Below are 55,199 nucleotides of genomic sequence, written 5' to 3' on the forward strand. Positions count from 1 at the left end.
GTCGACAGGCTGCGGGCGCCGAAGTGCGGGACATAGCGAAGGTCCTCGACCGCATCGAGCACCCGCTGGCGCGTCGCGTCCGAGGTCACGCCCAAGCCGTTCAACACACGAGAGACAGAAGCAACCGACACATTGGCGCGTTCAGCCACGTCGCGCATGGTGGCGGCCTTGGCGAAGGGCTGGCCCTCCTGCCGTGCAGACGCAGCGCTAGGCGCGGCCATGTCCAATCGAATTCTCCCTGCTCCCTATCGTCCCGGCCCCTTTTCGAAGATCCGTCGATAGGCGATGTAAGCGGTTACATGACACAGGAGCAATGTGCGCCGCAAGCACCGTTCAGCCGCATTTCAGGCGATTTTCGATCTTTGCTAGAGCCGCCTCAACGGTCAGCGAGAGCTAAGTTACTGCTTTGACTTCACTCTTCGCAGGCTCGTTCCGGCGAACGGAATAAGGCGAACACGGCAGGCGCGCGCCTTGGTCGCACCCGCCGTAGCGATCAGCGTCGCGGCCGCGGCCGCATACGAAAAGGCCCGCGCCGCCGAAGCTGCACGGGCCGCAATCACAATGCGAAAGACGAATCTATGCCGGGTTAAGCTCATCCAGCTTGCCACGCAGCATCTGAAGCATGGCGGAGAAATCGCGACCGCCATGCCCGATGCCGTCGAACAGGGCGTAAAGCGCCTCGGCCTGTGCGCCCAACGGCGTTGAAGCGCCGGATTTCGCCGCTGCGTCCTGAGCCAGCTTCAGGTCCTTCAACATCATGGCCGTGGCGAACCCGCCCTGATAGTCGCGGTTCGACGGCGCGGTCGGCACCGGACCCGGCCAGGGATAGTAGCTGGTAACGCTCCAGCACTGACCTGAAGACTTGGACGCGATCTCGAAGAACCGTTCGGGGTCCAGCCCCAGTTTTTCGGCCAAGGCGACGGCCTCGCAGGTGCCCAGCATGGATATGCCGAGCAGCATGTTGTTGCAGATCTTGGCCGCCTGCCCCGCGCCATGATCGCCGGCGCGGATGGTAATGCGGCTCATAGGCTCCAGCGCCGCCTCGACGCGGGCGAAGTCGCTCTCGTCGCAGCCGACCATGAAGGCCAGCGTGCCCGCATCCGCCGCTGCGGTGCCGCCTGACACGGGCGCGTCGGCAAAGGCGTAGCCAGCCGATTTGGCCAGCCCGGCGACCTTGCGCGCGGTTTCGACGTCGATGGTCGAACAGTCAAGCAGCAGGGCGGTCGACGGAGCCGCGCCGATGATCTGTTCGGAATAAACCTTCAGTACGTGCGGCCCGGCCGGCAGCATGGTGATGACCACCTCGGCGTTCTTGACCGCCTCGGCGACCGATCCGGCCGCAACGCAACCGGCCGCCACCGCTCGTTCCAGCGCCTGCGCCGACAGATCGAAGGCGGCGACCGCATGGCCTGCCTTGGCCTGGTTCGCGGCCATGCCGCCGCCCATATTGCCCAGGCCGATGAAGGCGATCTTGGTCATGGTGTCTCTCCCTTTGTCGGCGCCGTGGTCAGGCCAGCGGCGTCCATTTTTCATTGTCCGGCGACGGCGCGAACAGCGCATCCAGCGTCTCGTCGGTAACGCCCGACAGGTCCGCCGGGGACCATTTCGGCGCATTGTCCTTGTCCACGATCACGGCCCGCACGCCTTCCTGGAAATCGTGGGTGCGCACGACGCGGCCGCCCAGGGCGTATTCCATCGCCATATTGTCGGCGAAGCTGTTCAGCGTTGCGCCCGTGCGGATCTGGCGCAGCGAGACCTTCAGCGACTGTGGCGACTTGGTCTTCAGGGTTTCCAGCTGCTTCAGCGCCCACTCCGACCCGTCCACCTCAAGCGCCTGAAAAATCTCTTCAACCGTGTCGAAGGCGAACAGCCGGTCGATGGCCTCGCGGTGGGCCGACAGCGGTGCAGGCCCCGCGTCCCCGGCGTGGCGCGCCACGACCGACGACGGATCGGCGGCCTCGCCCATCAAATCGGCCTTCAGCGCCTCGACACGATCTGCGGGCACGAAGTGCGTGTGGATGCCCAGGGCCACCGTATCCGCCGCTTTCAGCCGCGCGCCTGTCAGCGCCAGCCAGACGCCGGTCTGGCCCGGCAGGCGCGGCAGGAACCAGCCGCCGCCAACGTCGGGGAACAGGCCGATCCCGGTCTCGGGCATGGCGTAGGTGGTGCGCTCGGTCGCCACACGAATGTCGGCCGGCTCGGAAATGCCAACCCCGCCGCCCATGACGATGCCGTCCACGATGGCGATGATCGGCTTCGGATAGTCGAACATCAGGTGGTTCAACCGGTACTCGGCCAGGAAGAAGGCCTTGGCCTCCGACGCATCGCCCGCACCGCTTTCGGCGATCATGCGAATGTCGCCGCCCGCGCAAAAGCCCCGCTCGCCGGCGTGGTCTATAAGTATGGAGGAGACGGAAGGATTCGAACGCCAGGCCAGCAGCGCCTCTGTCATCGCCTCGCACATCGCCCGGTTCAGCGCGTGGATCGCCTTGGGTCGGTTCAGGGTGATGCGACCGACGCCGTTTTCGATCCGGGTGACGACTTCGGCGTCGCTCACTTGGTCATCTCCCGCGCGATGATCACCCGCATGATCTCGTTGGCGCCTTCCAGAATACGGTGGACCCGCAGGTCGCGCACGATCCGTTCCAGCGGGTAGTCTTTCAGATAGCCATAGCCGCCGTGCAGTTGCAGGGCCTCGTCGGCAATCTGGAAACAGGCGTCGGTGGCCAGACGCTTGGCCATGGCGCACCACTTCGTCTTTTCAGGATGGTCGGTGTCGATGGCCCAGGCGCCGCGCAGCACCATCAGCCGAGCCGCCTCCAGGTCCGTGGCCATGTCCGCCAGCCGGAACTGCAGCGCCTGGAACTCGCCGATCGGACGGCCGAACTGTTTGCGGGTGGCGACGTAGTCCTGCGCCGTTTCCAGGGCCAGCCGCGCCCCGCCCAGCGAACAGGCGGCGATGTTCAGCCGCCCGCCATCCAGACCAGCCATGGCGTAGCGGAAGCCCGCCCCCTCTTCGCCCAGCAGATTGGCGACCGGCACGCGACAGTCGTCGAACTGGACGATGGCGGTCGGCTGGGCGTTCCAGCCCATCTTCTTTTCCTGCGCGCCGAACGACAGGCCGGGCGTGCCGGCCTCGACCACGATCGCGCTGACGCCCTTCGCCCCCTCGCCGCCCGTGCGGACCATGACGACATAGACGTCAGACGTGCCTGCGCCGGAGATGAAGGCCTTGGACCCGTTCAGCACATAGTGGTTGCCGTCGCGCACGGCCGTGGTCCGCAGCGCCGCCGCATCCGACCCCGAGCCCGGCTCGGTCAGGCAGTAGGAGGCGATCTTGTCCATCCCGACCAGCGACGGCACGAACCGGCCGCGCAGATCGTCCGACCCGAAGCGATCGATCATCCACGTCGCCATGTTGTGGATCGAGATGAAGGCCGCCGTCGCCACGTCCCCGCGCGACAGCTCCTCGAAGATCACCGCCGCCTCGACCCGGCCCAGGGCCATGCCGCCGTGCTCCTCAGCCGTATAGATGCCGCAGAAGCCCATCTCGGCCGCCTGTTTCATCACCTCGACGGGGAAATGCTTGTCCTCATCCCAGCGCGCCGAATGGGGCGCCAGTTCTGCCTCGGCGAAGACGCGTGCGGCGTCCTGAATGGCGCGTTGGTCGTCGTTGAGAGCGAAATCCATGACGGCCTCAGCGCATCGTCGGAATGACGAACGAGCTGTCCGAATGCTCCAGCGCCGAGTCCGGCCAGCGGGCCGTCACGGTCTTGGTCTTGGTCCAGAAGCGGACGCCCTCCATGCCGTGCTGGTTGATGTCGCCAAAGGCCGAACGCTTCCAGCCGCCGAAGGTATGGTAGGCGACCGGCACCGGGATCGGCACATTGATCCCAACCATGCCGACATTGACCCGGGCGGCGAAGTCGCGCGCTGCGCGGCCGTTCTGGGTGAAGATGGCGACGCCGTTGCCGTACTGGTGGTTCGACGGCAGGGCCAGCGCCTCCTCGAACGTCTCGGCCCGCACGATCTGCAACACCGGACCGAAGATTTCTTCCTGATAAGACGACATCTCCGGCTTCACATGGTCGAACAGCGACGGGCCGATGAAATAGCCCTTCTCGTGACCTTGCAGGCTGAAGTCGCGGCCGTCGACGACCAGTTCAGCGCCTTCCTGAACGCCCTTTTCGATCCAACCCGCGACACGCTCGCGATGCTGAGACGTGACGACGGGACCATAGTGGGCGCCCGCATCGGTCGAGACGCCGACCCGCATCGAGGGGATTTCGGCGACCATCCGCTCGCGCAGTTCGTCGGCCGTCTTCTTGCCGACCGGCACCACGACCGGCAGCGCCATGCAGCGTTCGCCCGCCGAGCCATAGGCCGCGCCGGAGAGATCTTTGATCACCTGATCCATGTCGGCGTCGGGCAGGACGATGCCGTGGTTCTTGGCGCCGCCCATGGCCTGGACGCGCTTATGGTTGGCGGCGCCCGTCTGATAGACATAGTGGGCGATGTCGGACGAACCGACAAAGCTGACGGCGTGAACCAACGGATGGGTCAGGATGGCGTCGACCGCCGTCTTGTCGCCGTGCACCACGTTCAGCACGCCGTTCGGGGCCCCGGCTTCCAGCATCAGTTCGGCCAGACGCACCGGCACCGACGGATCGCGCTCTGACGGCTTCAGCACGAAGGTGTTGCCCACCGCGATGGCCACGCCAAACATCCACATCGGGATCATGGCCGGGAAGTTGAACGGGGTAATGCCCGCCACCACGCCCAGCGGCTGGCGCATCGAATAGACGTCGATGCCGGGGCCGGCGCCTTGGGTGTATTCGCCCTTCAGCGCATGCGGGATGCCGCAGGCGAATTCGATCACTTCCAGGCCGCGCTGGATGTCGCCCTTGGAGTCGGCGATGACCTTGCCGTGCTCGCTGGACAGCAGCTCGGCCAGTTCGTCCATCCGCGCCTCGACCAGGCGTTTGAAGTCGAACATGACGCGAGCGCGACGTTGAGGATTGGTCGAAGCCCAGCCGTCAAAGGCGTTCTGCGCCGCCTGGACCGCACGATCGACCTCGCCCGTCGTCGCCAGTTGCACGCGAGCCTGCACATCCCCGGTGTTGGGATTGAACACATCGCTGAAGCGTCCGGACGCGCCGTCAAAAGCCGCGCCGTCGATGAAGTGGCGAATGTCGCGCATGGCCTGGATGTCCCTGTCAGTTCTTTTGTTGAGGCTATGGCTATCACCCCTGCGCGCGGGTCGATAATGCAAAGTTGCAGGCAACATTCTGCGTTTTTGCAAGATGACTAGACGGCCATGTACGACTGGGACGATCTGCGCATCTTCATCGCCGCGGCGCGCGCAGGCTCGCTGGGCGGCGCGGCGCAGCGGTTGGGCGTCGACGCCGCCACGGTCGGGCGTCGGGTCGCCCGGCTGGAAAGCGCGCTGAAATCCACCTTGGTTGTCCGCTCGACCACCGGGCTTCAGCTGACCGCCGCCGGCGCCCAACTGCTCGATATAGGTCTGGAGGCCGAAAGCGCGATGGAGGCCGCCGGCCGCGTGACCCAGCCCGACGCGCCCGCCGGTGTGGTGCGCGTCAGCGCGTCCGAAGGGTTTGGCGTCACCCTGATGGCCCCCGCCCTGCCCGCGCTGCGTCTGGCCCATCCGGGTCTAAGCATCGAACTGGCGGCCACCTCCGGCTTCCTGTCGCCGACGCGCCGAGAGGTCGACATGGCGATCACCTTGGCCACGCCACATGCCGCGCGCCTGATCGTCGAGCCGCTGACGCCGTATCAGCTGGCCCTCTACGCCTCGCCCGATCACCTGCACCGCAACGGCGTTCCGAACACCGTCGACGACCTGAGCCGCTTCGACATCGTCGGCTATATCGACGATCTGATCTATGCGCCCGAGTTGCGCTATCTGGACGAGGTCCAGCCAGGCCTCGCGCCCCACGTCGCCTCGTCTTCGATCCGGGCGCAGCGGGAGATCATCGCCGCCGGGGGCGGCGTCGGCGTCCTGCCGTGCTTCCTGGCCGAGGGTCTGGTGCGCGTGCTGCCGTCGATCCTGATCGAACGTCGCTTCTGGCTAGCCACCCACCGCGATGTCCACGACACCGCGCGTCTGCGTACCGTGCGTTCGTGGCTGAAGACCCTGTGCCAGGAACAACAGTCCAGCTTGAGGCCATTCTGACGTCAGCAGAGAAATCGAAGTGTGGTTCGTTGCACACACCCGCGCGTTTTTGAAAGTTCGGGGAACGGAGGTCTCGTTCAAATCTTAATAGAAGACGAACGAGGCCTGCCATGACACTGACCTTCAGCCTGACATTGATGACGGCCCTGATGGGCGCCCCGACTGGACCTCTGCTCAAGGACGCGGCCCTGTATAGCGCGCCTCAACCCGCCATCGAACGCGCCGTAGCGCCCAAGGCTGAGAGCACCGACCGCTTCAGCGTGCGCCTGCGTTGCACCGCCCTGGCGTCGGGTCACGTCACCGATTGTGTCGTACTGGAGGAAAGCCGTCCGGGCATGGGCTTTGGCGAAGCGGCCCTGGCCCTGATGAACGGCGCCGAGGTCACGCCGATCATGGATCGTGGCCGTGCTGTCGATGCTCCGTTCGAACGCACCATCGACTTCACGCCGTAGGCCACAGCTCAGCCCCGTATGAAAAGTCCCCGGTTGCTCACAGCCGGGGACTTTTCTTATTCGGCTATGTGTCGAGGACAATAGCGACTTCCCTCGCCCTTGCCGGGCGAGGGAAAAGCCGGCCTATCGCGCAGGCGCGATGCGCCACACCGTGTTCGACAGGTCGTCGGCGACGAACAGCACACGCTTGTTCCCATCGAACGCGACGCCGACAGGACGCCCGCGCGCCTTGCCGTCTTTCAGGAAGCCTGTGGCGAAGTCCACAGGCTGACCCGCAGGACGACCGGCGTTGAAGGGGACCCAGACGACCTTGTATCCGGACGGGTCCTGACGGTTCCAACTGCCGTGCATGCCAATGAAGGCGCCGTTGGCGAACGACCCGCCAAAGCCGCCATTGCGGGCGAAATCCAAGCCCAGGGCGGCGACGTGCGATCCCAGGGCGTAGTCCGGCCGGATGGCCTTGGCGACCATCTCGGGGTTCTGAGGCATCACGCGCGGATCGCGGTTCTGGCCCCAATAGCTGTAGGGCCAGCCGTAGAAGGCCCCGTCACGTACCTGGGTCAGATAGTCCGGGACCAGTTGCGGCCCCAGTTCGTCCCGCTCATTGACGACCGACCACAACAGATTAGTGGTCGGCTCGATGGCCAGGGCCGTTGGATTGCGAATGCCGGTCGCGATGGTGCGCCGCGCGCCGGTCGCCCGGTCGATTTCCCACACGGTGGCGCGCTCTTCTTCGACGGCCATGCCGCGCTCGCCGATATTCGAGTTCGAGCCGGTGCCGACATAGAGCTTCGACCCGTCCGCGCTGGCGGTCAGGGACTTGGTCCAGTGGTGGTTGATGCGCGACGGCAGCTCGGTCACCCGCTCGGCGGGCGTGGCGATGCCGGTCTGGCCGGGCTGGAAGGCGAAGCGAACCAGCGCCCCCTGTTCGGCGACATAGAGATAGCCGTCGACATAGGCGAGGCCGTAGGGCGCATCGAGGTTATCTACCAGAACGGTCCGCAGTTCGGGCGTGCCGTCGTTGTTCGCGTCGCGCACCAAGGTGATGCGGTTGCCGCCTTTGATCTTGGTGTTGCCCTGCTTCTTGATGACGCCGGCGATCACATCCTTGGGCCGCATGGCGGGCGCATGGCCGCCGCGTCCCTCGGCGATCAGGACGTCGCCGTTAGGCAGGACCAGCATCTGACGCGGAATCTTGAGATCTGTAGCGAAGGCGCTGATCGTAAAGCCCTGCGGCACCGTCGGCGTCTCGCCGTTCCAGCCTGCCGGCGGGCTGATCTTCATCGGCGGCACAAGCGTTTCGTTGACTTTGGGCAGGTCGGGCGTCGCGCCGGTCTGGTTTAATTTCGGATCGCTGGCGTTGCCGCACGATGCGACCGTCAGGGCCATCGCCAGGGTAGCGGCGCTGGCGGCGAGCAGGTTCTTGTTCATCGGACGCTCTCCCGCGCGGCATAGGCGGTCCAGCCGGCGACCAGAACCAAGATTGTGCAGAGGATCGAAAGGATCAGACCGAAGGCTCCGACAGAGCTCCAGGCGTCCTGGCTATGTTTGAAGGCGTTCACCAGACCCAGCACCCAGGCGAGCGCAAGCGCGACCAGATGTACCGTCGCCCGACGTGAACGTCCGTGACGCAGACCGATGACGAAATCAAAGATCGAAAACAGGCTAGCGAGGCCGCCGAACACCAGCGCTCCAGTGATCAGCCAGGCCGAGAAATTGGTCCACTGGACCTCGGCGGTCTTCAGGTAGGCGATGTCGGTGAACAGGGCGAAGGTGAACAGCGCGATCGGAAACGCTAGTAAAAGCCCATGCAGCGGTCGAACGACCGCGCCTGATAGTCCGTGGGTGCTCATGCCAGCCCTCTCCGTAAAGTCTGGCTTGGCTAACCGTCTGAACGGGAAATGGTTCACCGGCTTGACGTATCGGCGCCGCGTCATTTGCGCCCAAAGGGTCGATCAGACCGGCGCGAGAAGCACCAAGGTCTGAAACACGACGCCAATTCCGCCGAGCAGACCACCGGCGACCGCAAGCCGAAGACCAAAGGCGCGAGTCTCGTCCTTGGGCTTCTCTCTCAGCGAAACGATGCAGCACCAACACAAGACGGCGATCACCATCAGACAGATCAGGCTGAAGATCAGTCCCGCTCCGTTCCAGGCGCCGGCATCCCCACGCGCCACGTCGGCGGCGCTGGACAGCAGATACAGGCCCAGGAAATGGGCGGCCCAGATCAGAAGGCCGCCCAGCATAAGCAGCCAGAACCTCATGCGCCGACGCCCGGAAACAGGCGGATCAAAAGGGTCGTCGCCGCGCCCTGAACCGCTGTGAAGGCTACGAACAGGGCGACCACTTCGAACGTCGCCGGATAGCGGGACGACACCAGGCCGCAAAGCCAGCGCAGCAGGACGAACGGCCCCATCAATAGCGAGATGCCGACGAATGTCCCCTGCCAGGCCAACAGCGCATAGACGGTCGCGCCCTGGCTAGAGGCGTCGGGGCGCAGGCCCGAGTTCCACCAGGCCGAGGCCTCGGCCGCAAAGGCGCCGCCCGCCAACAGGGTGGCGACCAGCATCAGGACAGAGGCGATGCCGGCGCTGCGCGGCCGGTCCAGCTTCAGCGCGCCTTGAGACGCCCAGGCGCCGATTCCGGCGGCCGCCAGCAGACCCAGGGTCAATGGCAGCGAGCCGATCTCGGGCGGCGCCTGCCACAGGTCCGGCCGCCGGCTCCATAGGAAGACGTAGGAGAAGCAGGCCATGATCGCGACCATGCCCGACACGATCAGGGTGATGACCATCGCCCACCAGCCGTGACTGCTGGGGCCGGACACATAGGTCGGCAGTCGCACGCCGCCGCCGACGTCCACCGTCGCAGGACCGCTCGGTCGATCCAGTCCCCAGCACCATTTGAGGATGCAGTAGACGGCCAGCACGCCGCTGACCAAGGAGGCGACATAGGCCTGGATCGTCAGGATCAAGAAAAAGCCGGCGGTGAAGATCGCGCCCCAGACATACCAGCTGGACGGCCGGGGCATGCGCTGGAGATATTGAGGCTCGGCGTTGATCGGGCTGGTGATCATGGTCTCGCGCTCGCCGCGCGGCGCGCCGGGCAGGAAGTAGCGGCCGGCCTCGACATCGCGCGCCAGGTTCGGCTGGTCCCATACCGGATACAGGCTCTTGATCACCGGGACGGAGCGCAGCGAGTATCGACCGGCGGGCAGCCACTCCAGCCCCGGCCCGCCAAAGACATTGCCCGCGTCCTTCTCGCCGAAGGGCCGGAAGTTGCGGATCATGTCGATCATCCACAACACCACCGCCAGGCCGAATATGAAGGAGCCGACGGTCGAGATCATATTGGGCAGGTCCCAGCCCCGATCCGGCAGGTAGGTATAGACCCGGCGCGGCATGCCCATCAGCCCGGTCAGGTGCATGGGCATGAAGGTGACGTTGTGACCGACGAACATCAGCCAGAAGATCCACTTGCCCCAACGCTCGCTGAGCGGCCGGCTGCTGGACATCGGCGTCCAGTAGTAGATGGCGGCGAAGAGCGGGAAGACCATCCCGCCGATCAGGACGTAATGCAGGTGGGCGACGATGAAATAGCTGTCGTGGGCCTGCCAGTCGAACGGCACCATGGCGACCATCACCCCGGTCAGCCCGCCCATGACGAAGATCACCAGCCCCCCGACTGCAAACAGGCCGGGCGTGTTGAACCGCATCTTGCCCGCCGCCAGTGTGGCGATCCAGGCGAAGACCTGCACCCCTGCCGGCACGCTGACGGCCATGGAGGCGGCGCTGAAATAGTTGATCGAGATCTGCGGCATGCCCGTGGTGAACATGTGGTGCGCCCAGACGCCAAAGCTGATGAACCCGGTCGCCAGCATAGCCAGGACCACCAGCCGATAACCGACCAGCTTGGTCTGGGCGACGGCCGGGATCAGGGTCGACATCGCCCCCGCCGCCGGTAGGAAGATGATGTAGACCTCGGGGTGGCCGAAGAACCAGAACAGGTGTTGCCATAGCATGGGGTCGCCGCCCTTGGCCGCATCGAAGAAGGGCCAGCCCAGGGCGCGTTCTAGCTCCAGCAGCAGGGTCGACAAAATGATCGACGGGAAGGCGATGATGATCATGCAGGCGAAGATCAGCATGGCCCAGGCGAAGATCGGCAGCTTGTCCAGCGTCATGCCCGGCGCGCGCGTCTTCAGCACCCCGACGATGATCTCGATGGCGCCGGCGATGGCCGAAATCTCAATGAAGCCGATGCCCAAGAGCCAAAAGTCGGCGTTGATGCCCGGCGAGTAAGTCGTCGACGTCAGCGGTGGATACATGAACCAGCCGCCATTCGGCGCCAGACCGAAGAACAGCGAGGCGAAGAAGCACAGCCCGCCGACCAGATAGGCCCAGAAGGCGTAGGCGCTCAGCCTCGGGAACGGCAGATCGCGCGCCCCCAGCATCTGCGGCAGCAACAGCACGCCCAGCGCCTCGACCGCGGGCACCGCGAACAGGAACATCATCACCGTGCCGTGCATGGTGAAGATCTGGTTGTAGGTTTCCTGCGCCAGGAAGCCCGTCATCGGCAGGGCCAGTTGGGTGCGCATCAACAGCGCCAGCACGCCTGCCAGCACAAAGAACAGCATGGCCGCGCCGACGTAATAGACGCCGATGTAGTTGTTGTTGATCGCCGTGATCCACTCCCACGGCCGCCGCGGGCCACACCAGACCTCGTCGAGCTGCTCCAGCTCGCCCTCGGGCCGGGCTTCGGTGGTGGGGAAGCGTTTGTAGAGTTCGGGATCGAACCCGGTTTCCGAACTCATTTCAGGCTTTCCAGATAGGCGGCGACGGCGCGCACGTCCTGGCCCGACAGGACCGCATAGGACGGCATCCGGTTGCCGGGCTTTAGGCTCTGGCTGTCCGAAATCCAGCCGGCCATCGTCCCCTGATTGTTCGGCAGGATGCCGGCGCCCAGCGTCTGGCGCGATCCGACATGGGTCAGGTCCGGTCCCGCCAGACCGTTCGCCTCGGTCCCGCGAATGGTGTGACAGGCGGCGCAGCCCGAGGCGGCGAAGACGTTGCGCCCCTGGTCGATCAAGGCGAGCGGCCCCTGGGCCGAGGGCACGACGGCCGCCGGCCGCGACTGGCGCGCCAACCAGGCGGCATAGTCGTCCGGCGTATGGGCCACGACCACCAGCCCCATCAAAGCGTGAGGACCGCCGCAGTATTCGGCGCATTGGCCGCCGTAGGTCCCAGGCGCATCGGCTTGCAGGCGCATGAAGTTGCGGCGGCCGGGGATCATGTCGGTCTTTCCGCCCAGGCGCGGCACCCAGAAGCTGTGGATCACGTCCGCGCTTTCCAGCTCGAACACGACAGGCTGGCCGGCCGGGATGTGGACCTCGTTGGCGTCCTGGACGATTTCTCGCCCCTGACCGTCCAGATAGGCGACGCGCCACCACCACATTTCGCCAGTGACGCGCACCCGCATTTCGCCGGGCTTGGGCGCATCGGCCACCCGCGCGGTCGTGGTCAGCCCATAGACCAGCAGCCCGGTTAGAACGACCACCGGGAAGACCAGTCCCGCAATCCAGATCAGGCGTTCGCCGCCGACCTGCCGCTTCCACTTGCGCGGCCCGAACAGGGCGATGCCCAGCGCCACCGCCACCACGACCATGACCACCGCCGCCATGATGAACAGCACCCAGGCGACGGTCTGGATCGGTCCAGCGAACGGTCCCGCCGGATCCAGCACGGGCGGCGGCCAGCCGGCGATTCCGGGAGGGGCGTCAGTCTTCATCGAGCGTGTACAGATAGGCCGCGACGTCGCGGGCTTGGTCTTGCGTCAGGGGCATGGGCGGCATGGCGGTTCCGGGGTCCATCGACGGCGCGTCGATCAGCCAGCGGATCAGGACATCGGGCTGGTTCGGCAAGCGTCCGGCGATCAGGGGGCGCGCGCCGAACCCCGCTAGGTTCGAGCCAGACCGGCCCTCGGGCCAGGCGACGTCGGGAATCCGGTGACAGGCCGCGCAACCGACTTCCTTGATCACGGCCAGTCCGGCGGCCGCATCCGCCTGAACCACCGGCCGGGGTAGGTCGGACTTGTCCACGCAGGCGCACAGGGCGAGCGCCAGCGCACAGGCCGCCGCCCGTCGTCCGATCGCCTCACCCGTCGTCCGAAAATCCATCCGCCCCCCAAAGCTTCGCCAGAGCAATCCTCTTGTCGGAAGGAGGTTCCCAACTGCGACATGGAGCCTCGGCGCATCGCCCCAAGGAACCTTCGCCATAAGCAGGTGTTGCACCGCCGTGCGCGCCTCCCTTTCCGTCCTTGTTCTGCTGACCGGCCTCGCCGCCTGCGACTCCACGCCTGGCCAGACGGATCGCACCTTCACGGCGAATGGTCAGGTTATCGCCATGAGCGGCGGCGCCGGCGGGGCGGCCAACGCCTGCTTCACCTGTCACGGCCTGGACGGCGGCGGGGACGGGGTCGCCGCCCCGCGCCTGGCGGGTTTGGACGCCGGCTATCTGCAGAAGCAGTTGGAAGACTATGCATCGGGCCTTCGTCCCGACGACGCCATGACCCGCATCGCCGAGGCCTTGGACCAGCAGGGCCGACGCGAGGTCGCCGCCTACTACGCCGCCCTGCCCGCGCCGCCGACGCAAACGCCCGCGTCGATGGCGCCTGCGCCCGCCATCTATCTGAACGGCGACCCTTCGCGCGGCATCGTCGCCTGCGCCTCGTGTCACGGCGACCGGGGGCAAGGCTCGGGCCAAGGCGGCAATCCGCAGATCGCCGGTCAGCCCGCCGCCTACACGCTGGAACAGATCGACCGCTGGAAAGCGGGCAAACGCCGCAACGACCCGCGCGGCGTGATGGCCGCCGCCGTCAAATCGCTTTCGGACCCAGAAGCCCGCGCCATAGCGTCCTGGCTGTCGACGCAACCCGCTTCTCCAGCGCGCGCCAGCGCCGCTGCCACCGGGTCCGCTTCGGTCGAAGCAGCGGCACGACCGGCAGCATCGCGTGAAACACGTCGTCCCTATCGATCAGATGGTGCTTGAGCGCCGCGCCGGCGTGGATCGGGATCATAAGCAGTAGGGTGATGACCAATCCCAAGTGCATCCATTCCGCCGCCGCCTCGATCGCCCACAGCTGGGTGTTCGACAGATCCTGCAGCGGCAGCAACGGCCATTTAATGAAGCCCAACGTCTCCAGCTGACGCGTCCGATCCGTCGCCGAAATCATGGCCCAGCCCGACAGCGGCAGGCCGAACAGGCAGATGTAGAAGACATAGTGGGTCACATGGGCGGCCATGCTCTCCCAACCCGGCTTGTCCGCATCATTGATCAGGTCGGGCGCCAGCAGTCGCCATGACAGTCGGCCGATCACCAGGATCAGCATCAGCACGCCGATCGCAAAATGCAGGTCGTAGGCAGCCATCATGGCCCCGCCCACCGGCTGCCGCCCCATCCACCAGCCCCAACCAAGCTGGAAGATCACCAGCCCCGCCATCACCCAATGAAAGCCGATGCCGACGGGCGAATAGCGGCCCTCGTCATGGTGACCGGCCGCCCATTCCAGCAGCTGTCTGAACAGTCTTTCGATCATGCCGGATGCGCCTCGGCGTCCGGGCCGATCATCCGCCCCAGCCGCCACAGGGCGGCGAACAGATACAGCGCCGCCGCCGGCGCCCACATGATCAGCCCGGCCGCCTGCTGATCCTCCAGCGGCGTCAGGCCCCAGGCCAGGGTCGAATAGGCATGGGGCGCATAGACGGCCTGCCCCGCAAAGGTCAGCACCGCCCCAAGCAACCCCATCGCCAGCATTGCCGCCAACAGGGCGATGACCGCCGCCGGCGCAGACGCTGACCGCGCCGCGCACCAGAACCAGACGGCGCTCGCCAGCAGACTGATCTGCATCACCCAATAGACCGCATCGCTCGACAGGGCGGCACCATAGGCGTCGGGCGCGTGCCAGGCCCAGAACACCACCGCCTGCATCGCCGTCGCCAGGATCAGCGATCCATATCGTCTTATCGGCAGGGCCGCCGCCAGCAGGGGCGCGGCGACGCCGACCAACAGCACATGATGCACCGTCCGCGCGGAGAACAGCGCCGAACTGAGCGCGCACAGCGGGGAGACAAATCCAACGGCTAAAACAGCGACAGCCACCAGACCATAGCCGCGCCGCCGCCCTTCCAACCGCCAAAGGACCACCCCCGTCGCAGCGGCCAGAACAAGCAGCAACACCGGATCCAGGTTCCAGCGCCACTCGCCAAAGTCCGGCGCAGGTCCGCAGTAGGGCCGCCACGTCCCACCTGACGTCGTCGTCGGATCTTGCACCGCTAGCTGCCCCTTTCTCAAGCTCAGCTTCCAAAGCGGATGACGGTCCGTGCGGTTCCGAGCTTAACGTCTGCCGACGGGCTCACTGGCTCAGTCGCTCTCCATCCGCGACGACGCGTTGTCGCCGCGCAAGCAGCCGCTCAACCTTGGGGGCGCCATAGTCGTCAACTTGACGACACTGCGCCGATCATAACGGTGAGCGACAGGGTTCGGCCGGGCTTCAGGCCAACCAGACCATCATCCTCGCCAGCCGGAGCGTGGTGAGCGTCCGGGCGGTGAGTGACGGGTTCGACGCAACAGAAATCAGCGTCGACAGGCATGTAGACCTGGCTCCAGCGCGCGGCCGCGTCGGCGGTCAAGGTAACGCGGCGACCGCCGCCGTTCAGGAACGCCTCTCCGCTCCAGCCAGCGTAGGCGTGATCGACGAAGGGGGTATCGGCGAGATTTACGCCGTTCGACCAGTCCACAACCTCGGCGGCCGGCGCCAGTCGTTCCGGAATTTGACGGGCGTCGGTGATCCAGACCCTGTCGGCAGGAAGAGTGAGCCGGCTGTCTGGATGTCGGCGGAAATAGGGGTGCAGCCCTAGGCCTGCCGGCATGGTGTCCTCGCCCGTGTTCGTGACGGACAAGCCGATCTGCAGTCCTTCGCTGGACAGGGATACGCTTTGCCGCGCGAACCAGGGCCACGGCCAACCCTCGAGCTCGCCAGGCCAGTCTAACGTCATTGCGACTGAATCGGCGGATTGGCTTTCGACCGTCCAAGACCGCAGCCATCCTTCGCCATGGATCGCATGCGGCGCGAACCGATCGAGAACTGGCAGCTGACCCGAGCGCCCTTCGAACACGAAGCGACCGTCGGCGATCCGATTGGCGTAGGGAACCAGCGGGAAACAGGCCGTCTCCAAAATGTTGGTGGTCCCGTCTGGTGTGGGTCGGAACACCGGCTGACCGCGCCAGTCGAGGCTCAGGACAGACCCACCCAGTTCTGGCGCCAAGGTCGCGCGCCAGTCGCCGGCCCTTAGAGCGATCACAGCTTGATCCGGTTCTGCGGCAGACCCGGCGTCTCGACGCGCACACGATAAAGCCCCCCCAGCGTCGGTTGCTCAGCCCGCTTGTCGGCGTTCCCCAGCCATGCCGTGGTCATATAGAGATCGCGCAGGTCCGGGCCGCCGAAGGCCGCCTTGGTCACCGTCTGGACCGGCACGTCGATCTTGCCAATCCGCGTGCCATCAGGGGCGAAGCGGGCGACGCCCCAACCGTTGAACAGGCCGACATGCAGCACGCCGGCCGCATCCATGCTGGGACCGTCGGCGTAGCCGTCCTCGGTCACGGCGAAGACGCGCTTGTTCGACAGCAGGCCGTCCGCATGGTCGAAGGCCAGGACCGTCTTTTTCAGCGTATCGTGGTGATAGAGGGTGCGGCCATCCGGACTAAGGCAGGGTCCGTTGGTGACGCCATAGCCGTCGTCGTGCCGCGTCAGCTCGCCTCGGAACCAGCGATAAAGGGCGCCGGTCTCGACCTGTTCGCTGTCATCCATCGAGCCGAACCACAGCGAGCCGTCCGGCGCGACGAAGCCGTCGTTCAGCCGGTTCTGGGGTCGGTCTTCCTCGAGCGGCTGGAAGCGCGAGAAGTCGCCCTCCTCCGGGTCGAAGCGATACAGACCGCCCCGCACGCCGCAGATCAGCGAACCGTCCTCGGCGGGCAGGGCGAAACCGGTCTGATCGGGCGTGTCCCATGACCGTTTCCCACCAGTCGCGGGGGTGTAGCGGTGCAGCTTTCGACCTTTGATATCGACGAACCACACCGCGCCGCGCGCGGCGTCCCAGACGGGGCCTTCGCCCAGTTCCGCCTGCACGTCCCAGATCAGTTCAGCTTTGCCCACGAATCAACTCTCGGAATAGGATGTGTCGATCCGACTATAGAGCCATTCCACTCCCTTCACCGATTACGCCCGATGACTCCTGCTCCGCTGAAACGCATTCTGATCGTCGGGGGCGGCACGGCCGGCTGGATGGCGGCCGCAGCACTAGCGCACGTCACGCGCGGCACGGTGAAGGTCGAGTTGGTCGAGTCGGAGGTTATCGGCACGGTCGGCGTCGGCGAGGCCACCATTCCGCCGATCCTGCTGTTCAACCAGTTGCTGGGCATCGACGAAAACGAATTCATTCGCGCCACTCAGGCGACCTACAAGCTGGGCATCCAGTTCAACGACTGGTTCCAGAAGGGGCGGAGCTATTTCCACCCGTTCGGAACCTATGGCACGCGCATCGACGCCGCCTCCTTCCACCAATACTGGCTGCGGCTGAACAAGGCGGGGCTGGACGACGACCTGGACGCCTATTCCGTCACGACGATGGCGGCGCGATCGGGCCGGTTCACCCGGCCTGACACCGACCCGCGCGGCGCCGCCTCGCAGATGACCTACGCCTTCCATTTCGACGCCGGCCTGTACGCCAGGTTCCTCCGTCAACGCGCCGAAGCGAACGGCGTCGTGCGGTATGAGGGCAAGATCGCCGACGTGCGCCTGCGCGACGGCGACGGCTTCATCCAGTCGGTGCGGCTGGATGACGGACGCGAGCTGGAGGCAGACTTCTTCGTCGACTGTTCGGGCTTCCGCGGCCTGCTGATCGAAGGCGCGCTGAAGACGGGCTACGAGGACTGGACCCACTGGCTGCCGGCCGACCGTGCGGTGGCCATGCCCTGCACCCGCGTCGGCGATCCGACGCCCTACACCCAATCGACGGCCCTTGAAGCGGGGTGGCGCTGGCGCATTCCGCTGCAGCACCGCACCGGCAACGGCTATGTCTATTGCAGCCCCTTCATCTCGGACGACGAGGCCCAGGCCAAGCTGCGCGCCTCCCTGGACGGCGAGGCGATGGCTGAACCCAACTTCCTGCGGTTCACCACCGGTCGCCGAAAGAAGACCTGGAACAAGAACTGTCTGGCCTTGGGCCTGGCGTCGGGTTTCCTGGAACCGCTGGAGTCGACCAGCATCCATCTGGTGCAGTCAGGCATATCCAAACTGCTGCTGCACTTCCCCGACACTGGCTTCGCCCAAGCCGATATCGACAACTACAACCGCATGATGCGGCTGGAGACCGAGCGCATCCGCGACTTCATCATCCTGCACTATCACGCAACGGCGCGCGACGACTCGCCCCTGTGGCGTCACGTGCGGACCATGCCGATTCCCGAGACGCTAAAGCAGAAAATGGATCAGTTCCGCAGCCGGGGCCGCATCTTCCGCTATGAGGACGAGCTGTTTCAGGAGACGAGCTGGATCGCCGTGCTGCTCGGCCAGGGCGTCATCCCCGAGCGGCATGATCCGATCACGGAGACCATCCCTCTGGAGCAGGTCCAGCAATGGTTGCAGAAAATGAAGGCGATGATCCAGCATGGCGTGGCGCGGATGCCGACCCACGAGGCCTTCATCGCCGCCAACTGCAAGGCGCCGCCGCTGCAACAAGGCGGCGACGCCTAGAGCGAAATCCTGGAGCCTGATTCACGGCGTCAGCGGAATCGCGAAGCGATCCCTCCTCGACCGATCACGCTTTAGGGCCGTCAGTGGTTGTCGCGCGGCAGGCCGATGGTGTCGACGATGCGGTGGTATTTGACGGCGGGCTCCAGCACGGCGCCGGTTTCCAGCTGGCCGACCACGTCGCGCTGCATTTCCTGCCACGGGGTCTGGGAGGCGGGGTATTTGTAGCCGCCTGCCGCCTCGAACGCCTGGCGACGCTCGGACAGTTCCTCCTTGGAGATAAGGATGTCGGCGCGGCCGGTGTTCAGATCGATGCGGACCCGGTCGCCGGTCTTCAGCAGGGCGATGTTTCCACCCGCCGCCGCCTCAGGCGAGGCGTTCAGGATCGAGGGCGAGCCGGAGGTACCGGACTGACGCCCGTCGCCGATGCAGGCCAGGGCGCTGACGCCCTTCCTGATGAGGTATGCCGGCGGGCGCATGTTCACGACCTCGGCCGCGCCCGGATAGCCGATGGGGCCGGCGCCGCGCATGAACAGCAGGGTCTGTTCGGTGATGCCCAGGCTCTCGTCGTCGATGCGATGGTGATAATCCTCGGGCCCGTCGAACACGACAGCCGGGCCCTCGAAGGCATTCAGATCGTCGGGATTGGAGAGGTAGCGCTGGCGGAACTCGTCCGAGATCACGCTCAGCTTCATGATGGCCGAGTTGAACAGATTGCCGCTGAAGACGACGAAGCCGGCGTCGGTCTTCATCGGGGCGTCGAAGCTCTTGATGACATCGGGCAGTTGGATCTCGGCGCTCTTGCAGTTCTGGCCGATGGATTTGCCGGTGACGGTCAGGGCGTCTTCGTTGATCAGCCCCTGCTTCATCAGTTCGGAGACGACGGCGGGGACGCCGCCGGCATGGAAATAGTCCTCGCCCAGATATTCGCCGGCGGGCTGGAGGTTGACCAGCAGGGGCACGTGAAGCCCCTCAGTCTGCCAGTCCTGCAACGGCACATCGACATGGGCGTGGCGGGCCAGCGCCGTCAGGTGGATCGGGGCGTTCGTCGAACCGCCGATGGCCGAGTTGACAACGATGGCGTTGTGGAAGGCTTCCTTGGTCAGGATGTCCGACGGCTTCAGGTCCTCACGCACCATCTCCACGATGCGCAGTCCGGTCTCATAGGCGACCTGGGCGCGTTCGCGGTACGGCGCCGGAATGGCGGCCGAGCCGGGCAGCGACATGCCCAGCGCCTCGGCCAGAGAGTTCATCGTCGTCGCCGTGCCCATGGTGTTGCAATAGCCCACCGACGGCGCCGACGACGCCACTAGTTCGATGAAGCCGTCATAGTCGATCTCTCCGGCCGCCATCATTTGACGCGCCTTCCAGATGATGGTTCCCGACCCCGTGCGTTCGCCCTTGTGCCAGCCGTTCAGCATCGGGCCGACCGACAGGGCGATCGCGGGGATGTCCACGGTGGCGGCGGCCATCAGACAGGCGGGCGTGGTCTTGTCGCAACCGATGGTCAGGACGACGCCATCCAGCGGATAGCCGTAGAGGCTTTCGACCAGACCCAGATAGGCCAGGTTGCGGTCCAGACCGGCCGTCGGGCGCTTGCCGGTTTCCTGGATCGGGTGAACCGGGAACTCCATGGCGATGCCGCCCGCCTCGCGGATGCCTTCGCGGACGCGCTCGGCCAGGACCAGGTGGTGGCGGTTACAGGGCGACAGGTCCGAGCCGGTCTGGGCGATGCCGATGATCGGCTTGTTCGACTGAAGCTCTTTGCGCGTCAGGCCGTAGTTCAGATAGCGCTCAAGATACAGCGCCGTCATGTCCGGGTTCTCCGGATTATCGAACCAGGCGCGGCTGCGGAGCGGCTTCTTGGGCTTTGAGGTGTCGGTCATTCAGGTCCAGCCGCCATCGACGACATAGTGTTGATTGGTGATCGCCCCCGCCTCGTCCGAGCACATGAAGACGACGACGCGAGCGATATCTTCGGGTACGAGCCGGCGCTTGAGGCACTGGTTGGCGTAGATGTCTTTTTCGGTCTCCGGCGTGACCCAGAGCTCCAGCTGGCGCTCGGTCATAATCCAGCCGGGGGCGACGGCGTTCACCCGCACGCCGAACTCGCCGAAATCGCGGGCCAGCGAACGGGTCAGTCCGATCACCGCCGACTTGCAGGCCGTATAGGCAGCCATGCCCCCCTGGCCGATGACCCAAGAGGTCGAGCCCAGATTGACGATCGCACCCTTGCCCGTCGCTTTCATGTCAGGCAGCACGGCTTGGGCGGCGAAAAACTGGTGCTTCAGGTTCACCGCTATCCGGCCATCCCAATACTCTTCGGTCACCTCCAACGTGGCATGGCGTTCGTCATGGGCGGCGTTGTTGACCAGAATGTCGATGGGGCCGAAGGCGTTACGCACCGTGGCTATGGCGGCCTTCAAGGCCGAAATGTCTGTCAGGTCACAGGCGACGAACAGCGCATCCCGCCCCAGCTCCGATTGCAACTTGGTCCCACGTTCGGCGTCGATGTCCAGAAATCCAACCTTGGCGCCTTGGGCATGGAAGGCGCGGACGATGCTTTCGCCGATGCCGCCGGCGCCGCCGGTGACGATGGCGATCTTGCCCTTCAGATCGGAATAGATGGCGGCCATAGACGACGCTTTCTCGACGGACGACCGTCTGGACGGCCATCAGGTCTTTTCACAAATGAAAGTCGTTGCCGTCAACAAAAATCAAGCTTGGGAGACGGCGCTCATTTGATCCGAGATCGCCGCCGCGGTTTGAACCAGCAACGCCGCAGCCTCCTCCTTGCTGCTCGAGGACGCCGCCTGCTCGATGAAGGGGGTGATCAGGGTGGCGATAATGCCGTCGGACCCCATGATCGGCGCCACCAGGTCCGTAACCCCCTTCACGAAATCGCTGGCGCGCTCGACGTGATCGCCTTGCGTCATCGCCACCGCGCGGTGGGCGAAATCATCGACTTCTGATGCTCCGAACTGCGCGGCGAGGACGGCGTGCAGTTGCATCCGCGCTCGCTCGTTGGCGCGCGAATAGAACATCAGACCAGATGTGGCGTGCAGGATGCTGCGCCGATAGCCGATGCGGACGGAATAGCCGAGGTCGCCGGGGCTCTCGATTCGGGCGATGACCACGATCTGGTCGCCGGACGGCACGACAAGGTGACAGGATTGCAGCGTGTTCGACGCGAGGTCTCGCATCGCCGGCATCGCCACATCGACCAGTGACTTTATCGGAGCCTGGGTCATGCCCAAGGTGAACAGCCGATTGGTCAGACGATAGCCTTCGGAAGACTGTTCGATATAGCCGCGAAACTCCAATACCTGGATCATGCGAAACAGTTCGCTGACCGAGCGCCCGAGGGTCACAGACATCTGAGACGGCGTCATCGCCTCGCCTTGGGACGAGAGCAGTTCCAGTACGTCCAGACCCTTTTCCAGAGCCGGAGCGCGGTATTTGCGGTCGTCGGCGGCGTCTTGGTCGGTCATGAAGGTTCTCTGATGAACGCCCCAAATAAGGGTGGCGCGCAGCACGGTGAAGCAATCGATGGCAATGACATTACATTACTGCGGGTGAAATCTCTACGCACATATAAAAACACATTGCGACAGTCTGACGCCTCGACTAGGGTTTGGTCCAAGCTCGGCTAAGGAGCTGCATTGGGGGAAGTGCACCATGTCGCTCGCAGGCATCGATCTGGCGATTCTGGCGATCTACGCCATCTTCATCTTTGGCCTGGCCCAGTGGGTGTCGCGCAGCAAGGCGGGCGAGCAGAAGACATCCACAGACTATTTCATGGCGTCCAAGAGCCTGCCCTGGTGGGCCATCGGCGCTTCCCTGATCGCGGCCAATATCTCGGCCGAACAGATCATCGGGATGAGCGGATCCGGCTATGTGATCGGCTTGGGCATCGCCTCCTATGAGTGGATGGCAGCCCTGACCCTGCTGATCGTCGGCAAGTTCTTCCTGCCGATCTTCCTGCGCAACGAGATCGTGACGATGCCGCAGTTTCTGCAGCAGCGGTACGGGCCGACGATCCGCAATGTGATGGCCGTCTTTTGGCTGCTGCTCTACGTCTTCGTGAACGTGACCTCGATCCTGTGGCTGGGCGCCATCGCGGTGCACACCGTCACAGGCTTCAACCAGGACTACGCCATCGTCGCCATCGGTGTCTTCGCCCTGGCCTATCAGCTGTGGGGCGGGTTGAAGGCCGTGGCCCTGACAGACATCGTGCAGGTGGCCCTGCTGGTCTGCGGCGGCCTGATCATAGGCTTCATCGCCCTGTCGACGATCGGCGGCGCGGGCGGAGCGGCGGCGGGCTTCCATACCCTTATCACCCAGTTCCCGGACAAGTTCGACATGATCCTGTCCAAGGACAACCCCCACTATCAGGAGCTGCCGGGCATCGCCGTCCTGCTGGGCGGCCTATGGGTCATGAACATCAGCTACTGGGGCTTCAACCAGTATATCATCCAGCGCGCCTTGGCGGCCAAGTCGCTGCCGGAAGCCCAGAAGGGCATCGCCTTCGCCGCCTATCTGAAACTGCTGATGCCGGTGATCGTGGTGCTGCCGGGCATGGCGGCGCTGATCCTGGCCCCCAATCTGTCGGCGCCGGATCAGGCCTATCCGACAATGATGAACCTGCTGCCGGTGGGTCTGAAGGGACTGGTCTTCGCGGCCCTGATCGCCGCCATCATCGCCTCGCTGGCGTCCAAGGTGAACTCGATCTCGACCATCTTCACCCTGGACCTCTACGCCAAGATCAAGAAGGACACGCCCGAGCATCAGCTGGTCACGGTCGGCCGCATCGCCGCCGTGGCCGCCGTCATCATCGGCATCCTGACCGCCCGTCCTCTGCTGGGCGGCTTCGATCAGGCGTTCCAGTTCATCCAGGAATTCACCGGCTTCTTCACTCCCGGCATCGTGGTCATCTTCATGCTGGGCCTGTTCTGGAAGCGGGCCTCCGAAGCCGGCGCCCTGACCGCCGCCATCGGCTCTGTCGTCCTGTCGGCCATCTTCTGGTGGTTGCAGGAAACCGGTCAGTTCATCTTCCCCTTCATGAACCGGGTCGGCGTCGTCTTCGTCGTCTCGCTGATCGCAGCGGTGATCGTGTCCCTGCTGGTCCCGGCCAAGCCTGACGCCATGAAGATCAAGCTGGACAAGATCAGCTACAAGACCTCGCTGGGCTTCAACCTGGCGGCGGTCGGCGTGATCGCCTTCCTGATCCTGGTCTATTCGATCTGGTGGTGAGGTGAGTGCAGCGACCGAACTGATCGGGGTCGATTGGGGCACCAGCAATCTTCGCGTCATGCGGATCGCCCAGGGCGGCGCGGTGCTGGACAGCCGCTCCGACCCGCGCGGCGCCGGCGGCCTTGCGCCGAACGAGTTCCACGGCGTGCTGACCGAGGTCGCGGGCGACTGGCTGGACGACCGCCTGCCCGTCCTGATCAGCGGCATGGCCGGGGCGCGGGGCCGGTGGCGTGAAATGGCTTATCTGCCCTGCCCCGCCGGCGTCGCCGATCTGGCGAGAGGCGTGGCCAGTCCCGACGACGCGCCCCACGTCTCCATCGTGCCCGGGGTCGCCGTGTTCGAGGACGGCCGCCTTCAGGACGTGATCCGCGGCGAGGAGACCCAGGTTTTTGGTTTGGATGCGCCCGATGACGCCGTCGTCGTCGGCCCCGGCACCCACAGCAAATGGATCCGCACCGCTGGCGGCCGGGTCGCGGATTTCCGCACCTTCATGACCGGCGAACTGTTCGCCGCAATCCGCAAGGGCACAATCCTTGGCGCCGGCATGGGTGATCCCGGCGTGGACGACGACGCCTTCGCCGCTGGTGTCGAGCGATCATTGCGCGACCCAGCCCTAACCGCCGCCCTGTTCTCAGTGCGGGTTGAAGGTTTGGCCGGACGCCTTTCAGCGGCATCCTCGGCCGACTATCTATCCGGCCTGCTGATCGGGGCCGAGGTCGCGGCCCAAGCTGACGCCAACCACCGCCCCGTCATCCTGCTCGGCGCCGAGGCCCTGAGCCGCCGCTACGCCGCCGCCCTGGCGCAGGGCGGTTTCCAAGACGTCCGTATCGCGGACGGCGCCGCCGCCACGGCCAAGGGTCTGTGGCGCATTCACGAGGCCGCACACCGATGATCCCTGTTTCCATTGAAAGCCTGGACGCCCTGCCGCTAATCGCCATCCTGCGCGGCCTGAAACCGGAAGAAGCGGTCGAGATCGGCGAGGCTATCGTCGCCGCCGGTTTCCGATGCCTGGAAGTGCCGCTGAATTCGCCCGAGCCGCTGGAAAGCATCCGCCGCCTGCGCCAGGCCTTGGACGGCCGCGCCTTGGTCGGCGCCGGCACTGTGCTGAACGTCGCAGCAGCGCGCGAAGTCGCAGAGGCCGGCGGCCAGCTGATCATCTCGCCCAACACCAACGTCGAGGTGATCGCCGAGACCAAGACCCTGAGTTTGCTGTCCCTGCCCGGCTTCTTCACCCCGTCCGAGGCTTTCGCCGCCCTGGACGCCGGCGCCGACGCGCTGAAGCTCTTCCCCGCCGAGGTCGCCGGCCCCAAAGGCCTCAAGGCCGTCCGCGCCGTCCTGCCCGCCGAAACCCGCATCTATCCCGTCGGCGGCGTCGATCCCGACAGCATGTCCGCCTGGCGCTCAGCCGGCGCCTCCGGCTTCGGCATCGGCTCGGCCGTTTTCAAGCCAGGGCAGACGCCGGAACAGGTCGGTCTTCAAGCCGCCGATTTCCTGGCCCGGTGGAACGGTTCCTAGGCAGGTTTCAGTAGCGATCATGCCCTGACTGATGAGGCTTGTGCGCCGGACCGAGCTTCGGTCTTATCCCGCCAAAGGCCTCAGCAGCTACATTGAGCCGGGATAGAGCGGTGCTGTCGATCAATTCCGACAGGCGACTTTGTGAGCGCCCTATCCTCATCGATGGGTGAGCGCTTTGTTCAAGGAACGGATCGTCAGATAGGTCTGACCATCGATCTCATAGCCCTGCGAGGAATGACGGATAACGAAGTCGGCTCCTGCTGCTGAGGCGCTAATCCCTAAGCCCATGCGTTTAGCGGCGCGTCCCAGCCAGACCGCCGCAGGCTCTTCGGCCTCGACAAAAACACTTCCACGGCTGGTCCCACGCGTTTCGAACCGGCCGCTCGTCATCGAGAACGCCACGTTGGCCTGATCGAACGCCGTGCCGATGGCGCCCGACAAGGCCACATCCTCGGGCGCGCCATCGACGAAACGACCTTCGCCCGGCAGCAGCCAGATTCGGTCCGCCGTGCTGAGCGACAGCTCCAGGTCATGGCTGGAAAGGAGGATCGAGACGCCCGTTTCGTGCGCGATCCGACGGAGGGTCGCCATGATGGTCACCCGACTCGGTAGGTCCAGGAAGGCCGTGATCTCGTCGAGCAACATCACCTGCGGCCGTTGGGCTAAACCCCTTGCGATCATGATCCGCTGTCGTTCGCCGTCCGACAGGCTGTCGACGAAGCGGTCGCGTAAATGCTCGCCCTCAACCTGCTCCAGGGCCCCGACGCAGATTTCGCGATCCTCTTCCGATAGCGAACCGGTCCAGCCGGTGTAGGGCTGCCGCCCCATCTCGACGAGTTCATGAACCCGCAACGCGCCGACCTGTGGCCTGTCGGTCAGAACCACGGCGACCTTTCGCGCCCGCTCGGCGGCGGACCACTGGCGCACCGGCCGGCCATCCAGACGAGCCTCGCCATCGACCGCGGGAATGAAGCCTCCCAACGTCCGCAGCAGGGTGGACTTGCCTTGGCCGTTTCGCCCCAGAAGGCAGATGAACTCGCCGGGTTCGACGACAACCTGCTCAAGCGTCGAGAGGACGTTTTTCCCGTATCCGATCTGAAGACGATCTATTGCGTACATCAGCCCTCCCCTCCGCGCAGACTGCGCGACTTCAGCAGGAGCAGGATGACCAGCGGGGCGCCGATCAGCGCCAGGATCGCGTTGAGGTGCAGGAAATGCTGCTCCCACGGCAGATGAACGACCAGATCCGCTGCGAGGGCCAGCACGGCCCCGATCAGGGCCGTCGCCGGGATCAGGGCGCCGATCCGCGCCGACCCGATCAGGCCGCGCGCCAGATGCGGCACGATCAGGCCGACAAAGGCCACGGGACCACAAAAGGCCGTCACGGGGGCGGCGAGCAGGATCGTCGTCCCCAGCACCAATCGCCTGAGCCGGGGCACGTTGACGCCGAGGCTCTCCGCATAGACGTCGCCCAGAAGGAGAGCCGTCAGTGGCTTGGCCAGCACGACAGCGCCGATCATCCCTATGGCCAGCAAGGGCGCCAGGGTGGCGAAGTCGCCCCAGACCACATTGGCGAAGGTGGCGTCGTTCCAGGCGGCGAAGACTCGGCCCTGGCTGCGGTTTGTGAAGTGCAGCAAGACGCTGATCAGACCTTGGGCGAGGAAGCCCAGCATCAGTCCCAACACCAACAGGGTGACCGTGCCCACGCGGCGCGCCATGGCGCTCATGGCCACGGCCACGCCGAGCGTGCCCAGAACCGATCCTGCGACGACCCCCAGTCCGGCCAACCCGGTCAGCATCATCAGGAAGCCGGGGCCGACGACAGCGCCGGCGACGATGACCAGGGCTGCGCCGAACTGCCCTCCCGCCATCAGGCCAAGCGACCAGGCGTCGGCCAGCGGATTGCGGAACAGGGTTTGCATCAACAAACCGGCGAGGCCCAGGGCCGCGCCGCCGATCACGGCCGCCAGGACCCGAGGCAGGCGCAGATCAACGACGATGCGCGATTCCATCGACCCCGATCCGATCGAACCCAGGCCGGACAGCACCTCTCCCGGGCTGAGCATGACCTGACCGATCATCAGGCTGGCCAGGATCACGACCAGGAGGACGAGGGCCAGCCCGCCAACAAGCGCGGACCGCGCGAAGGCGGTCATCGATAGGCGCCCCGAGCGATTGGCTTGAGGAAGCGAAAGGGTTCGCTGACCAAATCCGGATGAAGCGCCTTTACGAAGTCCGCCAGAACCCAGTCGGGCCGCACAAAGGCGGTCTGGTACCAATCATAGGCGTTAGCCGAGAGATTGCTGCGCCCGGTGTTGGCGAACAATCGTCCGGCGCGGAAAGCTGGCGAGACGCCCTCCACCAAGGTGCTGCGCGGCGGGGCTGCGTGCAGGTCGCCGACGATCCAGACCTGCGCCTGGTCCGCCACCGGAAGTATTTGTTCCGTGGCCAGGGTTTCGGACGACCATTTGCGCGGGTCTTCCGGCCGAACCAGCAGGTTGCGCCCGCCGGCGTCGGCCAGATACGCCTGTTCCGCCCCTCGGACGGTGGCGACCCAGCGATCTCCGCCAGCCGGATAGGCCCACAGCGTCGGCACGGGCGGGCGCACGGTGGCGGCGGCTTTGAGCACCTGGGCCCGCGTCTCGATCTGGTCGAACAGGCGATCAGCTTCGGCCTCCCGCCCGGTCAGGAGGCCATGCAGGCGGACCCACTCGGCGCGTCCGAGATAGGTAGGTTCGTCTTCGGCGAAGGTCGGCGCCACGATCAGGCCGAGACGCCGGGCCCGATCCAGCACCGGGGTATGGGCGAGGTCGGACAGCCGCATCAGGAAGACGTCCGGCCGGGCGGCCAGCAGAACGTCAAGATTGGGCGGGGCATGCCAGTTATAGCCGATCTGGCCAATGCGGCCCTCGATGACGCCACGCCGCACATCGTCGTCGAAAGACACCCGACCGCCCACCGCCACCAGCCGGTCGTTGACGCCGAGTTGGCCCAGGAAGGCCTCGTCCGAACTGGCGTTGGCGGCGATCCGCATCACAGGCGTCCGGATCAGGGTGGCGTGCCGCAACGCGGCGGGCAGGCTCGGCTCCGGCCCGGCGCGCGGCGCCAGGACCAGCACAGCCTCCTGCTCCTGCGCCTGGCCGCCGCTCTGGTCGGCCACCGGCGCCCGTAGTCGCGCCACCGTGTAACCGTCGTAGCGCTCGAGTTTGAGATAGCGGGCATGTCTGAGTGGAATCGCCGTCCCGCTGGCGCCGCCCTTGACCGCCGGCACATCCCGACCCTCCGAACAGGCTGAGAGCGCCGATGCGCCAGCGGTGAGCAGAAATGATCGTCTCAGCATGTCTCGCCGCCTCCCGCGCGCGCGGCACAGAAAAATCAATCCTCGGGGGTGACTAAACGCAACGTTATAGCATAACAAGCCCGATCATTTTGTTCGGGGGAATTCTATGAAACTGCTGTTTGCCACGTCCGGCCTCGCCGCCCTTCTCGCCGCGCCGGCGTTGGCGCAGGACGCTCCGATCACCACTGCCGACGACGACGCCGTCGAGTTGGACGCCGTCACCGTCTTTGGCCGCCCGCTCGGCCGCGTCCCAGGCGAGACCGCGACCAAGACCGGGACCCCGGTTCTGGAAACGCCGTTCACGATCAACATCGTGACGCGGGAGCTGTTGGACCTGCGAAACGTCTCGAACATTGGTGAAGCCGCCGAGACCGTCAGCGGCGTGCAGCGCACCATCGGCTTCTCGGGCAACCAGCGCTTCCGCATACGCGGCTTCCAGAACATCTCGACCCTACGCGACGGTTTTCGCCAGTCGGTCAGCCAACCGGAGATCGACCTGCAGGGCGTCGAGAGCATTGAGGTGCTGAAAGGCCCGGCATCGGCGCTCTATGGCCGCTTCGAACCGGGCGGCGTGGTCAACTTCGTCTCCAAGAGACCCTATGGCTGGTCGGGCGGCGAGGCCTTCGTGGTCGGCGGTTCGCACGACTACTGGCGCGGCGGCCTGGACGTGAACGCGCCGATCACCGCCGATGGCATGGTGCTGGCGCGCCTCAACGTCGGCTATGAGAACGCGGGCAGCTACCGCGACCTGGTCGATAACGAGCAACTCTACGTCTCGCCCGTCGTGGAATGGCGTCCGGACGCCGAAACCAGTCTGCTGGCCCGGCTCGAATATCTCCAGCGCGACGCCGCTTTCGACCGCGGCTTCGGCAACAACGCCGCCTTCCTCGATCAGCCGGTCAGCCGAAACTACGGCGAAGACTTCATGCTGATCGAGAAGGAGCAGTGGGTCGCCGGCCTGGAGTTCAATCACCGTCTCAACGCCGATTGGCGCCTGCGCCTGGGCGGCTTCGTCTCGGCCGTGGACGTGCCGGAGGAACAGTTCTTCAACTACGGCTTCCCGCCTCTGTCCGGAACGACCGTCAACCGCAGCTTCGTCAGCTACGACGAGACCCAGGACGATCTGACCCTGCAGGCCGAGCTCTATGGTCGGATCGTCACCGGTCCCCTCACTCACCGCCTGCTGATCGGCATCGACCACAGCCGGGATGAACTCTCGTTCCTGAATGGGCAGATCGCCTACGGCCAGCCCATCGATCTTCTAAATCCCGTCCGCACCGGCCGTCCGACAAGCTACCTCCCGGTCGGCGACAGCCACTATGACTACACCTCGACCGGCTTCTATGTTCAGGACGAGATCGCCTGGAACAATTGGCGCCTGCTGTTGGGTGGGCGACTGGAGGACGTCGAAACCTACGCTTTCACAGCCGACTTCGTCGATCCGGGCGTCAGCCGCACCGACCGCCCCTTCTCTCCCCGGGCCGGCCTGACCTATCTGGTCACGCCGGACTGGTCGATCTATGGCAGCTGGGCCCGGTCCTCGCGCAACGAGGGCGACGCCGGCCTGCTCGAAAGCGGTCTGACGCCCAAGCCCACGCACGGCGAGCAGTTCGAGCTTGGAACCAAGGCGCTGGCGTTCAACGGCCGGGCCGAAATGACCCTGTCAGCCTTCGAGATCACCAAAACCGACGCCGTGGTCTCCGATCCCAACGACTTCAATCTCGTCATCCAGGCCGGTGAAATTCGCGTGCGAGGCGTGGAGGCGGAAGTATCGGCGCGACCGCTCAATCCCTGGACCCTCGTCGCCTCCTATGCCTACAGCGACAGCGAGATCGCCGAGGACACCAACACCTTCATCGTCGGAAACCGGCTGGCCGGCGTTCCGGATCATCAGGCCGCCCTGTGGACCTCGTGGGCGTTCGACGGTTCCCTAATCGGGCTGACAATCGGCGGCGGCGTCTTCCACGCCTCCAGTCAGGCGGCCACCACCAGCAACAATCTCGATCTGCCGGGCTACACTCGACTGGATCTGAACGCCGCCTACGGATTTGGCCACGGTTACGAGGTGCGACTGAACATCGACAATGTCACCGACGAGACGATCTTCATCACCGGCGGCTTCTCCCAGATCTATCCGCAAGCCCCACGCACCGCGCGCCTGACGCTAAGCCGGCGGTGGTAGGATGCGCTTCGTCCCGTTTGCCGCCAGCCTGATCGCCCTGACGACCGCGCCGGTCGCTGCGGCCGAGGCTTTCAAGCCCGACGTCGGCGTCTCGCCGACTAGAGAGGCCGCGGCGCTGAACCATGTCTTTGTCGTCGTGGACGCCGAGACCTTCGCCGCCATCCGAGACAGCACGGCGCTCGCCGCGCTTCTGGGGCGCACCGACAAGGGCCTGCCTGACTACGCGCCTCCCGCTCCCGGCGCGGATCGGGTCTTCTTCCGTGGGCGGCAGACCTATCTGGAAATCTTTGCGCCGAACAATCGTTTTGGAGAACCCGTTGGCAAGGTCGGGCTTGCCATCGGCCATGACGACCGGACGGACTTCGACGCTCTCGACGCCGCTTGGCGATTAGCCTGTCCGAACGGGTTCAGACGCACGCCCGTGACCTATGGGCGCGTCGAGCCCCCCATTCCTTGGTACGATGCGATCCAGTGCGACGAGACCGCCACCGGTGACCATCTCGCCGTCTGGGCCATGGTCTATCTGCCGCAGTTCCATGCCTGGCAGGCGGGTGACGTCGCGGAGCCACCGCGGACGGCCCGCGCCGATATCCTCGCTGCTCGGGCGGCGCAAGGCCAGGGCCTCTTCGACATCGTCGAGCTGTCCCTCGACGTGACCCCTAACACCTTCGATCGGCTCGCCGAGCAGCTGACGCGGGCGGGCCTAAGCCGCCAAGACACGACCGACGGCGCGGCGTTTCGGGGATTCGACTGGGGTCTGGAGCTACGCCGCGCCGATCGACCGCAACTTAGGGCCATCACGTTCAGCACCGGCGCAGCCCTCGCCGAGCCGTTTCCCCTGGGCACGGGGACGCTCTTGCCTAACGCCCACGGCCAGATGCGATGGATGCCCTGATCATCAAATTTGGAGGTGGGGTCTCCCAATCGCCGAAACAGCCTTTGCAGGCAGCAACCGACCCTCGACCTGCTGGCAGGTTCGGCGCTGGTTGCCGTCTGCGTCCGGGTTACAAAGAAGCGCCATGCGGCGACCATTGGGCAAGCGGAGTTGATCGTAGAGAGGATCCGTTGCGTCATGCCGCGGAAGGCATCCAGATCAGACCCGGTCAGGTTCATTCACAAATACAGATTCACGCCAGGCTGCAGAAAACAGTGGCGGCATAAGCGACTAGGACTGATGACCTTCTCTAGCCCGACGGCAGTCGCCGCTCCGGCCTTGGCTCTCTCGGAATCACCGTGTAGCGACGAAAGGGATTGTCGCCTGCAACGCCTCACGTACGGCTTCTTCCTGTGCGAGTTTGATGCCTGCCTCCACCTCTGCTTCCACTTCTCGGGGAAGCTTGACCAAGTCGCTGGCGAGGTCCGCTCGGTCATCGGCGATCTGATCAACTTCCAAATGCCCGGCTACAGTGGTGTGAAGCATGGGCACGTTGGTCACAGAGACGAAGGCGCGTGGGTCGGCGGGAGCTTTCGCCGCGCTCTCGGACACTCGTCCAGCGTGCTGAACAGGTGATTTGCCAGGCGGAGACAATCTACGGGCGTAAGCCTGCGGCGTCAGTCAACACCGCTTCGAGTGCGGCCGGGTTCGGTATGGTCGCTTCGCCAAGCTTCGAGGACGGCACGGGCGTGCGGCAGGGATCGCAACAGCGTCTCGTTCAGCAGTCCGTCGCGCAGCAGGCCGTTGAAGCTCGCGTTGCAACCGTTCTGCTGAGGCTTGCCCAGCGCGATGTTGCATAAACCCGCGCGGGGGTCGTCGGCACAGGCCAGGATGGCGTTGGGCACATATTTTTTCGCCACCGAAAAGATTGTCCAGAGGGTGAGGCCGCGCGCTTCGGCACGCAGCTTTCCGCTCGTCCCCCTTTGCACTGCGGCGGTGCGCCGGGGTGCAACGAACCGTCCGGCGTCGGCGACGAACAGGTCATGCTGGACGCGATGGGCCCGAACCGGATGTCCATCGCCGAGCGGGCGCGCGAAGTCGCTTGCATGCCCCAGACCTTGTCGGAGGACGTCGGCCCCACGGTGCTGAAGACGGTGATCGCAGCGCAGGACACCTCTCCGTCTACCGCTGGATCGGCCCAGGCCGAGCTCCGCGCTCTGGCGGCGCTGGAGCGGGGCAGGCGGTCGAACTGGCGCTGAAGCGCCTGGATTCTCTGTTGGGCGGCCTGGGCCGGATCACGGGTCCGGCCCAGGCCGTGGTGCGCCAGCCATGCGCCCATCTGCTGGTCGAACCGACCAGCGCCCTGGATCTGCGGCATCAGTTGGAGGTGTTCCGCCTGGTCCGCGACTATGCGCGCGAGAACGCGGCGGTGGTTGTGATGGCGCTGCACGATCTGCAGGCCGCCAGCTTCGTGTCAGATCGAATCTTGATGCTGGCGAACGGCCGGGGGGCGGATAAAGGGCGCACCGGCCCAGGCCGTAACCTCCTCAGTCTTGGTCGACGCCTAGCAGGTGCGCGTCCGGGTCGAACCTGCGTGCAGCCGAACCCCGGTCATTGGCGCACGACGTGCGCTATGACGGACGCACTGGGGTGTGGCGCGCACTGACGATCCAGGCGGCGCCGTCGATCCAGACGCCATCGGGACGGACTTTCCCGGCGAAGGCCAGGCGCACCTTCGCCAAGGCCTGAGTCCTCACCGCATCCGAAACTCCCCTCAACGCCCGCTCCAGCGGCCCGACGCGGATCGCATGATCGACCGCATCATCCAGCGCGGCGTCGGCCGTGCCGCCCACGCCGAACTGAACCGGACTGTCGAACGGGCGGATGTCGATATCGGCATAGCCGGCGTCGATAAGAATGCGCGCGATCCGATCGCGTTCGCCGAACGAGAAGGGTCCGGGCGCCTCAGGATCGTCCGGGGCCGGCGCCGGCACGAAGTCGCGAATGGCCGCCATCGGCAGGCGGGTCCAATCGTTCTCGGCCGCGCCGCGCCAGCAGACGAAGACCAGCCGCCCGTCCGGCTTCAGCGCGCGGCGCAGATTGGCGAAGGCCGCGACCGCATCGTCGAAGAACATCACGCCGAAACGCGAGACGATCCGGTCGAAGGCGGGTGTGAACGTCGCCTGGGCGGCGTCGGCGAGACGGACCTCCACCGCCTTGCCGCCTTGTGATGCGGTGAGGTTCAAGGCGCGTCCGATCAGGGGCGCCGAGATGTCCAGTCCCACGACACGGCCGGACGGACCGACGCGCGGCCATGTCGAAAGTCGTCGCCCCGGCCCCGCAGCCGACGTCCAGCACACGGTCCCCCATGGCCGGCGCGGCGGCGCGCGCCAGGGCCGCGTCATAGGGCTCCAGCATCCGGTCCAGCCGGTCCTGGTTCTCGACCCAGCGCCGCCCGTAGCGCCGTTCCAGTCCAGCGAAGATGCGACCGCCGCCCGGCTCATCATCAGGGCCGGATCAGGGTGACGATGTCGCCGACCGGATCGACCAGGACAGGGGCGCCGGCAGGGGCGTTGCGCGGCAAGCCCCGCGTGCTGTTGGTCACATAGACGGCGTTTGTCGTCGGATCGACGGCGATGGTCTGGTAGAAGGCGCCAAGCTGCAGGTCGTCCAGCACTGCATAATTGACGCCGTCCACCCCGGTCACCGTGCCCGCCTGGAGAGTTGCGACATGTCCTGATCTTTGCGGAGAGCATAGGCAACGCTGAGCGCGCCCTCGCATACAGCCAACCTTCATGATCAGCGCGCCGTCCGCGGCGGCGATGACGGCCGGGTCGTCCGCGCCTTGGTTGGCGAAGAACAGGCGGGCGCGGGCGCCGCGCATCTCCCCGCACCGACCGACGGCGACGGCGGACGCATTCTCAGCGTTGCATTGCTGAGCGTATGCCGCAGACGTCGAACCTCTCAGCAGCGATGGAACCGCGGTTCCCATTGACACCAAATAACCCATGGCGCCTACCCGAGTAAGTGTAATAACATCACACCCACTCAGGCTGGAAGCAGGGTGCGGTGGAGTGTCAGGTGAACCCCTTGGACGACCTACCCGCCCGCTCTTCATGCGGTCAGCGAGCGCCATTCGGCGAGTTCGGTCTCTGCCGAAAGCGCTGCATGACTTGCTTGCGTCGCGGAGACGGAAGATGCGCGCTATCTAAGCGGTGTGTGGAACCGCGTCCGGTTACAACACCTCAACCATCGAACGATCACCGGAATACGGATTGTGAGTTCGTCTGATCTCACCGACGCCTCGCGAAAAATTCCACCGGCACGGTGAGGACGATCGGGTCGCCGGGGACGCTGTCCGGGGGGACAGGCAGGGGCTGCGCGCGCTGGATAAGGGCGACCGCCTCGCGGTCCAGTGCGGCGTGGCCCGAGCGCTGGGCCAGGACGGCGGATAGGACGCGCCCCCTCCGGTCCAGGGTGAACCGCACGCTCGCGACCCCTTCCTGCCCAGCGGCGCGCGCCTCGGCCGGATAGCGTTTGCGACGTTCGAGATGCGCCAGGAGCCGTCCCTCCCAGGACGGCGATGAGGCCGGAAGGCGCGCAGGCGCCGCCGGCCGGCTGGGCGGTGCGGTCGTTTCCGGCGCGGGCGGTCGGGGCGAGGCGGGCGCGACGAGCGGCGCCGGCGGCGGAACCGCCAAGGGTTCGACGTCGGGCGGCGGCGCGGCGGCCAGATGCGGCGTCACGAGAGGTCGAGGCAGGGGCGGTCTGGCCGTGGCTTCGGTCTGCTCGGGTCCGGGCGGTTGCTCCGACGGCGGTTGGGGCGGCGCCTGGAACCGGACCAGTTCCACCTCGAAGACCGGCGCAGGCGCCGGCGGTGGCGGCGGACGACTGGCCCAGTATCCGGCGAAAACGAGCAGGGGCAGTCCATGCACGATCGCGGAAAGGCCGAAACCCGCGACCCAACGCCGGCCGCGAGTGCGTGTGGGCGCCCCCGATCGAACCAAGACCGGCGGCCTGGGATCGCGGCCATCAAACGCCATCGCGCGGCCCTCCCCGCCTCGGCGCCGGGCGGCTGACGACATAGGCGGCGCAAAGCATCAGCACGGCCCCGACGCAGACGCCGAACAGCAGGCCGGGCCGCGCCAGCAGCCAGAACAGACCGAATCCCAGGGCGACGCCCAGGCCGGCGGCGACCTTCCCGATCCGAGGCACCGCCCCCTGCTCGCGCCAGGCGCGCAGGCTGGGGCCGAACCGCGGATGGGTCAGCAGCCAGACCTCCAAGCGAGGCGACGACCGCGCGAAACAGGCCAAGGCGGCGATCAGCGGGCCGGTGGTGGGCAACAGGGGCACGAACACGCCGACGACGCCGACCATCAGCCAGAACGCCCCGAGTGCGAACCAGAGGGCACGCCAGGGCGATGGGCGCGCGTCCCGATCGGATTTGGACGGGTCAGCCAAGATGTTCGACGGCATAGGCGTGAACCTGTCTGAACGCGGCCTCGGCTCCCTCGATCACGCGCGGCTCGGCGCGTGCGGGCAGTCTCACGGCGTCGAGCGCGGTCGTAAAGCTTCGCCAATGCGCCGCCGGTCCTTCCGGCGCGGGCGCAAGATGTCGCGCGCCGTGTTCGTCGGACAGGCCGAGCCGCGCGGCCTGCTTGCGCAACAGGGCCGCGCCCATGTTCGACCCTTCCGCCACATAGAGCCAGCCCAGGGCGTGCGCGACGTTCAGGGTCGCGCCGGGCCCGAACAGCGGCGGGACGTCGATGCGAGGCGGCGCCAGCCCCAGGTCAGCCATGTCCCGGAGGATGGACGGCAAGCGCCGTCGCTCCTTCAGGCCGGGCAGAGCCGCCGCCAGCGCCGCATCGGCGTAAACGGCGTCGATGTCCCTGTGGAACCGATGCTGGACCCTCAGAAACCGCCCATAGGCCTCGAGGGTCTGGAACGACGCCACGCCGGTGATGTAGGCGTCGAGCTGATCGTGGCTCTCGCGGGTCAGGGCCTTGAGCGTCAAGGCGCGCGATAAGGATTGAACGTCGGTCATCGCAGGGCCTCAGAATCGATAGCTCAGGCCCAGCCGGAAGGCGTGAACATCCATCTCGTTCGACGCCCGCCGTCCTTCTGCGATGGTCGATGTGCCGGTGTAGTTCGTGTTCTCGTAGCGATAGATGGGATACTCCGACGTTTCGCAGTACGCCGGGTACTCGGCGCAAAGGGGGTCGCCGGGATCGAGGAAGGGCGGAAGAACTTCCGTGCCGACCTGAATGGCCGTTGTGACCGTGTAGTTCAGCCCCGTGCCGCGCGTCGCCTTCTCGAAACGGAATTCCTCGGCGCCGAAATGGGTGTAGCGATAATCCGCCCGCAGGGACCACCGATCGCTCAGCGCATAGTCCCCCCCGAAGCCGACCGTGAATCCCTTGCGGACATGATCCACGCGCTCAACGAAGGCGACGCCGGTTTCGCGACCCAGCGGATTCTGCTGATCGGCCGAGGTTGATCGATATTGGTCGCGGCCTTCGACCTCGCGCGCCAGCGCCAGCCCCCCCAGGCCGAACAGCATGAACCGGTCCCCGAAGGCGTAGCCGAGCCGGGCGTTGACGCCCGCCGTCCAGTCCACCGTGTAATCTGTCGCCGCCTCGCGCCAGCCTTGGGCGGCCAGACCCGGATCGACCGATAGAAGCTTGCGCCCGGCGTGGAGCCAGGTTCGTGCGGCCTCCAACTCCAGGCCGACCACCCAGCGGTTCGCCAGTTGCCGATTATAGCCGACCTCCAGGCCGAACAGCCCGCTCTGAGCGTGCGCGTCCGCGGATTCCCGCGCGGCGGCGGGATTGACCGGCCCGTCGATGTTGGTCGTCTCTCCCTTGATCGAGACGCCTTGCCCGCCGGTTAGGGCGCCGAGATGGAAGCCGGTCCAGTCGCGCGTGATCTCGCCTCGCCCCCAATCCTCCGACAGCCGACCCAGGGGCTGAGCCCCTCCGAAACGGCGCGTCAGACTGAAAGTGAAGGTGCGCCCCGGTCCAGGCTGCGCCACCAGGCTCAAAGGATCGGCGTAGAAGCGATCGAACAGGTTCTCGACCCTGGCGCTGAACGTCAGGTCCTGCGTCAGGCGATAGTCGGCGAACAGGTCCGTCAGCGTGTACGGCTCCCAATCGATCAGCGCGATGAACTGGCCGGCGCCCTGGGCCGTGACATCGCCGTGGCCGATCGCGCGCGGGCCGGTATGTTGCACCCGCCCGCCCAACGTCAGACGGTTCCGCAGCAGGGCCTGCGACACCGAGAGGTCGATCACATATTCCGGCGGCACATGGTTGGTCGCATAGTCGCCGTACAACGACTTGGCGCCGCAGGTGTCGGCCGTTCGGCAGTATTCGACCTTCAGATAGTAGTTGGTCGCAAGATCGGCGGTGAAGCCTCCGCTCTGATAGCGTCCGCTCAGCTCCAGACCTTCGAAGCGCGCGCTGTCGATGTTCTCGATGTTCAAGCTCAAGGTGTCGGGGCGCACATTTCGCGCGATGTAGTCGTCCACCGCCCAGTTGAAGTAGCCGAACTTGACCTGGCCCCTGTCTCCGCGCGCCAGCAGACTGTCGCGGCTGTAGCTGGCGCCGAGATCCCAGTTGCGGGACCGCTCGGGGCGGATGCCGGTGTTGGCGACGAAGCTGTTGAAGGCCGAAACCGTCTCGGTCAGCGCGGGCGCGCGCAGCGTGCTGGAATATCGCACATAGGCCTGCAGACCATCCAAGGGCGTCATGATCAGTCCCAATGACGGACTGACCCCCCCTTCGTCCTTCTTGAACCCCAGACGCACCCGGTTCCCCTGGACCTGAGCGCGTTCATAGGGATCGACGCGATCCTCGGACCAGAAGTGCGTGTAGCGAAGGCCGCCTTCGACGGTCAGCCAGTCGCGGGGCGAAAAGTCGGACTTGAGGAAGCCGGCGATTTCCTGACGCGCGCCGTTCCTGGGCGTGTTCCATCCCTCCAGGATGTCGGCGTGACGGCTGCCGCGGGTGTCCTCCGCGCGATAGGAGAGGCCATAGTTCAGCCGGAGATCGCCCTGCGGCGGGAAGAGCCGGGTCTGGTTGCTGATTTCGGCGCCCCACAGGTCGCTGTCCGAGCCGATCCGGAAATTGGGATCCAGACCTAGATCGGCGGCGGTAAGCAGACGCCCGCCCCGCACCGGATTGCGCAGTTCCAGATGCGACCAGTAGAGATTGGCCTTCAGGTCGATCCGGTCGCTGTCGGACGGGGTCCATCGATAGCGGGCGGTATAGGTGTCCAGGGCCGTCCCGGCCGTCTGCGCCTGCTGGGTCGCCTGCCCCGTCCTGCTCGTCAGACGCGAGGCGATGCGGTCCCCCGCCTCGCTGCGAAAGCCCGTGTAGCCCATCTGCAGGCTTTGACCGTCGCCAAAGCGCGCCGTCGCCTTGGCCAGCCAGGATTGAGTTTCCAACTGGGTGTTCAGCACCTCTTCGCCCGATCGGAAGTTCAGCAGCCCCGCATTGATCATGGTGTTGGACTGGGCGCCGCCCCAGGGGGCCCGGGTGTCGCCGATGTTCACGGGGTCGGCCGTCGGGCCGTGCGCCCCGGCGTGATAATTGCCCTGCTGACGCCAGGTGTAGCCGGCCAGGACATCGAGGGCGTCGCCTCGGAAGGCCCCGACAAGACTGCCCCACCCATCGGTCGGCTCCAGCGCGTCGGGCCGATCCATGCCGGTCGGGGAAGGCTCTGCCACGCCGCGACCGGAGATGTAGCGATAGCCGCTGACGGCGCCCGCCATCGGATCGGACGTGTTGGTCCGCAACCCGCCGCGCATCCTGAGGGCCCAGGTTTCCCCATCCTTCACGATGTCGGCGGCGTCCACGGTGCGGATCGCGACCGAACCCGCATTGCCGAAACTGGCCGCGTTGGCGCCTTTGGCGATATCGACGCTGGCGATCAGATCGGGATCTACGAAGGTCCGGTTCGAGACGCCCTGATAGCCCTGATAGATGGTGACGGCGTTCTCCGCGCCGTCGATGGTGGTCGTGACGCGACCGAAGCCTTGCAGGCCCCGGATGTTCAGATCGATCGCGCCCGCGCCGTTCCGGGCCTCGCCGGACATGACGCCCGGCGTTCCGCGAAAGATGTCCGCCGGACTGGAGCCGCGATATCGGTCGATCCGGTCCGCACCGATATGTTCGACCGCGGCCGCTGTGGTGGACACCGCGTCATCCGACAGCCCATCGCCCGAGATCGCCCCCTGCGCGCCGGAAGCGCCTTCCACCCGCACGGCGCCCAGCTGAATTGCGCCCGACTGAAGGGCGTCCGGCGTCGCCGAAGCGGCGCGCTCCAGGCGAACCGTATCGGCGCTGATGAACCGAAACGACAGGCCGCCGCCCGCCAACAGCCGCGACAGGGCCTCGGCGGCCGTCATCCGTCCCGACACTCCGGCCGAGCGGACGTCGGGGATGAGGTCGCCATACACGACGCTGATCCCGGTCGTGCGACTGAACGCGGCCAGGGCGCCGCCCAACGGTTGGGCCGGGATCGCATAGGTCGCCATGGACTGGGTCTGGGTCTGGGCCTGAGCTTGTCCGGCCGCGATCACCGTCGCCATCCCGCTGGACGCCATCAGAAATACGAGCGCCGCCGACCGCCGCACGTTCCGATTCGCCTTCATCTTCGCCTCGTTGACCTGAGCGCGCCCATCGCGCCGCCCCTGCCTCGAAAGACGCAGACGCCCTCCTGATGTCAGTGCGAATGATTATTATTTTTATCTGGGTTGAACGACAATCAGGGCGCCCAGTCGTTCGATCGTGAAAGCCGCCGCCTGTGCCAGACGTTGCACGGCCTGTCCCGACTCCGTTGTGCGGCCGAACAGCGTAACCGGCTGGCGCGCCAGATCGCCGTCGCGAATCCAGGTCCGGGTCCCGTTCCAGCGATCCAGCGCCGCCAGCACCGCCGTCAGAGGCTGGTTCACGAAGACCAGTTGTCCCTCGCGCCAGGCGAATTCCGAGGGATCGAAGGGCGCCGCGGCCCTGAACCCTCGCCGGCGGAAATTCGTCGCCTGTCCGGCCGTCAGCCGCCCAGGGCGGCCGCCGATAACCAGGTCGACCGATCCGGACGCGACCCCCAGCCGCGCCATTCCATTCAGGACGCGCAGACCGAAGGCGGCTTCACCCCTGACATGAACGGCCCCGCCGAGCGCCGCGACCACGAGCGGCGCCGGCCGGCCGGCCCTCGTCTGAACCCACGCCTCACCCTCCAGCAGACGCAGTCGATGTCGATCCGCCCCCCGCTCCACGCCCAGGGCGCTGGCGGTCGAGAGCGTCACCCGAACCCCGTCCTTGACGGCTATCGTCGCTGTCTCGCCTGCGCCGGTCCTGTAGTCCGAAAAGGGATGAGGCCCCAGCGCCAGCCGTCCGGCGCCCGCCAGCATCAACACGCCCCCGCCGACACCCGCCATGCCTGCGAGAAAGGCCCGGCGATCAGGCTCGACGCCGGCTTCGACAAGAGCCGGCAGATGGGCCGACGCGCCCCACAGACGCTGGATCCGCGCATAGGCGGCGGCGTGGGACGGATCGGCCGCCCGCCAGGTTTCGAAGGCCGGGCGCGCCGCCTCGTCCTTGGGCGAGGCGTGCAGGCGCACGAACCATTCGGTCGCCGCCTCCATGGCGGGCGTCAGTCCGGTGATGTGACGGTCTTTCAAGACGTCTCCCCGACGGCGGCAGTCACGGCCTTCATAGGGTCAGACGGATGCCCCCGCCGATCGTCAGGTTTCAGCGTCGAAATCGGCGTGCGTCGCTAACTGGAGCGCCAGAAGGGCGCGGACCATGTGCTGATGCACGGTCTGGCGCGACAACCCCAGTCGACGACCGATGTCGGCGTAACTCAGCCCCTCCACACGCGCGAGACGAAACACCTCGCGAGGCCTGGCCGGCATGGCGGCCATGATGCGGTTCATGCGATGCAAATCGTCGCGCGTGATGACCGCCGCCTCGGGCGTCGGCGCCGGATCCGCCGCCTGAAGCAACACAGCCTCTTCGACCTCGACGAGGGGTCGCGCCGCCGCACGACGGCGATGATCGATGATCAAGTTTCGGGCGATGCGGAAAAGATAGGCCTGGAGATTGCGGATCGGCGGCGGATTCGCCGCTTCCGCCGCCACCGCAGCGCGCAGCCAACTGTCCTGAACCACATCCTCAGCATCATGAAGGCTCCGCAAACGTCCACGCACCATCCGAAGCAACTGCCGATCGGCGGTTTCCACATCACGGCGAGGGTGCAGGCGACGAAGAGACATGTTGGACATCCCCAATGGGCGACGCCTATACGACATGCAATTCACTCGCAACAACCCAATCGCAACTGCACGACCCAATCCAACGGGAAGGCTCGTTCAGCTCTTCGCTCTCCGGAGGCGTCATCGTATTTCGACGTCGTCAGCGCGGAGCGTTCGAATCGGCGGCTTGGTTTCGTGAATACGGCCTGGACACAAAACCCTCTGCCCGCCCCCGCGCGAGAGTGTCCGCGAAGCGATTTGACATGTCGCCGATACTGGGACCTTCGATCGCACGAACATCTACAGCCGGCTGTGATCGATCGCGGCGGAAACCTTGTCGCTCGCCAACAGGGTTGCGACGGCTGCCCTCAAACACGACGGTGGCGCAACGAAAAGCGTCAACCGCCCCGCCCGCAAAGACGGCCACGACTGTGCTGGCGAACGCGCCGGTCGGATCCGAACTGGCGCAATCTCGTAACAATAGCTGGACTTCTTCTGCCTCTCATCGGCCTGCCACTGGTCGCTGGCGACACCATCGGAGCCGCAGGCGTCGCAGGCGGGTCGCGCGCCACGCCGTCCGATCGGTCGAGCTTGGAAACGACCGGGCGACCCTGACATTGGCGAAGGGTCTGAAAGTCCCCGTCAGCCGCCGTTATGATTGGGCGTTGCCGCCGCTGTGCCCCGATCACGCCCCGACTGTGGACCGTCTGTGCAGGACGTCGGGTCCTGCGCGAGCGCGGGCTGGCTGGCGGAGGACCGGTCTACCCGTCGTCAGGGAAAGCGAGTTCTGGCGGCTGCCACCGCCGTGACCGCGTCCCGGAGAGCGTCAGTCGCTTCAGACAGGGCGTAGTCGACGGGCAGGGTCGTGCCGACCACGGCCTCCGGGTCTCCTGAGGTCCAGGCGCTGTTCCTTGCGATCCCTATGCCCCCGGAGGCTTCCGCGCCTGTGAGACCGCCCGAAACGATCGTCTCCACAGTTGAAGTCTGGCGGGATACGGCACCGAAGGCCGAAAGATTAGGCGCGTAGCCCGCCCACAGGCGGGCGATCCGAACCCCCTTCTCTTCATCGCTCAGGTCGGGGTTGGCGCACACATCGCCCGCGCGCGCGCCAAAGGCTTCCATTTTCGCGCCGAAGGCTTCGGCGGCCTCGGCAAGCGACCGAGCCCGGCAGACCGCGAGCTCGTCGTGGATAGGGATCGGAAGGGTGTTCCGGGCTCGCCTCCGCTAATGGATACGATCTTTGGAAAGGTCGACGTCACGACGGGCTTCCTGTCGGACCTCACCTTTGTCGGCGCTCGGGACGGAGGCCGTAGGACACCTAACCCGAACGTCCTGATGAAGCACGGTTGGGCGCTCAAGACGCTAACCTGGAGGGAGTCGATCTCGGTGATGAACACCGCTTTCGGCCACCCAGAACAGTATCCTCTCCTATTCGATCTACAGCATTTCGCACGACCGATCCTTTTTAAGTGTCCGGCGGACTCCGACAAGGAGACAGGGGCAGCCGAGCCCATCTCGGCGTCTGACAATCTCCTGATCCGTTGTCCTTGCAGGCGGACGATTTCGGATGCGATCTCGTCGATGCGCGCGTGGACCGGCGACGGCGCCGTCATCCTGAAACCGCCATCGACCCTGTGGCCACATACCGCGCGTGCCAGGACAGGGCTTCGTTCAGGAGCATTGGGGTCTGAAGTCCGTATGAGCCTGCCAGCGCTCGCTGGTGATAGTCGGCCAGCATCGGCCGATAGACCGGATGTGCGCAGGTCTCGATGACGACCTTGGCCCGCTGTTTGGGCAACAGGCCCCGCAGATCGGCGAGGCCCTGTTCGGTGACGATGACCTGGACGTCCTGGTTGATGTGATCGACGTGCGAGGCGCAGGGCACGATGGTCGAGATCGCCTCGGCCTTGGCCGTCGAGGCGCTCATGAAGATCGAGATATAGGCGTTGCGGGCGAAGTCGCCCGAGCCGCCGATGCCGTTCTGGATGCGTGAACCCATGATGTGTGTCGAGTTGACGTTGCCGTAGATGTCGGCCTCGATCATGCCGTTCATGGCGATGACGCCCAGGCGGCGGATGATCTCGGGGTGGTTGCTGATCTCCTGGGACCGCAGGATGATCCGGTCACGGTATTCACCCATGCGCCGGTTGACGCTCTCGCTGAGGTCGGGACTGAGGCTGAGCGCCGTGGATGAGGCGAGGCGCAGCTTGCCGCTGTCCATCAGCGCCATCATCCCGTCCTGGATCACCTCGGTATAGGCGGTCAAATTGTCGAACGGCGCGTCGATCAGGCCCGCAAGGACCGCGTTGGCGGTGTTGCCCACGCCGGACTGCAGTGGCAGCAGCGACGGCGGCAGGCGACCTTTCCTGACCTCATGTTCGAGAAATTCCAGCAGGTGGCCGGCGATGGCGACGATCCTGTCGGGGTCGCAGCGGAAGCAGGGTTCCCCGAGACGGTCGCCGGGATGGATCAGGGGGATGGGCACACGGTTCGGCGGCAGGGCGGCGCCGTAATAGATGTCGTGCATGCCCAGCAGTTCGGGGTTCTGCCAGCGGTTGATCTCAAGGATCACCTGGCCGGCCCGGTCCAGCCAGGTCTTGTTGTTGCCGACCGAGGAGGCTGGGATCAGTGACCCGTCCTCGCAGATGCCCGTGACCTGGATGATCGCCGTGTCGAGCGGTCCGAGGATGCCTTGCCAGGCGGCGGGCGCCACCTGGCTGAGGTGCATGTCGAAATACTCCATCTGGCCGCGATTGATCTTGTCGCGGCAGGTGGGGTCGGAATTGTAGGGCAGTCGGAACTCGATCCCGTCGGCCTTGGCCAGGGCGCCGTCCAGCTCCGGCCCCGTCGAGGCTCCCGTCCAGATGCGCAGTTTGAACGGCCGCCCCGCCAAATGCTCGGCTTCGATCCGGGCGGCGAGCGCCAACGGCACGGCGGTCGGATAGCCGGACGCGGTAAAGCCGCTGAGGCCCACCGTCGTGTTCGGCGCGATGAGCAGGGCCGCATCCTCGGCCGACATGACCTTCGCGCGATGGCCGACGCTGCGGATCCGTGTGTCGTTCATGGGTTAAGGCTTGGTCCAATCGATCAAGCGCATAGGCGAGCTGAGCGTCCGCCGGAGAGAAGGCGCTCCAGGTCAATGGCTCAGCAACAGGCAGACAGGCGACCGTTCCAGCAGGCCGTGGGTCACGCCGCCCATCACCCATTCGCGCAGTCGGGCATGGCCGTAGCCGCCGGCGACGATCAACCCGGCCCCACGGTCCTCGGCGAACGCGATGATCTGGTCTGACCTCGGGCCGCCGTCGCCCTGCACGGTCTGAGCGCTGGCGACGATGCCGTGGCGACCGAGGAAGATGGCAACATCAGAAACCCGGTCACGGGCGTCTTCAGCCTGTTCCGCCGTACAAACCTCGATGACGTGGACGATCGACGAGGCGCCCAGAAGCGGCAAGGCCGCCGCGACGGCTCTCTGGGCTTCGCGACAGTCTTTCCAGGCGATCACGGCGGGCGTCCCCACGGGACCGATGGCGATCGCAGGCGGCACGATCAGGACCGGGCGGCCCGCGGCCATCAGCACCTCCGCCGGATCAGGCGACCGCGCCGGGCGCCGTGTCGGGTCGCAACGACCGAGGATCACGAGATCGGCGGCTCTCAGGGCCTGAACCACGAGATCGGAAGGGTAGCCGACGTCACCACGCCATTCGGCCTGATCGGCGGTCTCGCCGACCACATCCCAGAATAGCGCCCGAGCCCGGCCGACGTCCGTCTCGGCCATATCCCGGAACAGGCCCAGCATTTCGCCCAGCATGGCCCCGCCGGCATAGGGATCGATCTGAGGGACATGGGGCAGGCTGGCGGCCATGCCGATCAGATGTGACTGGAAAAGCCCGGCGATCTCGCCAGCCAAGGCGATCCGCCTGCGGGCCTCTGGGCCTTCATCGGTATAGACCAGCAGACTGGCGAAGCGCATGGCGACATATCCTGTTCACCGCGATCTAACCACCGCGCCCTGTCGGGTGCCTTGATCAGGATCAACGATCTCATCGCGCGGAGATGGGAGGGCTGGCGCCCGCCAGGAGCCCGCCCATGAAACGCCTCGTCCTATTCGCCGCCCTTGTGGCTCTGGGTGGATGCAAGAGCCTTGATGTCGAGGCTCCGGACAGGCGCGCCGACGGCGACCAGATCGGCCTTTTCGGAGACGCCTTGGCGACGGCGCGGGGCGCCGCCTACGCACAAGCCAAATGCGCCGGTTGTCACTCTGTCGGCCGGACCGGCGCCAGCCCCAATGAGGCGGCCCCCCGGCTGCGAGCGTTAAGCCTTTCGTATCCGATCGAAGACCTCGCCGAGGCCTTCGCCGAGGGTATCGACACCGCCCACCCGGCGATGCCCGAATTCGTCATGTCCTCGCGCGAAAACGCCGATCTGATCGCCTACCTGAAAAGTATCCAGTCATCGGCGAGTCCGTAAACGCGAGGCGACGTCAAGATTTCAGGCGGCGAGCCAGTCCGTGCGCATTCGATGCAGATGAATAAACAGACTCGGTAATCGGGCGGGACGGGCGCATGCTGGGTCATGGTCGTCGCCACAAATCTTCAGCTTGCGCCGCGATCACATCCGCCGCCTGGATGTATCGATCGGTCAAAGCGCAACGACTGCAACAGTTGCGGCGCGCGCGCCCTGACCGTCTGCGGGGCTGTGGACGCGTCCGATCTCGAGCGCCTTAGCGACATGGCGGAGGTCGTCTCCCTGAAAAGAGGCGCCGTCCTGACCCGGGAGGGCGACCCGGCTCCCCATGTGTTCAGCATCTCTTCGGGTTCGCTGAGGGTCTACAAACTTCTCCCGGATGGTCGCCGCCAGATCACCGGCTTCCTGTTTGCAGGCGATTTCCTCGGTCTGGCCATCGCCGACAACTATGTGTTCTCGGCCGAAGCGATGGAACCCTCGACCGTCTGCCGGTTCCGCAAAGGTCCGTTTCGCGCCCTCGTCGAGCAGTCACCGCCGCTTGAACATAGGCTTCTTCGTCGCACGACGCACGAACTGGCGGCGGCTCAGGACCAGATGCTTTTGTTGGGGCGCAAGACCGCGATCGAGCGGATGGCGTCCTTCCTGCTCGATCTGCCGGGCCACGACCCGGCGCGCCCCAGTGCGCCCGGTCATGTGCGACTGCCCATGAAGCGTGCGGAGATCGCCGACTATCTGGGCCTGACCATCGAGACGGTCAGCCGGGTCCTGACCCGAATGAAGTTGCACGGGCTGATCTCGACACCGTCGCCAAGCCACCTCGTCGTCGAGCGCCCCGACAGATTGCGCCAGTACGCCCTCGGCGAGGTCTGATCCCGCATTGCGCCAGATCAAGGCAGCGGTCTGCGGAGCCTGTATTTGCAAGGTCACAGGAGCCCTTCATCATGCCCGCGACCGATCCCTACCCACCGATCCACGGCCAGGCCGTTGAGACGATCGTGAGCCTGCTGGCGCACGAGCGGCTGATGAGCATCGGCGTCAATCGACCGGACGGCTGGCCACAGGTGACGACCGTCGGCTACATCAACGACGGCTTGGACCTGTATTTCGTGACGAGCCGCGAGAGCCAGAAGCTGGCCAACATCCAGGAAGACCACCGCGTCTCAGTCTCGATTCATTCCGACATGGACGTCGTCGGGGCCGTCGGCATATCGATGGCGGCCCGTGCGACGGAGGTTACGGACCCGATTGAGATCGAGCGACTGAACCGGATCATGCGCGAGCGGTGGCCGAGCATCAGCGTCTACTGCCCAGCGACCAGTTCGGTCGCGATCATCCACCTAGAGCCCGAGCGGATCTGCGTGATCAGCGCCGCGTCCGGACGCAGCAAGACCGAGTGCTTCTCTCTGGTTGACGCCGCCGATACGCCGACGTCTGGCGTCGTGCGTGGGCCAGGCCCCGGCGCGGTCAGCGCCGAGGCCCGTCTGTTCTGATCTCAGGACTGTGAAAGGCGCATCAATCCAAACGTCACCGCCAAGGCGACGACCAGGCTGAGGACGAAGCTGGACCCGAGGTTGGTGGCGACGGGGTGATCCCGCACCGTGGCCGACAGATGTTCGCGGGCGTTTGCGGCTGAGGTCTCGGCTTCGTCTCGCAGACGATCAGCCGCCCGTGAGATGGCGTTGGTCGATCGCGCGACGGCGTCTGTCGCGTCGGCGCCGGTCTTCTTCGCCGCGTCCTTCAGGTGGTCGGAGGCTTCGTCGGCGAAGGCGTGCAGGTCGTGGCTGAGGGTCTTCAGGGCGGTGTGCGTCATGGCAGGCTCCTTTGGATGACGCGCGCATCCAACAGCATCCAGCATCGCCAGTCGGTGATCTGGATCAACGCCTGCGTCTCCCGCTGGCTCTAGGGTCTGGATACCGCGACGAGATCGGGCCCGCCGGGCTTGTCTCGTCGGCGTTTCTGGAGAGGCCCATGCCGATGAAAGCCCTCGCACCGCCTTCGGACATTGCCATAAACCTTGCCCTGTCCCTGATCGCCGCCTCCGTTGCGCCCGTCCTTTTGCTGGACGAAGACCTGACGGTCATCGCGGCCAGCCAGTCCTTTCTCGACGGTTTCGATGTCGGTCTCGACGACATTCCAGGCGCGCGACTGGCCGATCTCGGCGAGGGCGAATGGAATACGCCCCAGCTTTGGTCGTTGCTGAAAGCCACCGCCTACGGCCAGACCGCGATCAAGGCCTACGAGATGGATCTCCAGTCCAGGCGAGGGGTCAGACATCTCGTGCTGAATGCCCAACGGCTCGACAACGAGATCGCGCAAGGCATCCGCCTGCTGCTTTCGATTCAGGACGTCACCGAAGCGCGGGCCAGCGACCGCGAAAAGGACGTCCTGATCCGCGACAAGGCCGTCCTCGTCCAGGAAATGCAGCATCGGATCGCCAACAGCCTGCAGATCATCGCCAGCGTTCTGATGCAGAGCGTGAGCAAAGTGGGCTCCGACGAGAGCCGCCATCATCTGCGCGACGCGCACCAACGGATCATGTCGGTCGCTGCGGTCCAGCGCCAACTCACGGGGTCCACGCTCGGCGACGTCGAACTGCGCGGCTATGTCACGGACCTGTGTCGCAGCATCGGCGACTCCATGATCCGCGATCACGACCAGCTTTCGCTGACGGTCACCGTGGACGACAGCATAGCCTCGTCGGGCAAGGCCGTCAGCCTAGGCCTGATCGTGACCGAACTGGTGATCAACGCCCTCAAGCACGCCTTCCCCGATGACCACGATGGGCAGATCACCGTCGACTATCGGGCGCTTGGCGAAGGCTGGGCCCTGACGATCTGCGATGACGGCATGGGCCTGCCTTCCGGCGGCGACGTCGCCAAACCCGGTCTGGGCACCGGGATCGTGAAGGCCCTGGCCAGTCAGCTCGGCGCCGTCATCACCATGGCAGACGCCAAGCCCGGCCTGCGCGTGTCGATCATCTGCGATCCTCGATCCACCCCCTTAGTCTGAAAGGACCCATCCCGTGGTCAACAAGATCCTCTCCCCCGATCATCAAGCCTTGGTCGAGGAGCATAAGGCGCAGCCCGTCATCCACCACACGCCGCACGGCGTCTCGGACCGGTTCGCGCTGGGGTTCACAAAGCTGCTGCGCTTTTCCGCCGACACGTTCTTCGCCAAACGCTACGGCCACCGCGCCATCGTGCTGGAGACGGTCGCCGCGGTGCCGGGAATGGTCGGCGCGACCATCCAGCACCTGACCTGCCTGCGGCGGATGAAGGACGACGACGGCTGGATTCGCACCCTGATGGAAGAGGCCGAGAACGAGCGCATGCACCTGATGACCTTCATCGAGGTGGCCAAGCCGACCTATTTCGAGCGGCTTGTGATCCAGCTCGCGCAAGCGATCTTCTACGTCGGCTTCTTCCTGCTCTATCTTGTCTCGGCCCGCACCGCACACCGCGTCGTCGGCTATTTCGAGGAAGAGGCCGTCATCAGCTACACCCTCTATCTCAAGGAGATCGACGAGGGTCGCTCACCGAACGTCCCGGCCCCGGCCCTCGCCAAACAGTATTGGAAAATGGCTCCCGATTCGACGCTGAGGGATGTCGTGCTGCTGGTTCGCGCCGACGAAGCCCATCACCGTGACGTCAATCATGGCTTCGCAAGTGCGTTGAATGGTGAGACGATCGACCGGGCGCTGTCGGCGCCCTATCCCGCCCACGCCGCTGAAATCCGCGCCTAAGGACCCGAGCCGATGATGGGACGTCTTCACACTGAGCGTCATCTGGTCGGCCGGGTGGGCTGGCTGCGCGCCGCCGTGCTGGGCGCCAACGACGGGATCGTCTCGACCGCGAGCCTGATCGTCGGCGTCGCGGCGGCCGAGGCGGGCCGGAGCGGCGTCCTCGTGGCCGGCGTCGCGGGTCTGGTCGCCGGCGCCATGTCGATGGCGGCCGGCGAATACGTCTCCGTCAGTTCCCAGGCGGATGCCGAAAAGGCCGATCTCGACCGGGAACGCGGCGAACTGGCGGCGGCGCCGGAGGCCGAATTGCGGGAACTGGCAGGGTTCTATGTGGCGCGAGGGCTAACCCCCGTCCTGGCGCACGAGGTTGCGGTCCAGTTGACGGCGAAGGACGCCTTGGGGGCCCACGCCCGCGACGAACTGAGCATCTCGGCTCACACGACCGCCCGCCCGATCCAGGCGGCCCTGGCGTCGGCGGCGGCCTTTTCGGTCGGCGCCGCCGTGCCTTTGGTGACGGCGGCCGTCGCCCCGACGTCGATGACGGTCGTCTCGGTGACGGGGGCCGCCGTTCTCAGCCTCGCCATTCTTGGCGGGGTCGGCGCGAAGGTGGGCGGGGCGAAGATGCTGACGCCCATCGTTCGCGTCACCCTCTGGGGCGTCCTGGCCATGGCGATCACCGCCGGGATCGGCCGACTGTTCGGAGCCGTCGTATGACTGATCGGGACCGTATCGCGATCATCGGGGCAGGGCACGTCGGCGCCACGGCGGCCTATGCGCTCATGCTGCGCGCCCTCGCCCCCGAGATCGTGCTGATCGACAACAACGGCGCCCGGGCCCATGCCGAGGCCGCAGACATCGCCGACGCCAACGCCCTCGCTCGCCCCGCCCGGGTCTGGGCGGGGGATTATGCGGACGCGGCCCGTGCGCGCATCGCCGTCATCACCGCCGGCGGCGCGACCCATGGCTCGCAGGACAGGCTCTCAGTGGCGGCGGACAGCGCCGCGATCGTCACGGACTGCGTCGACAGGCTGATCGGCGCCGGCTTCTGCGGGGTTCTGGTCATCGCGGCCAACCCCGTCGAACTGATGATCCTCGTAGCCCTGCTTCGATCCGGCCTGCCCGCCTCGCAGGTCATCGGCTCGGGAACCCTGCTGGACACCAGCCGCCTGAAGCAGGCCCTGTCCCAGGCGCTCGGCGTCGCCCCACGGCGATCGAGGGTTATGTGCTGGGCGAGCATGGCGACAGCGAGGTCGCCGCCTTCTCGACCGTCCGGATCGGCGGCCTGATCTCGACGCCATTGGGCGCGAGGTCAGGGACGCCGGCTACGCCATCGTCGAGGGCAAGAGCCACACATCCTTCGGCGTCGCCACGGCCATCGTGCGCATCTGTGAGGCCATCCATCGAGACGAGCACGCAACCGGGGCCGAGCTTTCCAGCCCCGCTGAGGGTCGGCAATCCGCAACGACACGGTGGCGATTTCACGCAAGGGGACGTGCGGATATCTCCGTCGGCGCCTTTCGGATTCCCTTGAGTCTTATTCAAAGGAGAGCCCGATGGCACAAGCCGCCGCACTGCCGCTCAAGCGAACCATCAAGAAGCCCAAGCTTGGTCAGATGGTGCCGCTGGCCGACAGCATCATCTGGGAGATGGAGCAGAAGGGCCAAGTTCCGAAGCGTTTCCTGCTCACGCCGCGCTGCGTGGTGTAGGACCTCGCCGAGGTCGAGGCCTGACTGAAACTTCGTCCGTATCGGCCGATCCCGAGGGCAGCCGGCCCGGACGTCCGCTTGCGGCGCTCGCGCCCTGTCAGACGCGCGGATCAAAGCGTGGAGCCGAGGTCTCCTGCACCGTGACCACGGGTGTGAAGGGCCTGCCGACCTCCCAGGCGTCGACCGCATCTGACCATTGCTGGGCCATATGCCGGCGCTGCGCTTCAAACTCCGCATTGTTGTAGACGCCGCGTGGAGACCGCTTCTCGTAGGCCAGCCCCTTCTCGATCCAGTCTGAGTTGAACCCCATCTCGTGGAGCAAAGTCAAAGCCGTCCGCCGCAGGTCGTGGACCGTGAAGGGCTCGAGCGGGAGACCATGGCTTGAAGCCCGCTCCGCTATGGCGCCGGTCACCCTGTTGAAGGTCGCGCGAGACATCGGCGCGTCGGCGTCCTAGCGCGACGGCAGGAGGTAGCGCGAGTTCCCCGCGCAGGTTCTCAGCGCGATCAGAATGTCCAGTCCAGCATCTGGGTGGAGAGATAGACGTTGTGAGGGCGCGACCGCTTCAGCCGCGCCTTGGGGATCGACCAGACCGCATTGGCGAAGTCCACCTCATCCCACGTTGCGTCCTGCAACTCGCTCTTCCTGACCATGCTCAGGTAAATGAACTTGAGGTCAAGCCGAATGGTCGGAAGCGTCGCGACCTCGCCGAGCAAGCCCGGCATGATCCCGACCTCCGCCGGTGACAGGTTGCGATCTGCGGTCGAAAGGTCGCGATGGACGCTGCCCCCCCCCCCGTCGGCGGGGTTGTCGATCTTGTCACCGTGCAGGATCGCCCAAGCGTAAATCTGTTTGACGATGTCGCGAACATGGATGGCGGTCGCCGGGGCGCCTCGCTCAACGATCGACTTGCAGTGAGCCCTCAGATCGTCTGGCGTGATCTCCGACAGAAGACGATTGCGCCAGTGCGGCAGCACTTCGCGGTTGAAGATTGATCGCCGCCTGTTTCGCGTGCTGTTGGCCATCGGCGCGGTGTCCATCCAGCGGTTCGCGACATGCTCAAAGCTGGTGGCCTCTTTCAAACGCTGTTTCGCCCTTTGCTTTTCGATCGCCGGCGACGCGCCTGCGGCGATGGTGCGCTTGATCTCGAACAGACGCTCACGCGCCTGGGCGAAGCTCAATCCGCCGCGCCCGTGTCGCCCCAGGGTCAGCGTCTCGCGCCGTCCGTTGAAGCGATAGTCGTAGCGAAACGAGATCGCTCCGCCGGGCGAGACTTAGACATACAAGCCGTCCCTGTCGGTACTCTTGGAAGGCTTTGATTGTGGACACAAATTCTTCAGTGCAACGTCGGTGAGCACGGTAACAACACCTCGATCAACGCAAGTGCGGATTTGCCCGATGCGCGAGCAATATTTGTCTTTACGATCAATATGTTGATCGAGAATAATACCGTCACCGTCTTGCGATGAGGCTGACGGTACGAGGGAGATTCCGGCATCGCAACAGGAAGCGATACCGTCGCCGGTGACGACAAAATTGAAGAAGACCCTCCGAATGATATCGAAGGGTCTCGTCAGAATTCATAATTTTGTCAGGCGTTTATCGGGCGTTTCAGAAGCGATACCGAAAGGTGACGAGAGCCCCGAATTACTCCCACTCGATCGTCCCGGGCGGCTTGGACGTCACGTCGTAGACGACGCGGTTGACGCCGCGCACCTCGTTGATGATGCGGGTGGCGGTCTTGGAGAGGACGTCCCACGGGAACTGGTAGAAGTCGGCGGTCATGCCGTCGGTGGAGGAGACGGCGCGCAGGGCCAGGACCTTTTCATAGGTGCGGGCGTCGCCCATGACGCCGACGGTCTTGACGGGCAGCAGGACGGCGAAGGCCTGCCAGATCTCGTCGTAGAGGCCCGCCTTGCGGATCTCGTCGAGATAGATGGCGTCGGCCTGTTGCAGGGTCTCGACGGCGTCCGGCGTGATCTCGCCGGGGATACGGATGGCCAGGCCCGGTCCGGGGAACGGGTGGCGACCCACGAAGGCGTCGCTGAGCCCCAGTTCGCGGCCCAGGGCGCGGACCTCGTCCTTGAACAGCTCTCGCAGAGGCTCGACCAGTTTGAGTTTCATATAGTCGGGAAGGCCGCCGACATTGTGGTGGCTCTTGATGACGTGGGCTTTCCCGCTGGATGAGGAGACGCTCTCGATCACGTCCGGATAGAGGGTGCCCTGGGCCAGGAATTCGGCGCCCTCGATCTTGGCGGATTCGCGATCGAACACCTCGATGAACAGCCGGCCGATGGTCTTGCGCTTGGTTTCGGGGTCCGAAATCCCGGCCAGTTCGCCCAGGAATTCCTTCGATGCATCAACATGCACCAGCGGGATGTTGTAGTGCTCGCGGAACAGGGTCGTGACCTGTTTCGCTTCGTCCTTCCTCAACAGGCCGGTGTCAACGAAGACGCAGGTCAACTGATCCCCGATGGCCTCATGGATCAGAACGGCGGCGACCGAGCTGTCGACGCCGCCCGACAGGCCGCAGATCACTTTGGCGTCACCGACCTGTTCGCGGATCTGGGCGATCTTCTCGTCGCGATAGGCGGCCATGGTCCAGTCGCCCTTCAAGCCCGCGATCCCGTGGGTGAAGTTCTTCAGCATCTGATGGCCGCGCGGGGTGTGCATCACCTCCGGGTGGAACTGAACGCCGTAGAAGCGGCGGGTCTCGTCGGCGATCACCGCATAGGGCGAACCCTCGGATGAGGCCACCACGTCGAAGCCTTGCGGAATGGCGACGATCTTGTCGCCATGGCTCATCCAGACCTCTTCGTTCTCGCCGACGGGGGCCAGGTCGGCCAGCAGGGGCGAGGTCTTCTGAACCGTGATCTCGGCGCGGCCGAACTCGCGGGTATGGCCGCCCTCGACCTTGCCGCCCAGTTGCTCGCACATCGTCATCTCGCCGTAACAGATGCCCAGCACCGGCACGCCGGCCTCGAACACGCCCTGCGGCGCGCGGGGACTGCCCTCTTCATGCACGCTCTCGGGACCGCCCGACAGGATGATGGCCGCCGGATTCATGGCCGTCAGAGCCGCTTCCGCCTTCTGGAATGGATGGATCTCGCAATAGACGCTGGCCTCGCGCAGGCGCCGCGCGATCAGCTGCGTCACCTGGCTTCCGAAGTCGACGATGAGGACCTTCTGGTGGTCTTGCGGCGTGGTCATGGCGTGATCGAATCCGGGGCAGGAAGATGGGCGGGGTCTTGGCGGGGTGGGGCCGATATTTCAAGGGCGGGAAGCTCAAGAGCGGCGGGGCCGTCGGCCTCCAGCACGGCGATCAGCCGATCCAGGGCGACGGCCAGGGTCTCGTCCACATGATGCAGGGTCGAGGTCCAGTCCTCCAACGCCTTCAACTCGGCTCGACCGTCCGACACGCCGCGCAGGGCG

General features: G+C 65.7%; 57 protein-coding genes and 1 pseudogene (2 of these 58 cut by a window edge). 19 read left to right on the forward strand and 39 right to left on the reverse strand.

Annotation, left to right across the window (positions count from 1 at the left end; all coding sequences use genetic code 11):
* The 5 genes from BVE01S_RS06975 to BVE01S_RS06995 all read right to left on the reverse strand — a co-directional run.
* A protein-coding gene (locus BVE01S_RS06975; RefSeq protein WP_205678507.1) for a LacI family DNA-binding transcriptional regulator crosses the window boundary here: on the reverse strand, positions 1–221 show its 5' portion. The gene continues 850 nt to the left of window position 1, outside the view; the window shows 221 of its 1,071 coding nt (coding positions 1–221); the start codon lies at positions 219–221; the stop codon falls past the left edge of the window.
* 355 nt (positions 222–576) lie between these two features.
* Entirely contained in the window at positions 577–1,533 is a 957-nt protein-coding gene (gene mmsB, locus BVE01S_RS06980) for a 3-hydroxyisobutyrate dehydrogenase (RefSeq protein WP_146111968.1), read from the reverse strand.
* Complete coding sequence (locus tag BVE01S_RS06985; protein ID WP_066625935.1) at positions 1,508–2,557, reverse strand: enoyl-CoA hydratase/isomerase family protein; 1,050 nt, start codon at positions 2,555–2,557, stop codon at positions 1,508–1,510. Before BVE01S_RS06985 ends, mmsB begins: the two co-directional genes overlap by 26 nt.
* Complete coding sequence (locus BVE01S_RS06990; protein WP_066625937.1) at positions 2,554–3,690, reverse strand: isobutyryl-CoA dehydrogenase; 1,137 nt, start codon at positions 3,688–3,690, stop codon at positions 2,554–2,556. The genes BVE01S_RS06985 and BVE01S_RS06990 overlap by 4 nt, the downstream gene beginning before the upstream one ends.
* A 7-nt stretch (positions 3,691–3,697) precedes the next feature.
* Positions 3,698–5,200: a CoA-acylating methylmalonate-semialdehyde dehydrogenase gene (locus BVE01S_RS06995; protein ID WP_066625939.1), complete on the reverse strand. Its 1,503-nt coding sequence runs from the start codon at positions 5,198–5,200 to the stop codon at positions 3,698–3,700.
* 117 nt (positions 5,201–5,317) lie between these two features.
* Between BVE01S_RS06995 and BVE01S_RS07000 the strand changes: the two genes are divergently transcribed.
* Together BVE01S_RS07000 and BVE01S_RS07005 are read left to right on the forward strand one after the other, a co-directional pair.
* Positions 5,318–6,193, forward strand: a complete 876-nt coding sequence (locus tag BVE01S_RS07000) for a LysR family transcriptional regulator (RefSeq protein WP_066625942.1) — start codon at positions 5,318–5,320, stop codon at positions 6,191–6,193.
* A gap of 110 nt (positions 6,194–6,303) precedes the next feature.
* Positions 6,304–6,645 (forward strand): TonB family protein, encoded by a 342-nt coding sequence (locus tag BVE01S_RS07005; protein ID WP_066625945.1) that lies wholly within the window; start codon positions 6,304–6,306, stop codon positions 6,643–6,645.
* Positions 6,646–6,768: 123 nt separating this feature from the next.
* Here the strand turns inward: BVE01S_RS07005 and BVE01S_RS07010 are convergent, their stop codons facing one another.
* The 6 genes from BVE01S_RS07010 to BVE01S_RS07035 all read right to left on the reverse strand — a co-directional run bounded on the left by BVE01S_RS07010 (position 6,769) and on the right by BVE01S_RS07035 (position 12,814).
* The gene (locus BVE01S_RS07010) at positions 6,769–8,034 is read right to left on the reverse strand and encodes a PQQ-dependent sugar dehydrogenase (RefSeq protein WP_419762270.1); all 1,266 of its coding nucleotides are present in this window, start codon (positions 8,032–8,034) and stop codon (positions 6,769–6,771) included.
* Positions 8,035–8,072: 38 nt separating this feature from the next.
* On the reverse strand, positions 8,073–8,498 hold the full coding sequence (locus BVE01S_RS07015; protein ID WP_066625947.1) for a DUF2231 domain-containing protein: 426 nt from the start codon (positions 8,496–8,498) through the stop codon (positions 8,073–8,075).
* A 102-nt stretch (positions 8,499–8,600) separates the two neighbouring features.
* Positions 8,601–8,909, reverse strand: a complete 309-nt coding sequence (locus BVE01S_RS07020) for a hypothetical protein (RefSeq protein WP_066625951.1) — start codon at positions 8,907–8,909, stop codon at positions 8,601–8,603.
* Positions 8,906–11,452 carry a cytochrome c oxidase subunit I gene (gene ctaD / locus BVE01S_RS07025; RefSeq protein WP_066625954.1) on the reverse strand — a complete coding sequence of 849 codons (2,547 nt, stop codon included), beginning with the start codon at positions 11,450–11,452 and terminating at the stop codon, positions 8,906–8,908. The genes BVE01S_RS07020 and ctaD overlap by 4 nt, the downstream gene beginning before the upstream one ends.
* Positions 11,449–12,426 (reverse strand): cytochrome c oxidase subunit II, encoded by a 978-nt coding sequence (coxB, locus tag BVE01S_RS07030; protein ID WP_066625957.1) that lies wholly within the window; start codon positions 12,424–12,426, stop codon positions 11,449–11,451. The genes ctaD and coxB overlap by 4 nt, the downstream gene beginning before the upstream one ends.
* The gene (locus BVE01S_RS07035; RefSeq protein ID WP_066625960.1) at positions 12,416–12,814 is read right to left on the reverse strand and encodes a c-type cytochrome; all 399 of its coding nucleotides are present in this window, start codon (positions 12,812–12,814) and stop codon (positions 12,416–12,418) included. Before BVE01S_RS07035 ends, coxB begins: the two co-directional genes overlap by 11 nt.
* A 226-nt stretch (positions 12,815–13,040) precedes the next feature.
* Between BVE01S_RS07035 and BVE01S_RS17255 the strand changes: the two are divergent.
* Positions 13,041–13,505: pseudogene (locus BVE01S_RS17255) on the forward strand (c-type cytochrome); the annotation flags it as partial.
* 7 nt (positions 13,506–13,512) lie between these two features.
* On the opposite strand, the gene BVE01S_RS17260 reads toward BVE01S_RS17255, so the two are convergent.
* The 4 genes from BVE01S_RS17260 to BVE01S_RS07055 form a co-directional block, all read right to left on the reverse strand.
* The gene (locus BVE01S_RS17260; RefSeq protein ID WP_066625963.1) at positions 13,513–14,232 is read right to left on the reverse strand and encodes a cytochrome b; all 720 of its coding nucleotides are present in this window, start codon (positions 14,230–14,232) and stop codon (positions 13,513–13,515) included.
* Positions 14,229–14,966: a cytochrome c oxidase assembly protein gene (locus BVE01S_RS07045; protein WP_066625966.1), complete on the reverse strand. Its 738-nt coding sequence runs from the start codon at positions 14,964–14,966 to the stop codon at positions 14,229–14,231. Before BVE01S_RS07045 ends, BVE01S_RS17260 begins: the two co-directional genes overlap by 4 nt.
* 164 nt (positions 14,967–15,130) lie before the next feature.
* On the reverse strand, positions 15,131–15,997 hold the full coding sequence (locus tag BVE01S_RS07050; protein ID WP_066625968.1) for an aldose 1-epimerase: 867 nt from the start codon (positions 15,995–15,997) through the stop codon (positions 15,131–15,133).
* Positions 15,994–16,848: an SMP-30/gluconolactonase/LRE family protein gene (locus tag BVE01S_RS07055; RefSeq protein ID WP_066625970.1), complete on the reverse strand. Its 855-nt coding sequence runs from the start codon at positions 16,846–16,848 to the stop codon at positions 15,994–15,996. The genes BVE01S_RS07050 and BVE01S_RS07055 overlap by 4 nt, the downstream gene beginning before the upstream one ends.
* A gap of 72 nt (positions 16,849–16,920) precedes the next feature.
* Between BVE01S_RS07055 and BVE01S_RS07060 the strand changes: the two genes are divergently transcribed.
* Positions 16,921–18,447, forward strand: coding sequence for a tryptophan halogenase family protein (locus BVE01S_RS07060; RefSeq protein ID WP_066625978.1), 1,527 nt, complete (start codon positions 16,921–16,923; stop codon positions 18,445–18,447).
* Between the two features lie 80 nt (positions 18,448–18,527).
* Here the strand turns inward: BVE01S_RS07060 and BVE01S_RS07065 are convergent, their stop codons facing one another.
* The 3 genes from BVE01S_RS07065 to BVE01S_RS07075 form a co-directional block, all read right to left on the reverse strand.
* Positions 18,528–20,330, reverse strand: coding sequence for an IlvD/Edd family dehydratase (locus BVE01S_RS07065; RefSeq protein WP_066625979.1), 1,803 nt, complete (start codon positions 20,328–20,330; stop codon positions 18,528–18,530).
* Positions 20,331–21,080, reverse strand: a complete 750-nt coding sequence (locus tag BVE01S_RS07070; protein ID WP_066625980.1) for an SDR family NAD(P)-dependent oxidoreductase — start codon at positions 21,078–21,080, stop codon at positions 20,331–20,333. It abuts the gene before it with no gap.
* Positions 21,081–21,161: 81 nt separating this feature from the next.
* Complete coding sequence (locus BVE01S_RS07075; protein WP_066626185.1) at positions 21,162–21,935, reverse strand: IclR family transcriptional regulator; 774 nt, start codon at positions 21,933–21,935, stop codon at positions 21,162–21,164.
* 187 nt (positions 21,936–22,122) lie between these two features.
* Between BVE01S_RS07075 and BVE01S_RS07080 the strand changes: the two genes are divergently transcribed.
* From BVE01S_RS07080 to BVE01S_RS07090, 3 genes are read left to right on the forward strand one after another with little or no spacing between them, the layout of a single operon-like run.
* On the forward strand, positions 22,123–23,697 hold the full coding sequence (locus BVE01S_RS07080) for a sodium/sugar symporter (RefSeq protein WP_066625985.1): 1,575 nt from the start codon (positions 22,123–22,125) through the stop codon (positions 23,695–23,697).
* A 1-nt stretch (position 23,698) separates the two neighbouring features.
* Positions 23,699–24,589: a 2-dehydro-3-deoxygalactonokinase gene (locus tag BVE01S_RS07085; RefSeq protein WP_066625987.1), complete on the forward strand. Its 891-nt coding sequence runs from the start codon at positions 23,699–23,701 to the stop codon at positions 24,587–24,589.
* Positions 24,586–25,212 (forward strand): 2-dehydro-3-deoxy-6-phosphogalactonate aldolase, encoded by a 627-nt coding sequence (locus BVE01S_RS07090; RefSeq protein WP_066625989.1) that lies wholly within the window; start codon positions 24,586–24,588, stop codon positions 25,210–25,212. The genes BVE01S_RS07085 and BVE01S_RS07090 overlap by 4 nt, the downstream gene beginning before the upstream one ends.
* Before the next feature lie 156 nt (positions 25,213–25,368).
* Here the strand turns inward: BVE01S_RS07090 and BVE01S_RS07095 are convergent, their stop codons facing one another.
* The 3 genes from BVE01S_RS07095 to BVE01S_RS07105 are packed head-to-tail and all read right to left on the reverse strand — an operon-like array spanning position 25,369 to position 28,552.
* Complete coding sequence (locus BVE01S_RS07095) at positions 25,369–26,331, reverse strand: ABC transporter ATP-binding protein (RefSeq protein WP_066625992.1); 963 nt, start codon at positions 26,329–26,331, stop codon at positions 25,369–25,371.
* On the reverse strand, positions 26,331–27,368 hold the full coding sequence (locus BVE01S_RS07100) for a FecCD family ABC transporter permease (protein ID WP_066625995.1): 1,038 nt from the start codon (positions 27,366–27,368) through the stop codon (positions 26,331–26,333). Before BVE01S_RS07100 ends, BVE01S_RS07095 begins: the two co-directional genes overlap by 1 nt.
* On the reverse strand, positions 27,365–28,552 hold the full coding sequence (locus BVE01S_RS07105) for an ABC transporter substrate-binding protein (RefSeq protein ID WP_084375330.1): 1,188 nt from the start codon (positions 28,550–28,552) through the stop codon (positions 27,365–27,367). The genes BVE01S_RS07100 and BVE01S_RS07105 overlap by 4 nt, the downstream gene beginning before the upstream one ends.
* A gap of 106 nt (positions 28,553–28,658) precedes the next feature.
* Here BVE01S_RS07105 and BVE01S_RS07110 point away from each other — a divergent pair, with 106 nt between their 5' ends.
* Positions 28,659–30,734, forward strand: coding sequence for a TonB-dependent siderophore receptor (locus BVE01S_RS07110; protein WP_066626000.1), 2,076 nt, complete (start codon positions 28,659–28,661; stop codon positions 30,732–30,734).
* A 1-nt stretch (position 30,735) separates the two neighbouring features.
* Positions 30,736–31,629, forward strand: a complete 894-nt coding sequence (locus BVE01S_RS07115) for a DUF5829 family protein (protein ID WP_066626002.1) — start codon at positions 30,736–30,738, stop codon at positions 31,627–31,629.
* Between the two features lie 333 nt (positions 31,630–31,962).
* Here the strand turns inward: BVE01S_RS07115 and BVE01S_RS16760 are convergent, their stop codons facing one another.
* Together BVE01S_RS16760 and BVE01S_RS17015 are read right to left on the reverse strand one after the other, a co-directional pair.
* Positions 31,963–32,154, reverse strand: coding sequence for a hypothetical protein (locus BVE01S_RS16760; protein ID WP_157076442.1), 192 nt, complete (start codon positions 32,152–32,154; stop codon positions 31,963–31,965).
* A gap of 131 nt (positions 32,155–32,285) precedes the next feature.
* Positions 32,286–32,528 (reverse strand): integrase core domain-containing protein, encoded by a 243-nt coding sequence (locus tag BVE01S_RS17015; RefSeq protein WP_066626006.1) that lies wholly within the window; start codon positions 32,526–32,528, stop codon positions 32,286–32,288.
* Positions 32,529–32,651: 123 nt separating this feature from the next.
* Here BVE01S_RS17015 and BVE01S_RS17020 point away from each other — a divergent pair, with 123 nt between their 5' ends.
* Positions 32,652–32,867, forward strand: coding sequence for a hypothetical protein (locus BVE01S_RS17020; RefSeq protein ID WP_066626010.1), 216 nt, complete (start codon positions 32,652–32,654; stop codon positions 32,865–32,867).
* Between the two features lie 17 nt (positions 32,868–32,884).
* Complete coding sequence (locus BVE01S_RS07135) at positions 32,885–33,274, forward strand: ATP-binding cassette domain-containing protein (protein ID WP_066626016.1); 390 nt, start codon at positions 32,885–32,887, stop codon at positions 33,272–33,274.
* On the opposite strand, the gene BVE01S_RS07140 is transcribed toward BVE01S_RS07135, so the two are convergent.
* The 11 genes from BVE01S_RS07140 to BVE01S_RS07190 form a co-directional block, all read right to left on the reverse strand.
* Complete coding sequence (locus tag BVE01S_RS07140) at positions 33,240–34,115, reverse strand: class I SAM-dependent methyltransferase (RefSeq protein WP_306301762.1); 876 nt, start codon at positions 34,113–34,115, stop codon at positions 33,240–33,242. The genes BVE01S_RS07135 and BVE01S_RS07140 overlap by 35 nt on opposite strands.
* A complete protein-coding gene (locus BVE01S_RS07145; RefSeq protein ID WP_066626018.1) occupies positions 34,115–34,492 on the reverse strand; it encodes a YncE family protein in 378 nt (125 codons plus the stop codon). Before BVE01S_RS07145 ends, BVE01S_RS07140 begins: the two co-directional genes overlap by 1 nt.
* Positions 34,493–34,901: 409 nt before the next feature.
* On the reverse strand, positions 34,902–35,648 hold the full coding sequence (locus tag BVE01S_RS07150; RefSeq protein WP_066626020.1) for an energy transducer TonB: 747 nt from the start codon (positions 35,646–35,648) through the stop codon (positions 34,902–34,904).
* The gene (locus BVE01S_RS07155; RefSeq protein WP_084375332.1) at positions 35,638–36,081 is read right to left on the reverse strand and encodes a YbaN family protein; all 444 of its coding nucleotides are present in this window, start codon (positions 36,079–36,081) and stop codon (positions 35,638–35,640) included. The genes BVE01S_RS07150 and BVE01S_RS07155 overlap by 11 nt, the downstream gene beginning before the upstream one ends.
* Complete coding sequence (locus tag BVE01S_RS07160) at positions 36,059–36,649, reverse strand: biliverdin-producing heme oxygenase (protein ID WP_066626022.1); 591 nt, start codon at positions 36,647–36,649, stop codon at positions 36,059–36,061. The genes BVE01S_RS07155 and BVE01S_RS07160 overlap by 23 nt, the downstream gene beginning before the upstream one ends.
* A 9-nt stretch (positions 36,650–36,658) precedes the next feature.
* The gene (locus BVE01S_RS07165; protein ID WP_066626024.1) at positions 36,659–40,258 is read right to left on the reverse strand and encodes a TonB-dependent receptor domain-containing protein; all 3,600 of its coding nucleotides are present in this window, start codon (positions 40,256–40,258) and stop codon (positions 36,659–36,661) included.
* Between the two features lie 93 nt (positions 40,259–40,351).
* Positions 40,352–41,287 (reverse strand): FecR family protein, encoded by a 936-nt coding sequence (locus BVE01S_RS07170; protein ID WP_066626027.1) that lies wholly within the window; start codon positions 41,285–41,287, stop codon positions 40,352–40,354.
* A gap of 63 nt (positions 41,288–41,350) precedes the next feature.
* A complete protein-coding gene (locus tag BVE01S_RS07175) occupies positions 41,351–41,881 on the reverse strand; it encodes an RNA polymerase sigma factor (protein WP_066626190.1) in 531 nt (176 codons plus the stop codon).
* A gap of 750 nt (positions 41,882–42,631) precedes the next feature.
* A complete protein-coding gene (locus tag BVE01S_RS07180) occupies positions 42,632–42,982 on the reverse strand; it encodes a hypothetical protein (protein ID WP_066626029.1) in 351 nt (116 codons plus the stop codon).
* Between the two features lie 487 nt (positions 42,983–43,469).
* Positions 43,470–44,924, reverse strand: a complete 1,455-nt coding sequence (locus tag BVE01S_RS07185) for an acetyl-CoA hydrolase/transferase C-terminal domain-containing protein (protein ID WP_066626031.1) — start codon at positions 44,922–44,924, stop codon at positions 43,470–43,472.
* A 72-nt stretch (positions 44,925–44,996) separates the two neighbouring features.
* Positions 44,997–45,830: a universal stress protein gene (locus BVE01S_RS07190; protein WP_066626033.1), complete on the reverse strand. Its 834-nt coding sequence runs from the start codon at positions 45,828–45,830 to the stop codon at positions 44,997–44,999.
* Between the two features lie 116 nt (positions 45,831–45,946).
* On the opposite strand from BVE01S_RS07190, the gene BVE01S_RS07195 reads away from it, so the two are divergent.
* The 3 genes from BVE01S_RS07195 to BVE01S_RS07205 all read left to right on the forward strand — a co-directional run bounded on the left by BVE01S_RS07195 (position 45,947) and on the right by BVE01S_RS07205 (position 47,814).
* The gene (locus tag BVE01S_RS07195) at positions 45,947–46,327 is read left to right on the forward strand and encodes a c-type cytochrome (RefSeq protein WP_084375334.1); all 381 of its coding nucleotides are present in this window, start codon (positions 45,947–45,949) and stop codon (positions 46,325–46,327) included.
* Between the two features lie 105 nt (positions 46,328–46,432).
* Complete coding sequence (locus BVE01S_RS07200; RefSeq protein ID WP_066626036.1) at positions 46,433–47,194, forward strand: cyclic nucleotide-binding domain-containing protein; 762 nt, start codon at positions 46,433–46,435, stop codon at positions 47,192–47,194.
* A gap of 71 nt (positions 47,195–47,265) precedes the next feature.
* A complete protein-coding gene (locus tag BVE01S_RS07205; protein WP_240612109.1) occupies positions 47,266–47,814 on the forward strand; it encodes a pyridoxamine 5'-phosphate oxidase family protein in 549 nt (182 codons plus the stop codon).
* A gap of 2 nt (positions 47,815–47,816) precedes the next feature.
* On the opposite strand, the gene BVE01S_RS07210 is transcribed toward BVE01S_RS07205, so the two are convergent.
* The gene (locus tag BVE01S_RS07210) at positions 47,817–48,134 is read right to left on the reverse strand and encodes a hypothetical protein (RefSeq protein ID WP_066626039.1); all 318 of its coding nucleotides are present in this window, start codon (positions 48,132–48,134) and stop codon (positions 47,817–47,819) included.
* A 158-nt stretch (positions 48,135–48,292) separates the two neighbouring features.
* On the opposite strand from BVE01S_RS07210, the gene BVE01S_RS07215 reads away from it, so the two are divergent.
* The 5 genes from BVE01S_RS07215 (at position 48,293) to BVE01S_RS17415 (ending at position 51,769) form a co-directional block, all read left to right on the forward strand.
* Complete coding sequence (locus BVE01S_RS07215; RefSeq protein WP_066626042.1) at positions 48,293–49,333, forward strand: sensor histidine kinase; 1,041 nt, start codon at positions 48,293–48,295, stop codon at positions 49,331–49,333.
* Between the two features lie 13 nt (positions 49,334–49,346).
* A complete protein-coding gene (locus BVE01S_RS07220) occupies positions 49,347–50,066 on the forward strand; it encodes an alternative oxidase (RefSeq protein ID WP_240612110.1) in 720 nt (239 codons plus the stop codon).
* A gap of 15 nt (positions 50,067–50,081) precedes the next feature.
* Complete coding sequence (locus BVE01S_RS07225) at positions 50,082–50,777, forward strand: VIT1/CCC1 transporter family protein (protein ID WP_066626196.1); 696 nt, start codon at positions 50,082–50,084, stop codon at positions 50,775–50,777.
* The gene (locus BVE01S_RS07230; RefSeq protein WP_066626044.1) at positions 50,774–51,349 is read left to right on the forward strand and encodes a lactate/malate family dehydrogenase; all 576 of its coding nucleotides are present in this window, start codon (positions 50,774–50,776) and stop codon (positions 51,347–51,349) included. Before BVE01S_RS07225 ends, BVE01S_RS07230 begins: the two co-directional genes overlap by 4 nt.
* Positions 51,350–51,616: 267 nt before the next feature.
* A complete protein-coding gene (locus tag BVE01S_RS17415; RefSeq protein ID WP_240612111.1) occupies positions 51,617–51,769 on the forward strand; it encodes a hypothetical protein in 153 nt (50 codons plus the stop codon).
* Between the two features lie 97 nt (positions 51,770–51,866).
* Here BVE01S_RS17415 and BVE01S_RS17450 read toward each other — a convergent pair whose 3' ends face one another.
* The 4 genes from BVE01S_RS17450 to BVE01S_RS07250 all read right to left on the reverse strand — a co-directional run.
* A complete protein-coding gene (locus BVE01S_RS17450) occupies positions 51,867–52,097 on the reverse strand; it encodes a hypothetical protein (RefSeq protein ID WP_370667554.1) in 231 nt (76 codons plus the stop codon).
* 176 nt (positions 52,098–52,273) lie between these two features.
* Positions 52,274–53,023, reverse strand: coding sequence for a tyrosine-type recombinase/integrase (locus BVE01S_RS17455; RefSeq protein WP_370667555.1), 750 nt, complete (start codon positions 53,021–53,023; stop codon positions 52,274–52,276).
* 391 nt (positions 53,024–53,414) lie between these two features.
* The gene (guaA, locus tag BVE01S_RS07245) at positions 53,415–54,977 is read right to left on the reverse strand and encodes a glutamine-hydrolyzing GMP synthase (RefSeq protein ID WP_066626047.1); all 1,563 of its coding nucleotides are present in this window, start codon (positions 54,975–54,977) and stop codon (positions 53,415–53,417) included.
* Positions 54,974–55,199, reverse strand: partial view of a 5'-methylthioadenosine/S-adenosylhomocysteine nucleosidase gene (locus BVE01S_RS07250; protein ID WP_066626050.1) — the 3' end only. 488 nt of this gene lie beyond the right edge of the window; only the last 226 of its 714 coding nucleotides appear in the window; the start codon falls outside the window, past its right edge — the gene reads right to left on this strand; it ends in the stop codon at positions 54,974–54,976. Before BVE01S_RS07250 ends, guaA begins: the two co-directional genes overlap by 4 nt.

The organism is Brevundimonas vesicularis NBRC 12165 (assembly GCF_001592205.1).
GTDB lineage: Bacteria > Pseudomonadota > Alphaproteobacteria > Caulobacterales > Caulobacteraceae > Brevundimonas > Brevundimonas vesicularis.

Coding starts and splice junctions, on each gene's coding strand:
- mmsB (WP_146111968.1), bottom strand. CDS start 1,533: ATGAAAAATGGACGCCGCTGGCCTGACCACGGCGCCGACAAAGGGAGA.
- BVE01S_RS06990 (WP_066625937.1), bottom strand. CDS start 3,690: ATGGATTTCGCTCTCAACGACGACCAACGCGCCATTCAGGACGCCGCA.
- BVE01S_RS06995 (WP_066625939.1), bottom strand. CDS start 5,200: ATGCGCGACATTCGCCACTTCATCGACGGCGCGGCTTTTGACGGCGCG.
- BVE01S_RS07000 (WP_066625942.1), top strand. CDS start 5,318: ATGTACGACTGGGACGATCTGCGCATCTTCATCGCCGCGGCGCGCGCA.
- BVE01S_RS07005 (WP_066625945.1), top strand. CDS start 6,304: ATGACACTGACCTTCAGCCTGACATTGATGACGGCCCTGATGGGCGCC.
- BVE01S_RS07010 (WP_419762270.1), bottom strand. CDS start 8,034: ATGGCCCTGACGGTCGCATCGTGCGGCAACGCCAGCGATCCGAAATTA.
- BVE01S_RS07015 (WP_066625947.1), bottom strand. CDS start 8,498: ATGAGCACCCACGGACTATCAGGCGCGGTCGTTCGACCGCTGCATGGG.
- BVE01S_RS07020 (WP_066625951.1), bottom strand. CDS start 8,909: ATGAGGTTCTGGCTGCTTATGCTGGGCGGCCTTCTGATCTGGGCCGCC.
- ctaD (WP_066625954.1), bottom strand. CDS start 11,452: ATGAGTTCGGAAACCGGGTTCGATCCCGAACTCTACAAACGCTTCCCC.
- coxB (WP_066625957.1), bottom strand. CDS start 12,426: ATGAAGACTGACGCCCCTCCCGGAATCGCCGGCTGGCCGCCGCCCGTG.
- BVE01S_RS07035 (WP_066625960.1), bottom strand. CDS start 12,814: ATGGATTTTCGGACGACGGGTGAGGCGATCGGACGACGGGCGGCGGCC.
- BVE01S_RS17260 (WP_066625963.1), bottom strand. CDS start 14,232: ATGATCGAAAGACTGTTCAGACAGCTGCTGGAATGGGCGGCCGGTCAC.
- BVE01S_RS07060 (WP_066625978.1), top strand. CDS start 16,921: ATGACTCCTGCTCCGCTGAAACGCATTCTGATCGTCGGGGGCGGCACG.
- BVE01S_RS07065 (WP_066625979.1), bottom strand. CDS start 20,330: ATGACCGACACCTCAAAGCCCAAGAAGCCGCTCCGCAGCCGCGCCTGG.
- BVE01S_RS07070 (WP_066625980.1), bottom strand. CDS start 21,080: ATGGCCGCCATCTATTCCGATCTGAAGGGCAAGATCGCCATCGTCACC.
- BVE01S_RS07075 (WP_066626185.1), bottom strand. CDS start 21,935: ATGACCGACCAAGACGCCGCCGACGACCGCAAATACCGCGCTCCGGCT.
- BVE01S_RS07080 (WP_066625985.1), top strand. CDS start 22,123: ATGTCGCTCGCAGGCATCGATCTGGCGATTCTGGCGATCTACGCCATC.
- BVE01S_RS07090 (WP_066625989.1), top strand. CDS start 24,586: ATGATCCCTGTTTCCATTGAAAGCCTGGACGCCCTGCCGCTAATCGCC.
- BVE01S_RS07095 (WP_066625992.1), bottom strand. CDS start 26,331: ATGTACGCAATAGATCGTCTTCAGATCGGATACGGGAAAAACGTCCTC.
- BVE01S_RS07100 (WP_066625995.1), bottom strand. CDS start 27,368: ATGACCGCCTTCGCGCGGTCCGCGCTTGTTGGCGGGCTGGCCCTCGTC.
- BVE01S_RS07105 (WP_084375330.1), bottom strand. CDS start 28,552: ATGCTGAGACGATCATTTCTGCTCACCGCTGGCGCATCGGCGCTCTCA.
- BVE01S_RS07110 (WP_066626000.1), top strand. CDS start 28,659: ATGAAACTGCTGTTTGCCACGTCCGGCCTCGCCGCCCTTCTCGCCGCG.
- BVE01S_RS07115 (WP_066626002.1), top strand. CDS start 30,736: ATGCGCTTCGTCCCGTTTGCCGCCAGCCTGATCGCCCTGACGACCGCG.
- BVE01S_RS16760 (WP_157076442.1), bottom strand. CDS start 32,154: ATGCTTCACACCACTGTAGCCGGGCATTTGGAAGTTGATCAGATCGCC.
- BVE01S_RS17020 (WP_066626010.1), top strand. CDS start 32,652: ATGCTGGACGCGATGGGCCCGAACCGGATGTCCATCGCCGAGCGGGCG.
- BVE01S_RS07140 (WP_306301762.1), bottom strand. CDS start 34,115: ATGATGAGCCGGGCGGCGGTCGCATCTTCGCTGGACTGGAACGGCGCT.
- BVE01S_RS07145 (WP_066626018.1), bottom strand. CDS start 34,492: ATGCGCGGCGCCCGCGCCCGCCTGTTCTTCGCCAACCAAGGCGCGGAC.
- BVE01S_RS07150 (WP_066626020.1), bottom strand. CDS start 35,648: ATGGCGTTTGATGGCCGCGATCCCAGGCCGCCGGTCTTGGTTCGATCG.
- BVE01S_RS07155 (WP_084375332.1), bottom strand. CDS start 36,081: ATGCCGTCGAACATCTTGGCTGACCCGTCCAAATCCGATCGGGACGCG.
- BVE01S_RS07160 (WP_066626022.1), bottom strand. CDS start 36,649: ATGACCGACGTTCAATCCTTATCGCGCGCCTTGACGCTCAAGGCCCTG.
- BVE01S_RS07165 (WP_066626024.1), bottom strand. CDS start 40,258: ATGAAGGCGAATCGGAACGTGCGGCGGTCGGCGGCGCTCGTATTTCTG.
- BVE01S_RS07175 (WP_066626190.1), bottom strand. CDS start 41,881: ATGTCTCTTCGTCGCCTGCACCCTCGCCGTGATGTGGAAACCGCCGAT.
- BVE01S_RS07180 (WP_066626029.1), bottom strand. CDS start 42,982: ATGGAAGCCTTTGGCGCGCGCGCGGGCGATGTGTGCGCCAACCCCGAC.
- BVE01S_RS07185 (WP_066626031.1), bottom strand. CDS start 44,924: ATGAACGACACACGGATCCGCAGCGTCGGCCATCGCGCGAAGGTCATG.
- BVE01S_RS07190 (WP_066626033.1), bottom strand. CDS start 45,830: ATGCGCTTCGCCAGTCTGCTGGTCTATACCGATGAAGGCCCAGAGGCC.
- BVE01S_RS07195 (WP_084375334.1), top strand. CDS start 45,947: ATGAAACGCCTCGTCCTATTCGCCGCCCTTGTGGCTCTGGGTGGATGC.
- BVE01S_RS07200 (WP_066626036.1), top strand. CDS start 46,433: ATGGTCGTCGCCACAAATCTTCAGCTTGCGCCGCGATCACATCCGCCG.
- BVE01S_RS07205 (WP_240612109.1), top strand. CDS start 47,266: ATGCCCGCGACCGATCCCTACCCACCGATCCACGGCCAGGCCGTTGAG.
- BVE01S_RS07210 (WP_066626039.1), bottom strand. CDS start 48,134: ATGACGCACACCGCCCTGAAGACCCTCAGCCACGACCTGCACGCCTTC.
- BVE01S_RS07215 (WP_066626042.1), top strand. CDS start 48,293: ATGCCGATGAAAGCCCTCGCACCGCCTTCGGACATTGCCATAAACCTT.
- BVE01S_RS07225 (WP_066626196.1), top strand. CDS start 50,082: ATGGGACGTCTTCACACTGAGCGTCATCTGGTCGGCCGGGTGGGCTGG.
- BVE01S_RS07230 (WP_066626044.1), top strand. CDS start 50,774: ATGACTGATCGGGACCGTATCGCGATCATCGGGGCAGGGCACGTCGGC.
- BVE01S_RS17415 (WP_240612111.1), top strand. CDS start 51,617: ATGGCACAAGCCGCCGCACTGCCGCTCAAGCGAACCATCAAGAAGCCC.
- guaA (WP_066626047.1), bottom strand. CDS start 54,977: ATGACCACGCCGCAAGACCACCAGAAGGTCCTCATCGTCGACTTCGGA.